Below are 56,740 nucleotides of genomic sequence, written 5' to 3' on the forward strand. Positions count from 1 at the left end.
GCTCGAGACGATGACCTGCGCGAAGTGGCCGGCGTACTCGGGATAGTTCGCGTCGAAGCGCTCCTGGATGAAGCGCGCGTGCTGGATGTTCTTGGCGAAGACGATGGTCTTGCCGAGCCGATCGCCCGCGGCGACGCGGTGGCCCTTCGTCATGAGGATGGCGAGCACGTCATCGACGGTGTCCTCGTTGAAGAGCCAGCGGTTGACCGCCTCGGCCTCGATTCTGTCGGGGACGACGCCGTCCTCGCTCCATTCGGTGAGGTCCCAGTCGTCCTTCTCGGCGTCGGTGAGGTCGTCGTAGCGGATGCCGCTGCGCACGAACTTCGACTCGATGCGGTGCGCGACCGGCGGTACGAGGTAGCCCTCGTCGATCGCCGTGCCGAGCTCGTAGGAGAAGGTCGGTACACCGTCCTCGAGGTGGAACAGCCGATAGGTGTTGTGGTCGACCTCGTCCTTCGGCGTGGCGGTGAGTCCGACGATGGGCGCGTCGAAGTAGTCGAAGATCGCGCCGTACTTCTGGTACACCGAGCGGTGAGCTTCGTCGATGACGATGAGGTCGAAGAACCCGGGGCCGAACCGGCGCACGTCGTCGCCGGAGTCGAGCAGGCCGAGCATCGTTGGGTACGTGGAGACGTAGACGCGCCCGTCGACGTCGCGACGGTCGAGCAGGTTGACGGTGGGGCTCTCCGGCAGATGGGACTTGAAGGCGTTCGCGGCCTGAGTGACGAGGGCCTTCCGGTCGGCGAGGAAGAGCACGGTCTTGACGTGGTTGGCGCGCGTGAGCAGATCGACCAGGGCGATCACGGTGCGGGTCTTGCCGGCGCCGGTGGCCATGACGACGAGCGCTCGCCGCTCGTGGTGGTGCTCGAACGCCTCGGCGACGGCGCGGATCGCCTGCTGCTGGTAGGCGCGGCCCGCGATCTGCTCGTCGATCGCGAGCGACGCGAGCGGCTTGCGCACCCCGGGCGAGCGGCGCTGCTGCAGTCGCGCGAGCTCAGCCCTCGTATAGAAGCCCTGCACCTCCCGTGGCGGGTGCGCGAGGTCGTCCCAGATCCAGTGCTCGTACCCGTTCGAGGTGAAGATCACGGGGCGCTGCCCGTACTGCCGTTCGAGCGCGTCGGCGTAGAGCTTCGCCTGCTGCTGTCCGTTGCGCGCGTCGCGGGTCGTGCGCTTGGCCTCGACGAGTCCGAGCGGTCGCCCGTCGTCGCCCCAGAGCACGTAGTCGACACGGCCGATGCCGTTCGGGGCGCCCTCGAGACCCTGCACCTCGACCTCGGTGACACCGTCGGCGGAGGGGTCCCATCCGGCCTCGCGCAGCAGTTGGTCGATGAAGAGGTCGCGGGTCTCGTCTTCGCGGTAGTCGTGCGTGTCGACCACGGTCGCGTTGGCGGCCTTCGCCGCCGCGATCTCAGCCTGCAGGGCTGCGATCTGCGCCCTCAGTTCGTCGCTCTCGGCCTCCTTGGCCGCGAGCGCAGCATCCTTCGCCGCGTTCTCCTCGAGCGCTTTCGCAAGCTCGGTGCGCGTCTTGGCGACGAGCCCCGGCTGCGGCCTGGGGACGGATGCCGCGTCGAACGGGCGACCCGGCGCCGGGCGGCGGTCGGGAACCGTGGCGTACCGGGTAGCCAGCCACGTGAGCGTGTGGAAGAGTTCGCGGAGGATCGGCAGGCTGTCGCGGTCGGCGAGCTTCGAAGTCCGGTGCACGGCGTCGTTGCCGCGCTTGCGGATGAGGTTCATCTTGGTGAGCACGGCGTCACCGACGAGGCGCTTGAAGGTCGGTTCGTGCAGGAGCGAAGAGAGGTCGTCCTTGTACGGCCGCCGCAGCGAGGCATCCGCCCGGTACAGCCAGGTCACGGTGAGCTCAACCGTGCGCCGCGCGTAGAACAGGCTCGAGCGCGGGTCGCCGTACGCGTAGAACTCCGCGCGCGCCGCCTCAGCAGCGATCTCGGGCCAGTCAGCCGTGACGAAGTCGAAGTTGCCCACGTCGGCAGGGTCCTCTCTCGGCACCGGTGCCGGTTCGGGTCGGCACTCGGTCCCGAGCGTAGCGAAGGGCGGGGCGCAGGATGCTGCGGCGCGGCGGATCTCCCCTGTTCGCGGGTCGTCGGCTTTGGGCGCCCGGCACTTTACACGCCGTGCGGTGATTGCACGTTTGACCAGCGGTTTCGTGCCGTGCTGGGCCTCCCTCGAATGTCAGAGGGTCCTGATTGGATGGACCCATGCCAGCCATCCTCGACCTCCCCGCCGAACAGGCCCTCGAGTTTGAGTTGGCCGCGATCGTGAGCGCCGAGCAGCTGATGCGGCGACTCCACGCCGACCGGTACCGGGCCGTCCAACGGGCGCGTGAACTCGCCACCGAGGTCGCGGGCTTCACCGAGTCGAGCCGAGCGCGCGATCGCGACATGGCCACCCGGTCGTTCGTCGCCGAGCTCGCGACGACGCTCGGCCAGCACGAGGCATCCGCCTCTCGGCTCGTCGCCGAGGCCGAGCGCCTGACCGGGCCGCGCGTCGCGACGCTCGACGCGCTCGACGCCGGCGAGGTCGCGCCGACGCAGGTTCGCTCGGTGCTCGAGCTCACGCGCGGCGCGCCGGTCGAGGTCGCCGACGCCGTGGAACAGGTCGCGCTCGACGCGGCGGCGGCTGCCGTGGCCGATGGCGTCGTCTCGACGAATGCCCACGTACGCCGCCGCATGCGGCGGGTGCGCGAACGCCTGATGCCCGAGCCACTCGTCGACCGGCGCGCTCGCGCTGCAACCGACCGACGCGTGTGCGTCGAGGTCGCCCCCGACGGCATGGCCTGGCTGAGCCTCTTCCTCGAGGCCGAGCGCGCGTTCGCGATCGAGCGCCGACTCGACGTGCTCGCCGGGCGCGAGGCATCCGACGACCACCGCACGAGCGCGCAGCGCGCGACCGACCTCGCCGCCGACCTGCTGCTCTCCGGCACGCTCGCCGACGACGCGCGCACGCGCGACGCCGTCGCGGGGCCCACCGGTGCGGTGCAACCGCGCCTCAACGTGACCGTGCCGGTGTTCACGCTGCTCGGCCTCGACGACGAGCCAGCCGACCTCGAGGGCTACGGGCCGATCGACGCTGAGACGGCCCGCATCATCGCGGCGCACGCGCCGTCGATGCGGCGCATCCTCGTGCACCCCGAGACGGGGGCGACGCTCAGCTACGGGCGAGAGCACTATCGCGCACCGGCCGACCTCGACGGCTTCGTGCGCGTGCGCGACGGACAGTGCCGGTTCCCCGGCTGCAACCGCCGCGCAGAGCGGGCAGATATCGATCACACGACCGCCTGGGCGCACGGCGGCCGTACTGCTGCGAGCAACCTCGCCGCGCTCTGCCGCCACCATCACCGCCTGAAGCACGAGGGCGGATGGCACGTGGGGCAGGAACCCGGCGGCGTGATGCGGTGGACCTCACCCGCGGACCACGTCCTCCGGACGCTGCCCGCGCGGCCGTTCATGCCAGTTGGGGTCGGCGAGGGAGCGGCGCGGCCACCCGAGCCGGGTCCGCGCGATATGGGGCGGGAGACAGAGAACGAGCCGCAGGACCGGGTGGGACGCGTGTCCGAACACACACCGTACTGACCCGCAACCCGACTTCTCTTGAAAGTCACAACTTTGCTCGCGCTCGCGAGTGCCTGGATGACTGCTAGACGTCTTGCTAGTCGCGCGCGCAAAGTCTCAACGACTTCTCAGCATGTCCGTCAGAAAAGTACGTAGGTCGTGCACCGCAGCCTCCGCGCCGCGGGCGGCACGCACGGCATCTACGGCCCGCGTCTGAACATCGCGCGGAGGCAGCAGGACTTCGAAAGCGAGGAAGACGTTTCGAGGGAGCGATCTTCTTCGCGCTGTGGACCCGCGTAGCTTCGCCTTGTAATACTCGATGGCCTCCGGGGCGCGGAGCATGAGCTCGAGGTACTCAGGAACGACCCGATCGGACCTTACATCCCAGACTCCGTACGCGGGGCTCACGATCGCGTCGTCATAAAGCGATTGGACCCCCAATACGCCCTCATCGATTGGAAATCCAACCACGAGTTGATCGCGCTGAACAATCTTGTAAGCCGACGTATCCTCACTCGCGACCCGCTTGCGGAACTTCTTACTCTGGTCGACGAGACCGTGTTCCATCGTCATCGAGAGAATCGGGAGGTCGGTCCGATCGCCAGCTCTAGCGGATTTGGCCGCGTCGATCAACTCGCTGAGTCGCCATGACGTCGTAGCCCTCGACCCGAGCGCTTCAATGTGGGCTTGAACGGCGCGCAGCGAAGTGAACGCGTCTGACAGGCTTGTCTCTAGCGCAGCCGCAGACAGAGATTCACTACGGTTCGCGCGTCCGTCGGGCGAGACAACATCTCGATAGGCATTGAAGCTGAGATCGTAGTTCTTCTGAACGATCTCTTCGATCGGCACGAGAAACGATTGGGCGGTTCGGGGGTTCGTGAATTCACTCCACGCGGTGAGGGAGCCGCCCGCTGGCCGACGGAGCCAACGCCCCCGCAGGTCCGGAAGGTCGTCAGAATCTATCGGACTCCTCTTGTCGTCGAGCGAGAAGCCATCGGCCCGCACGTCGTACATCCACACGAAGTCGGTCCCTCCGGACGATGTCTTCTGGAAGAAGAGGATCGCCGTTGAGACGCCGGCATACGGCCGAAAGACACCCCCAGGAAGCTTCACCACCGCCAGAAGACGGTGGTCTTCTATAATCATGCGCCGCAGTTCGTTTGTGGCGCGATCTTGGTTATGCAGCACGCCTTCGGGCACGATCACCGCAGCCCGTCCGCCGTTCTTCAGGAGCTTCACCATGAGCGCGAGGAAGAGCAGCTCGGTCTTCTTCGTCTTGACGACCTGGAGCAGATCCTTCGCGGTGGTCTCGTAGTCCAGTGAGCCGGCGAACGGCGGGTTCGCGAGAACCAGCGTGTAGTCCTCGGTCGCGGGATGCCCTTCGGCGAGCGAGTCCGCCCGCTCGATGATGGGCTCCTCGACGCCGTGCAGGAGCATATTCATGCTCGCGATGCGGGCCATCGCGGCATCCGAGTCGTAGCCCGTGAACGCCTTCGTATTGAAGAAGTCGCGCTTCGCGGCATCCGAGAAGATCTCGTCCTCGTAGTGTTCGCGCAGGTACTCCTCGGCCATCACGAGGAAGCCTGCCGTGCCGGCCGCCGGGTCGATGATGCGGTCGCTCGGCGTCGGCGCGGTCATGTCGACCATGAGCTTGATGATGTGGCGGCTCGTGCGGAACTGGCCGTTCTGCCCGCTCTGCGAGAGCTTGGCGAGCATGTACTCGTAGATGTCGCCCTTGGTGTCGCGATCCTCCATCGGGATCTCGGCAAGCAGGTCGACGACCTTCGCGAGCAGCGCCGGCGTCGGGATGGTGAATCGCGCGTCCTTCATGTTGCGCGCGTAGCTCGAGCCCTCGCCGCCCATGCGACGCAGGAACGGGAAGACGTGCTCCCCCACGATCTCGAACATCTCCTGCGGCGAGCGGTTCGTGAACGCGCTCCAGCGCAGGTCGTCGTACGGGCGCGGCATCCGGCCCGTGTCATCGAGGCCCTCGGGAAAGACGCGGCGCTCCATCGGCTTGCCGGTGCGATTCGCCTTCCGCTCCTCCCGCGTGTGGATCTCATCGAGCCGGCGGATGAAGAGCAGGTACGTGATCTGCTCGATCACCTCGACCGGATTCGCGATCCCGCCCGACCAGAACGCATCCCAGACCCTGTCGACCTTGGAGCGGAGTTCACCTGTGACCACTGTTGTGTCGCCGTCCTTCCGTTGCCGCGGCAGCCGTGCCGCAGTGTTCGAGTCTGGCAGACGCCACCGTCGCTCCGTTGGCACCTGGCACCGATCGCTGCACGGATCACTCCGCGTCGCGGAGCAGCGGCGGCAGGAATCCCTCCCTATCGAGCTGACGGATGATGAAGGGGCTCAGCTCGTTCGGACCGAACGACACGAAGTACGTCCGCCCGCCTGCTCGCTGAGCCTTCAGCAACCCGCGATCGAGCAGCGGACGCAGAGCGTGGCTGCGCTGCGATGGACTGCCGGGAAGCAGGTGCTCCAACTGCCCGGCGCGAACGACCTCCGAATCGCACGCGAAGCGCAGCACTTCACTCTCGCGCTGTGTGATGCCGCCGGAGCGCACGAAACGATCGAGCGCGGGAACGACGAGCCGGTCCCGCACGAATTGCGCGTCCTGCAGGCGATGGAGCCTACGAAGATCGGTGAGAAGCCCACCGATGAAGAACTCGCACCAGGCGATCGTGCCGGAATCGCTCAGGTCATCGGCCGCGGCGAGGGCGTCGTAGTACTCCGAACGGGACACCCCGAACACCGCCGTGGGATTGACGGCCCGCAGGCCGATCGGGCTGACGAACCCGTGTCGCCCGAGCATTGCGTAGCTGACCAGCCGTGACACGCGTCCGTTCCCGTTCTGGAACGGATGGATCCAGAGGAACCTGTGGTGCGCGATCGCGACGTGGAGCAACTGCTGATGCGTGTGTACCGGTCGATTCGCGAACTCGAGGAATCGATCCATCTCGCTCTGCACCGCCTGGGCGAGCGGTGGCCGATGCTCGGCGCCCTGGATCGCGACGTCGCGAATCCGATATGCACCCGGTCGCGGGTCGCCCTCGCGAATGAGACCGTCGACCGCACGGCGATGCAGTTCACGCACGAAGGAGTGCGTGAGCGGCCGATCCTGTCCGGCGTCGTCGATGAACTCCATCACCTCGTTGAGATTCAGGATCTCCCGCACAGTCTCATCGACCGGTCCTCTGCGTCGTTCCGCTTCCTGAGCGCCGGCGATCGCGTCGAGGATGGTCGTGCGGTTGCCCTCGATCCGTGCCGAGACCACGCTCGACAGGAACTGGAACAGTCCGTGGAGTTCGTGGAACACCTGTACCGGTGTCGTGCCGACTCCGATCTCGCCACGCAGGCGCTCGAGTTCGACCACCGCGGCGCCGAGCGGAGAATCGAACGCGAAGGGTGGGAAGGAGAGCTCGGAATCGTCCGGAGCATGCGGACCATTTGCAGCTGGCACGGTAAACATTTTACTCATCTGGGGACCACTTCCCCGGATTTACCGTGATCTACTCGTTCTCGAAGGCACTGATCTTTTGCGAGCCACGCGGCATCCAACTTCACACGCTCGCTGGTCGACTGCGGAGCGGACGACCGCCGACTGCGCCCGTCGATGCGATGCACCTACGGCGCGATCACGAGCTTCCCGAGCACCGTCCCCGCCCCGATCCGCGCGAGCGCCTCGGGCGCCCGCTCGAGTGGGAGCACCTCCTCGATCACGGGTGCGAGCGCCCCGGATGCCACGAGCTCGCCGAGTTCGTCGAGGCCGCCGTTCGGCTCCGCCGCGAGCAGGCGGAACGTCCGGCCCTCGGCGTCGGGGCGTCCGGCCGTGGCCGCCACACGGCCGATGGTGCGAAGGCGCCCGCCGACGACGACGAATCGTCCGTTCGGCCGGAGGGCGCGACGGTACGCGGCCAGTGGGCGACCCGCGACGAGGTCGACGATCACGTCGAACCGGCCGGAGCCGGCTCCCTCGGCGAACAGCTCGTCGGCGGCGTCCGCCTCGACCGTCTCGGTGGCCCCGATCCCGCGAAGCAGGTCGAGCTTCGCGGCTCGATCGACGGCGACCACCTCGCCCGCACCCAGGTGCCTCGCGAGCTGCACCGCGATCGTCCCCGCGCCGCCGCCCGCCCCGACGATGAGGACCCGCTCCCCCGCACGCAGCGCCGCGACGTCGACGAGCGACTGCCAGGCCAAGCCGCCCGCCTGCGGGACCGCCGCCGCCGCGATCGGATCGACCCCTGCGGGCCGACGGCGGAGGGCGGCGGCATCCGTCGCGACGACGTCGGCGAACCCGGCCCATCCCGCCGCGGAGAGGTCGCCCCAGACCGCGTCGCCGACGGCGAACGCGGCCGACCCGTCGCCCGCAGGGCCGACCGCGACGACCTCGCCCGAGACATCCGCGCCCAGCACCGGATGCGCCGGCCGGCGCGGTGCGCCGATGCGTGCGAGCGCCGAGCCGCGGAGCAGGTCCCAGTCCCACGAGTTCACGGACGACGCGGAGACCTTCACGAGCACCTGGCCCCGGCCGCGAACCGGGAGCGGCGCGTCGACGAGTCGCAACCGCTCGGGACCGCCGTACCGCTCGTACCGCACCGCGCGCATGGCGCGAGCCTATCCACTGCCTCGGCGGTAGCGCCGCCACGAACACGACCACGACCACGACCACGCGGAGCGTGCGACGATGGGGACGAGTGATCCGAGGGGTCACGATCCCGATGGCCGACATCCGACGACGAACCGATCCCCGCGCGGGCTACCCGCCCCGCTGGCTGACCGCCGTGGTGCTCGCGATCGGCGCAGTCGCGCTCGGCATCGCCGCGGTCGCCGCGATCGGCGACACCGCCGCCCGGGCGGCCGCGTCGACGTCGCCGGTCACCGCGACCGTCGTCGGCGAGCGCACTGAGGACCGCCTCGTCGCCGACCGGCGCGGCACCCGCTACGTGCCCTTCCGCTTCGTCGTCGTCGAGCTGCCCGACGGAACGAGCGCCGAGGTCCGGAGCGACGAACTCGTCGTCGGGGCCGATGCGACGGTCCATCGCACCGACTCGGGCACCGTCTCCGAGACGCCGCCGGAACCGCCCGGTCCGCTGGAGTGGGCGGTGTGCGCGACCGCCGTCGGCGGCGCGGTCGTGCTCGCGGCGGGGTCGCTGCGGGTCCTGTCGCGGCCCAGGCGGCCCGGATCCGGGCCATCGTGAACCGACGGCCGGCCGGCCGCCCTACCCCGCCGGGACGAGCGGGAAGATCGCCGGCCAGCCGTTGTGCGCGTAGACGATCACGCAGAACACGATCGCGTCGAACAGCAGGTGGACGACGAGCACGTAGGTCAGCGACTTGGTGAGCTTGAAGGTGTAGCCCTGGATCAGGGCGAACGGGATCGTCAGCAGCGGCCCCCACGACTGGTAGCCCAGTTCCCAGAGGAACGAGACGAACACGATCGCCTGCAGGAGGTTCGCCTGCCACGTCGGGAAGTGCCGGCGGAGCAGCGCGAACACCGTGCAGATGAAGAACAGCTCGTCCCAGGTCCCGACGGCGTTCACGCCGACGAAGAGACGCGCGATCTCGTTCGGCTCGGTCACGGTCGGCCAGTTCTGGTACACGCCCGAGGTGATGAAGTAGAACGGCAGGATGAGCCATCCGGCGAGGGTCACGAAGACGAGGTAGAGCCACTGCGTGCGCGTCCACCGCCGACCCGTGCGCCACGGGAAGCGGATGGTGCGCTCCCGGTACAGGAACCGCGAGATCGCGAACGGCACCACGACCGCTGCGCCCAGCACGACCGTGAAGCGCAGCATCGCCTCGTCCGAGAGCTGCGCCTCGAGCGACATCGTCGAGATGATCGCCTGCCCGATGGCGATGAGCGACAGGTCGGGCAGCAGTCGCTCCGTCCGGCCCGACCGGTCGACGAGCCAGGCGATGACCAGGCCGACGACGAGCATCGCGTACCCGGGCAGGCGAAGCTGGAACCCGAACAGCAGCACCGCGGCCGAGCACACGAGCGCAGCCGGGACGAGGGCGATCGGGTGGGTGCGCACCTCGGACGGAGCAGCGGCGACGGCGGTCACCCCTCAAGCTTCGCATGCGTCCCTGATCCCATCACGCGGCGGATGCCGCGTCGCGCGCTCCCCGGCGGGGCGCGCCGCCCTGTCGGCGGCGCGTGCCAGCATCGACGCATGACCCGGATGCCGCAGCCGCCCGTTCCGCGCGAGTCCCGCGTCCGCGCGGGCATCGTCCCGCCGTACCTGCTGCTTCGGATCGCGGCCGCCGAGGAGCACTACGACGTCGCGGCCGATGCCGCCCGCCGATCGCTGCTCCGCGACGAGCCGATGCGCGAACTGCGCGTCGAGGGTGCGCATCCGGGCCTGCTGCCGCACGAGCACACGCGGTCGGCGACGACCGGACGCGACCACGACGTCGAGGCCGAGGGCGAGGGCGCCCCGGTCGACGCCGCCGTTCCCGAACCCGCGCCCGACCGCCGCATCTCCGATGCCCAGGGCGCCGAATCGCTTCCCGGGCACCTCGTGCGCACCGAGGGGCAGCCGGCGACGGGCGACGTCGCGGTCGACCAGGCCTACGACGGCCTCGGCGAGGTCTGGGCGCTCTTCGAACGCGTCTACGGCCGCGACGCGATCGACGGTGAGGGTGCGCCGCTCGAGGCGACCGTGCACTTCGGAGACCACTACGACAACGCGTTCTGGGACGGCGAGCGGATGGTGTTCGGCGACGGCGACGGCGAGGTGTTCCGCGGGTTCACGCAGTCGATCTCCGTCATCGGGCACGAGCTGGCGCACGGCGTCACCGAGATGACGGCCCGCCTGCGCTATCGCGACCAGTCGGGCGCCCTGAACGAGCACGTCTCCGACGTGTTCGGCGCGCTGACCGAGCAGTACGCGATGGGGCAGGATGCCGAGGCGGCGACCTGGCTGATCGGCGAGGGCATCTTCACCGAGCTCGTGCAGGGCCGTGCACTCCGCTCGATGCTCGAACCCGGCACCGCCTACGACGACGACGTGCTCGGCCGCGACCCGCAGCCGGCGCACTTCCGCGACTACATCGTGACCGACGCCGACAACGGCGGCGTGCACCTGAACTCCGGCATCCCGAACCGCGCGTTCGCGCTCGCGGCCGTCGAGCTCGGCGGCTTCGCATGGGAGCACGTCGGCCGCATCTGGTACGACGCGCTGACGGGCGGAACCCTGCGGCCGAACGACGGCTTCGCCGTGTTCGCGGCGGCGACGCTCGCCGCCGCGCGCGAGCGCTACGGCGACGTGTCGCGCGAGGTCGCGGCCGTCGCGAACGGCTGGCGCGCCGTCGGAGTCGAACCGGAGTAGCATCCGGACCATGGAGGTCGAGGTCGTCCGCAGCGGCGGACTCGCCGGGCTGCGACTCACGTGGACCGTCGAGGTCGAGGACCAGCCCGACCCCGAGGAGTGGGTGCTCCTCGTCGAGCGCCTGCCGTGGAGCGACACGCCGCCCGCTCCGCCGGAGCCCGATCGGTACACCTACCGCATCCGCTGCGAGCCCCACGTGGCGACCCTCGCCGAACGTCAGGTGACCGGGCCGTGGCGCGACCTCGTCGATCGCGTCCGGGATGTCGCCGAGCCGTCGCGGAGGCGAGCGGACGTCGGCGGACGGGCGGCTCCGGCACAGCCCGGCGCGCCGGACGCCGAGGGTCCCCGAACCACGGCTCCGTCCGATCCGACTCCCGCGCCGCCGGCACCGGGCGACTGAGCACGCCGGTCGGCACCGAGTGCGCGCACCGACCCGGTCCCGATCCGGGACCGACGGTCCCATGCGCTCGGGACGTCGGGACCGGGAGGCTGGAGGCGTTCACCCGTCACCAGAGGAGGCTCATCATGACCACCGGAACGCACCCCGAAACGGTGCCGAGCACCACACCTCGCCGATTCCACGCATCGCGGTACCTCGGCGCGGCCTTCGCCGTCGTCTTCCTCGCCGGACTCGTGCTGATCTCGCTCCCGCCGTACGTCTACGGCGGCACGCTCGCCGATTGGGCGTCGGGCGTCGACGACGAGGCGCGCCTCAACCTCCTGGTCGGGCTCTCGACGATCGTCTTCCCCGTCGCCGGCATCCTCCTGATGTGGTCGGCAGCGCACCTGCGCACCGCGATCGACCACGATCGCCCGCGGCCGTCGATCCCCGGTCAGTTGGCGGTGCTCGGCGCTGCCGTCACGTCGATCGGCGTGGTCGTGGCCGCCAGCGCGTCGGCCGCGGCTGCGCACGTCGTCGCGCCCAGTGCCGACGGCGGGTTCCCGGCGGTGCCCGAGGTCGCGTACGGGCTCGAGATGTTCTCGAGCCAGGTGTTGAACCCGAGCTTCTTCGGCCTGTCGCTCATGGTCTTCGCACTGAGCGTCGGCCTGCGGCGGGTCCGTCGACTGCCCGGCTGGCTCGCGTGGGCCGGCTGCATCCTGGCTCCCCTGCTCCCGGTGGCGTGGATGCTGGGCATGATCCCGCTCCTGCTCGCGGCGGTGTGGGTCGCCATCGCGACGGCAGTGGTGGATACTGAGCCGCAAGGCTGAGCCGTCATGCGGGCGGGAGGCGTCGGCGTCATGGGCAGGAGCACCTCGGCCCCGCGATGGGCGTGGGCGGTGACCGCGGTCGCCTTCGCGTCCGGTTCCGCGCTCGTCGCGGTCCTCCTGCTCAACGCCGCCGCCCTGCCGTCGGCACTCGACGAACAGCTGCCCTTCTACATCGGCACCACGGTCTTCGCGCCGATCTTCAGCGCGCTGGCGGCGGTCATCCTCCGTCGGTTCCCGCGGCATCCGATCGCCTGGATCATGGTGGGCGTCGTGGTCGGCGTCATCGCGGACACCGCGGCGCGGTGGTACGCGATCACCGGCCTGTACCTGGAGCCGGGATCGCTGCCCGGTGTCGCCTGGGCCGCGTGGTTCGCGGAGTGGAACTGGTTCCCCTCGATGCTGGTGTTGTTCGTGTTCGTCCCGCTCCTGTTCCCCGACGGGAGCCCGCCCGGTCCGCGGTGGCGCCCCGTCGTGATCGGACTGATCGCGTGGCTTGCGCTCGCGACGATCGGCTACGCCCTCTACCCGAGCGATCCCGTCGACTTCGCCCGGGTCGAGCGTCCCGTCGCGGTCGAGCCGGCGATCGTGCTCGCAGTGCTGATGCTCCTGACCCCGGTCGCCATCGGAGTCGGCCTCGCGGCGGTCGTGGTGCGCTGGCGACGCACGATCGGCGACGAGCACGAGCAGTTGCGGTGGATGCTGTGGGCGGCGAGCCTCTCCGTGGCGGGGTGGGCCGTGATGATGGTCGCGGGCACGCTCGGTACGGAGTGGGGACTCGGCGGCGCATTCCTGACGTGGATCCCCCTGCTCCTGATCCCGGTGTCGGTCACGATCGCGATCGTGAAGTACCGCCTGTACGACATCGACCTCGTCATCAATCGGACGCTCGTGTACGGGGCGCTCACGGTCGCGGTGCTCGCGGCGTACGGACTGTTCGTGCTCGCCGTCACGGCCCTCACGCCGCTCTCGATCGACTGGCGCGGATCCGTCCTGATCGTGCTCGTCGTGGCGATCGCCGCGTACCCGCTCCGCGAGTGGCTCCAGCGGATGGTCAATCGGCGCATGTACGGCGATCGCGACGACCCCGCCAAGGCGATGTCGCGACTCGCGCGTCGGGTCTCCGACGCGCTCGCGCCCGCGGGCGTCCTCCCCGCCGTGGCCGAGAGCGTCGGCCAGGCGCTGCGGGTGCCGTACGTGGCCGTGCGCGTGGCGGGTGTCGCCGGCCCGACCGCGGCGTTCGGCACCCCCACCGGCGATCCGGAACGATTCGAGCTCGTCCACCAGGGCGAGGCGGTGGGCGTCCTCGAAGTCGGGCGCCGCAGCGAACGCGACCAGTTCTCGCCCGCCGACGTGCGACTGCTCGAGGACGTCGCACGTCAGGTCGCCGGGACCGTGCGCGCCGTGCAGCTCGCGACCGAGCTCCAGGCGTCGCGTGAGCGGCTGGTGCTCGCCCGCGAGGAGGAGCGGCGGCGGCTCCGCCGCGACATCCACGACGGCGTGGGCTCAGCCTTGGCGGGCCTCGCGTTGCAGGCGGGCAACCTGCGGCGCGCGCTGCCGGATTCGCCCGACGTCGCGATCGGCCTCGCGTCGACCCTCGAGGCGAGCATCCAGGGCACGATCCGCGACATCCGCCGGATCGTCGACGACCTGCGGCCGCCCGCACTCGACGACCTCGGACTCGATGGCGCGCTGCACGAGCGCGCGGCGGCGCTCCTGCCCGGTGCGGCGACCCTCGAGGTCAGGCTCGACGGCGCCCAACTGCCGGCCGCCGTCGAGGTCGCGGCGTACCGGATCGCGACCGAGGCGATGACGAACGCCGCGCGGCACAGCGGATCGGAACGGGTGCGCGTCCTCGTGGATGCGACCTCCGACCCCCGCACGCTCAGACTCGAGGTCAGCGACGACGGCGCGGGGATGTCCGCATCGATCCGGAGCGGCGTCGGACTGCCGTCGATGCGGGAACGGGCCGTCGAGCTGGGCGGCTCGTGCGAGGTGGATGCGGCTCCGGAGGGCGGCGCCCGGGTGCGGGCCTCGATCCCGATCATGGGGACGGATGACCCGGGGGATCGTCGACCGTGACCGACACCACGCTCCGAGTGCTGGTCGTCGACGACCACCCGGTGTTCCGCGACGGCCTCGTCGGCGCGTTCGCGACGGTGCCGGAGGTCGAGGTCTGCGGCACCGCGGGCGACGGCCAGGACGCCGTCCGGGAGAGCGAGCGGCTGCGCCCGGACGTCGTGCTGATGGACCTCAACCTCCCGACGATGAGCGGCGTGGAGGCGACGCGCGCGATCGTCGATGCGGGCCCCGGGGTGGCGGTGCTCGTCCTCACGATGCTCGACGACCCCGACTCCGTGTTCGCGGCGCTGCGCGCCGGGGCGCGCGGGTACCTGCTGAAGGGATCGAGGCCGGAGGAGATCGTCTCGGCGGTGCTGGCCGCCGGACAGGGCGAGGCCGTCTTCGGACCTGGCATCGCCGACCGCGTGCTGGCGTACTTCTCGGCCACGCGAGCGCGGTCCCGACCCGTCCCGTTCCCCGAGCTGACGGACCGCGAACGAGAGATCCTCGAGCTCATCGCCTCGGGCGAGCGCAACACGGACATCGCCCGCCGCCTGTACATCAGCCCCAAGACGGTCCGCAATCACGTCTCGAACATCTTCTCCAAGCTGCACGTCGCCGACCGTGCGGAGGCGATCGCCCTCGCGCGAGACGCCGGCGTGGGATCGGCCGCCACGGAGGGTCGCGATCCGCGTCCGCGGGCGGACCCCGACCCGGCTGCTCCGCCGACGGCTCCCGCCGAGTGAGCGCGCCGCGACGACGAGCGCCGTCGATTCACGCCGCGCGGAGCTCGCCCCGGACGATCGAGTCGCCGGAGTGCGCGGGGTCGCCGTCGACCGGTTCGGCCGAGACGTCGACCAGCGGGTACTCGTCGAGGTCGATGCCGTCGGGGACGACGAGGCGCGCCGTGTCGCCGTCCATCAGGCCGAGGCTGACGAGGCCGGACGCGTCGGACCGGATGAGCCACACCTCGCGCACCTCCCCCTCCGGCACGTCGGCCGCGAGGTCGACGAGGATGGTGCGCTCCCCGGCCGCGTCCTGCTCGACCGTCGCGGTACCGACCGCGTCCCAGCCGGGGAAGGCGTCGAGCTCGGCACTCGCGAGCACGGTCGTCGCGTCGGGCACCGTGCCGCGTCCGCCGATGGCGACGCCGATGCCGATGCCCGCGAGCAGGCCGACGACCGCGGCGGCCGCGGCGATCGGCCACCACCTGCGCCGCCGGGCGCGCGCCGCCGGTGCCGCGACCGACGGGGTGCGAGGCCGGCTCGGCGGGACGTGGCGCTCCGGAGTCGCGGCCCGCAGCGCCGGGTCGCCCGCGTCGACCTGCGCGAACGGGTCGCCGGCGAGTTCGGGGGCGAGCCCCAGTTCGTCGTGGATGCGCGTCCACACCGCCGTCGGCGGGGCCTCGAGATCCTCGGACGAACCCTCGCGGCCGAGGTCGACCGTTCGCGCGAGCGCCGCGTACTCCGCCGCGCACACGTCGCAGGCGTCGAGGTGGGCGCGAACCGCGGCATCGGGCTCGCGGCCGTCGAGGGCCAGCACGGCCAGCTCATCAGGCTCGACGTGGTCCATCATCCACCTCCCATCGTGATCTCAGCCGGCTCAGGCTGCGTCGGACATGGCTCTTCACGGTGCCGATCGGGAGGTTCAACGCCTCGGCGATCTGCGAATGGCTGAGCTGGTCGTAGAACGCCAGCTGCATGACCCGTCGCGGCACCGGCTCCAGCCGGCCGAGTTCCTCGGCGACCATGGCACGCTCGGCGAAGTCGTCGTCGACCTCGGTCGCGGCGACGGACGCCTCGGCCACGAGGCTCTCCTCCAGGCGTCGGGTGCGAGCACGTGCTTCGTGCGCGTCGGCGATGCGGTGCTTCGTGATGCCGACGATCCATGCGCTGAGCGTGGACCGGGAGACGTCGAAGGTGCCCCGCCCGCGCCACGCGGCGAGGTAGACCTGCTGGGTCACGTCCTCGGCGTCGGTGCGATCTCCGAGCGAGCGCAGCGCGAGCCGGAAGACCAGCGGCGACCAGCGCGAGTACGCCTCGCGGAGCGCGCGCTCGTCGCCTGCGGAGAACTGCTCCGCGAGGGCTCGGTCGTCGAGGGTGTCGAAGGCGATCGGGCTCACCGTGCGGCGCTCATCCCTTCGTCGGCTCTGGCGGGACCGCACGTCGACCATGACGAGCGGCGGCGCCGCGATCGTCGACTGCGGCGTGGCCATCAGCATATCGAGCACCCCCTCCCATCTCCTCGGCATCCACGCGTCACGTCGGAACTGCGGTCACGACGAGGTTGCTGAGGTACCGCCGCGCCTCGTAGTCGAACGCGCCGCCGCACGTGACGAGCGTCAACCGCGGCGGCCCGGAACGATCGAACGCGGCATCCCAGTCGACAGCGGCCTTCTCCGTGACCTGGAGCGACTCGACGGCGTACGCGTGGCGCGTGCCCGCGGCATCCGTCACGAACACCGCGGTGCCCGATGCCGCATCCCGCAGCCTCGCGAACGGCAGCACGTCGTACTCGAGCGAGTCGACGTGGGCCGCGATGACGGTCGACCCCGCGTCCGAGCCGGGCGCCGGCCCCCACCGGTACCATGCGGCGAGCGCCGGATCGTCGAACAGTCCCATCGACCCGTCGGTTCCGAGGCCGACCGGCTCGATCGACATGTCGATGCCGAGGTCGGGGACCTCGATCCGGACCGGGGCCGGGGGCGCGGGCGCACGATTCGCCTCGAGCGAGGCGGAGCGACGCGGGATCTCGGGAACCGCGGATGCCGGCGCCGCCGCGGCCGGCCGTGCCCCAATCGCGTCGGACGCGGTCGGCTCGGGCGTCGCCGCCGACGGCGACGGGGCGGGGTCGGGCGCGTCGCCCCCGCCCGGCGCGATCGCGCACCCGACGAGGACGGCCAGCACGGCGACGGCCGCGACCGGGGACCCGAACACCCCGGCCGCGACCGTCTTCCCCCGCATGGTGATCAGCGCTCGGCCTTCGCCGACGCGGCCTTGCGGACCGCACCGGCGGCGATCGCGATCACCGAGAGCGCCGCGACGCCCGCGGCCGCCCAGAGCCCGAACACGCGCTCAGGTGCGTTCGTCGCGACGAGTCCGGCAGCCCCCGCCGGGACCCCGTCGGGGCTCGAGTGCATGCCCGTCACCGTCTGCACCGCGAGTGCGAGCGTGTCGTCCTCGAGGCTCCCCCAGGCGTAGGCGATCGTCAGCGTGCCCTCCGCCACGTCGACGGGTGCCGGCCCGAGCACCGGGTCGGTCGTGCCCGCGGCGGCGACCGAGGCCTCGACGGTGCCCGCGGGCAGGTCGAGCGATGCCTCGTCGGGGTTCGCGAGGTCCGTGATCACGGCCTCGCCGCCGGCGAGGACGTCGACGGCGGGTGCCGCGGCGACGTGGCGCACCGTCAGGCGGCCCTCTCCGGCGGCGATCTCGGAGACGTCGTTCGTGAACAGGTTCGCGGTCGGGTTGCCCTCGGCGTCGAGGTTCGCGACGGCCGTGTAGTTCCCGCCCGCCTCGAGCGGCAGGTCGACGGGCCCGATCACGGGCTCCGAGGAGTCCGCTGCGTCGGCGGCGGTGATCGCCACCGAGTACGTGCCCGCGGCCAGCTCGAGCGGGCCGGCGAGGTCGCCGGGCTCGAAGTCGTCGAGCGTCAGCTCGTCGTTCACGTACACGTCGACGGTGAGGCCGGGGACCCCGTGCAGCACGGAGAGCATGGCCGCGTCCTCGGCGGCGTTGGCCGGCGCGAGTCCGCCGAGCGCGACGAGCGCTCCGGCGCCGATTCCGGCGGCGATGATCTTCTTCATGGTGTCCTCCCGGTCGTTCCCGCGGTTCGCGGGGCGGATCTTGCCTGACACCACTTCCTTCCGGATCAACCGCGCGATCGGATGCACATGCATGCAAAGATCTCCGAGATCGGCGTCCGGCCGGCATGACGAAGGCCGGCGCCCGAGCTCGGTGCGCCGGCCTCCGGCCGTTCGAGGAGACTCGGTCAGCTGACGCCGAGCAGGTCGATCACGAAGATCAGCGTCTTGCCCGAGAGCGGGTGACCGCCCGCGGTGCCGTAGGCCTTCTGCGGCGGGACGGTGAGCTTGCGTCGGCCGCCGACCTTCATGCCGGGGATGCCCTCCTGCCAGCCGGCGATGAGCGCCTGCAGCGGGAAGTTGATCGACTGGCCGCGGCTCCACGACGAGTCGAACTCCTCGCCCGAGTCGTACTCGACGCCGAGGTAGTGGACGTCGACCGTCGAGCCGGGAGCGGCCTCGGGGCCGTCGCCGACGACGACGTCCTCGATGACGAGCTCGACGGGAGCCGGACCCTCGGGAGCCTCGACCTCGGGCTTGCTGTTCGTATCAGTCATGGGTCCATCCAAACGGATGCCGCGTGCCGACTCAATCGCGGACGCCCGTCCACCACGCTCTTGCGCCAACGGCGAACACGTTGCAGTCTGTAGCCCTAAGAGCTCGTCGCCCCGGAGCGCTGTCGGCTGAGGCCACACCGCGGGGCGACGAGTTTCTTCGTGTACGGAGGCCATCGGGACCACCGCGACGAGGAAGGGGCAGGCGGCGGAATCGCCGCCCCACGGCGTGGAGCTGTGCTGCGGCTCACTCCTCCATGAGCCGCGAGCGGATGAGGAATCGGACGCCCTCGGGCGCTTCGAGCGAGAACCCGCTCCCCCGGCCAGGCACGACGTCGACCGTGAGGTGCGTGTGGCGCCAGTACCGGAACTGCTCGGCCGACATCCAGAACGGCACGACCCTCCCCGAGCCGAGGTCGAGCTCCCCGAGGAGCACGTCGGCCGCGCTCGTGGCGAAGTCGCCGGCCGGGTAGCACATCGGCGCGCTGCCGTCGCAGCATCCGCCGGACTGGTGGAACATCAGCGGTCCGTGCTTCGCCCACAGCGTCGCGAGCAGGACGCCCGCCGCGGGCGTGAGCTCCACCCGCGGCGAGACGTCGCCCTCCACCGTGACCGATGCGACCACGCGTGCGGCGAGCGCCGCGACATCCGTCGTCTCGATCGTCATGGCCGGCTCCCGATCAGAAGTACCCGAGCGGGTTCTCGCTGTAGCTGACGAGGAGGTTCTTCGTCTGCTGGTAGTGCGCGAGCGCCTCCTTGTTGTTCTCGCGGCCGATGCCGGAGGACTTGTAGCCGCCGAACGCCGCGCCCGCGGGGTAGGCGTGGTAGTTGTTCACCCACACGCGGCCCGCCTGGATGTCGCGACCGGCCCGGTACGCCTCGTTGCCGTTGCGGCTCCAGACGCCGGCGCCGAGGCCGTAGAGCGTGTCGTTCGCGATCCGGATCGCGTCGTCGTAGTCCTGGAAGCTCGTGACCGCGACCACCGGGCCGAAGATCTCCTCCTGGAAGAGCCGCATCCGGTTCTCCCCCTCGAAGATCGTCGGGGCGACGTAGTAGCCCTCGCTGAGGTCGCCGCCGAGGTCGACGCGCTCACCGCCGAGCAGCAGCTTCGCGCCCTCCTTCTTGCCGATGTCGATGTAGCTCAGGATCTTCTCGAGCTGGTCGTTCGACGCCTGCGCGCCGACCTGCGTCTCGGTGTCGAGGGGGTTGCCCTGCCGGGCGAGCTTCGTCCGCTCGATCGCGTCGTCGAGGAACGTGTCGTAGATCGACTTCTGGATGAGCGACCGGCTCGGGCACGTGCAGACCTCGCCCTGGTTGAACGCGAACAGGCTGAAGCCCTCGAGCGCCTTCTCGTAGAACGCGTCGCGGCGGTCCGCGACCGACTCGAACACGATGTTCGGGCTCTTGCCGCCGAGCTCGACGGTCGAGGGGATGATGTTCGCCGACGCGTACTGCAGGATGAGGCGGCCCGTCGTCGTCTCCCCCGTGAACGCGATCTTGCGGATCCGGTTCGACGATGCCAGCGGCTTGCCCGCCTCGACGCCGAAGCCGTTGACGACGTTCAGCACACCGGCCGGCAGCAGGTCGGCGATGAGCTCGACGAGCACCAGGATCGAGACGGGCGTCTGCTCGGCGGGCTTCAGCACGACCGCGTTGCCCGCGGCGAGCGCTGGGGCGAGCTTCCACACGGCCATGAGCAGCGGGAAGTTCCACGGGATGATCTGGCCGACCACGCCGAGCGGCTCGTCGAAGTGGTAGGCGACATTGTCCTCGTCGAGCTGCGTGAAGCTCCCCTCCTGCGCCCGGATGAGGCTCGCGAAGTAGCGGAAGTGGTCGCTCGCGAGCGGCAGGTCGGCGTTCAGCGGCTCGCGGATCGACTTGCCGTTGTCCCACGTCTCGGCGACCGCGAGGAGCTCGAGGTTCGCGTCGATGCGGTCGGCGATCGCGTTCAGGATGGCGGCGCGGTGCGCGGTGCTCGTGCGACCCCACGCGGGCGCGGCCTTGTGGGCCGCATCGAGTGCGGCCTCGATGTCGGCCGCGGTGCCGCGGGCGACCTCGGCGAAGGGCCTGCCGTTCACGGGCGAGATGTCGTCGAAGTAGGCGCCCCCCGCTGGCTTCACCCACTCCCCGCCGATGAAGTGCTCGTAGCGCGGCTTGAACTGGATCAGTGCGCCGGCGGTGCCGGGCGCGGCGTACACGGTCATCGTGTCTCCTCGTGACGTCGTCGTCATGCCCTCGGAGTGGGGCGATCGTCACGGTACGAGCTCAGGCGTTGCGTCCCGGTTGCCCGAGGGTTGCAGCCGCGTTGCAGTGCAGGGGCGGATGCCGCGCGCCGGCGGATGCCGCGGGCTCGCGGCTCAGCGCAGCGCCGCGTCGATCCGCTCGAGGTGCGCGACGACCGACGCCCTCCTCGGCGAGCGGGCGGGCAGCACCTCGAGCAGCGCGCGCCAGATCCCGGCGTCGTAGCGGTGCTCGTCGCGTTCGGCGAAGGCCAGCAGGACCTCGGGCGCGGCGTCGGCGAGCATCGACTCGCGCAGCCGGCTCGCGAGCTCGTCGCGGAGCTCGACGATTCCCGGCGCCGTCGACGCCGGCAGGATCGGCCCGGGATACTGCTCGAGCGCCCGGCGCAGCGACCCCTGCCCGACGAGCCGCGAGACGCGCGCGGCATCGACGTCGAGCTCGCGGCCGAGGCGGTACGGGCGCGACTCCAGCGGCGGCTCGCCCGCCGCCTCGAGCACGCGGCGGAGGCGCGTCATCTCGGCGCGCAGCGTGACCGGGGACGGGTCGCCCTCGTAGACGAGCGCTGCCAGTCTCTCGGCGCCGAGGCCGCGCGGATGCCATGCGAGCAGGGTGAGGATCTCGGCGTGCCTCGGGCCGAGCTCGTGGGCGCCGAGCCGGGGCCGTCGCTCGCCGAGCACCGCGAGCGACGTGCGCTCGACGGGGAGCGATCGCATGCGGGACCGGCGGATGGTGCTGCGCACCGTGGTCTCGAGGTTCGCGATGCGCAGTTCGGCCTCGACCGCCGCGACGGTCGCGGACACGAGCGACATGGCGTGCGGTGCGACGGCGAGGTCGGTTCCCGTGATGTCGATGACGCCCAGCAGGGCGCCCGTCACCGGGTCGTGCACCGGCGCGGCCGTGCAGCTCCACGGGTGCACGATGCGGTTGTAGTGCTCCGCGCCGCGGATCTGCACGGCTCGATCGAGCTGCAGGGCGGTGCCGGGCGCGCTCGTGCCGATGGTCGACTCCGACCAGTCGGCCCCGGCGACGAAGAGCATGTCCTCGGCGCGACGACGCAGGTGCGGATCGCCCTCGACGAAGAGCAGGCGCCCCTGTGCGTCGCCCACGGCGACGACCAGCCCGGCGTCCTCCGTGCCGTCGACGAGCAGTCGGCGGATGACCGGCATCACGGGCGCGAGCGCATGGGAGGCGCGGTAGACGCGGAACTCGTCCTCGTCGAGTTCGATGCGCGGGAGCGCCCGTTCGGGGTCGATGGCACCGCGGATGGCACGTTCCCACGACTCGCGGACCACCGGGCGCAGGCTGAGCGGCACCACTCCGGTCGTCAGCGCGTCGTCCTGGGCGCGCACCAGTCGGTCGCGCAGGAAGCGGTCACCGCTCCCTCGCGGATCCTGCTGCGGCACGGGCACGCCGCCTCCGATCGCCGTCAATCCGGAACGGGGCCATCATAGTCGTCGGGCACGGCACCCGGACCCGCCCTGCGGGGTTCCGGTCAGTCGATGGCGTACAGGAGCCCGCCGGCCGTGCCGGCGTACACCCGTTCCTTCACCGCCGACGCGCCGGACATGGGCTCGCCCGCGCCGATGACGTCGACCCAGCGCACGAGGCCGACCGCCGGATCCAACGCGACGAGCTCGCCCGTCGAGGTCGTGGCGAACAGCCCCTCCTTGTCGATGGCGGCGCTCGTCACGGCGAGCGGGGTACCGAGCGCGACGGAGGCATCGGTGATCCAGCGCACGAGCCCCGTCCCGGGATCGAGCGAGACGACGAGTCCCGCGGAGGTCCCGGCGGCGAGCCCGTCCTTGTCGGCCGCGACGGCGGTCAGCGCCTGGTCCGACCCGACGACCCCGGCGACGTCGGTCACCCAGTGCACGAGGCCGACCGCCGGATCCAGCGCCACGAGGTGTCCGTCGTCGGTGCTCGCGAACAGTCCGCCCTTGCCGAGCGCGACCCCGGTCACGGCGACGGGTGCGCCGATCACGGCATCGACGTAGGTCACCCACCGGACCAGGCCGGTGGCCGCATCGATCGAGACGACCTGCCCGGTCGTCGTGCCGACGACGACCCCGTCCTTGTCCGCGGCGACCGAGGTCAGCCCGAGGCCGCCGCCGACGACCTGGTCGACGAACGTGACCCACCGCACGGATCCGACGACGGGGTCGAGCGCGATCGCTGCGCCGCCCTGCATCGCGGCGAACAGGCCGCCCTTGCCGGCCGCCACGCCGGCGACGGCCGAGGGCGTGCCCGAGGCCCCCGCGGCATCCGTGACCCAGCGGGTGAGCCCGGTGCCCGCATCGGCGGCGACGAGCGCGCCGGTCGAGGTCCCGGCGACGACCACGTCCTTCTCGGCGGTCGTCGAGGTCACCGCGACCGGCTCGCCGACCACCGTCGACAGGTCGGCGATCCAGGTGATCGAGCCGGTCGAGACGGTCGCGGCCGCGGCGGGCGCGGCGCCGGCGCCGGTGAGGACGAGGACCGCTCCGACGATGGCGGACAGCGCGCGTGCGGACATCATGGGAGACCCCCGTGTCGAGGCGTTCGGGCCCGATGAACGCACCGTACTCCCACTGCGGCGGGCGGTCAACGGGCGCTGCGTCAGCCCGAGATCGCCGCCCGATCCCGCACCACGGCCTCGAGGAGCACCCGCTCGTCCTCGTGCCGGCGCACGTCGGCGCGGCCGGTCGCGATGACGTTCCGGGTGAAGGCCAGCCGCGTGGCATCCGCGATGAATCGCTGGACCTGCGGGGTGCGCGGCGGATGCTGCGCCCGGGCCCACGCGAGCGCGGCCCGTCGGCCGGGCCAGGTCGAGAGCCCGTCGACCTCGTCCTGGCTGAACCAGCCGGCCGCGGCGTACTCGGACAGCCGGACCCGGGTCACGCGCTGCTCCTCCCGGCGCAGCAGGACGGTCACGACGATCGCGGCGATGAAGATCGGCACCTGCACGGTGAAGTAGAGCGCGAAGGCGTCGGCGAACGCGAGGGAGCCGTTCCAGAACGCGTGCAGCAGGATGGCGCCGAGCAGCCCGATCACGAACCAGGTGATGACACCGGCCCCGCGACCGCGTCGTGCGGCGAATCCGATCGCGACGCCCGTGCACGCCGTGAACAGGACGTGGGCGAACGGGGAGAACAGCCCGCGGATGATGAACGTGGTGCCGAGCTCCGCGGCACCGCCCTCGATGAGCGCGACGCCGAAGTAGAGGACGTTCTCGGTGAAGGCGAAGCCCGCGGCGACCGTCGCGCCGTAGACGAGGCCGTCGACCGGGCCGTCGAAGTGCGACCGCGCGAGCAGGAAGATCAGGAGCACGCCCGCACCCTTGGCCAGTTCCTCGACGACCGGCGCCTGCACGACGGCCTGCAGCGCCTCGTCGGTCGTCGCGCCGTCGGGCGAGGTGAAGGCGGCGAAGAGCTGCACGCCGAGGTCGACGACGAGGGCGATCGCGACCGACACGGCCGCACCCCAGAGGAACGCGAGCCACAGGGCCCAGCGCGGCTCGGGCTCCCACCGGTCGATCCACCGGACCGCGAACAGCACGATCGCGAGCGGCACGAGGGCGACGAGCGTGCCGACGACGACGACCGACGCGCCGAGCGAGACGGCGAGGTAGCCGGCGACGAGGATCGCGACGAGCCCCGCGATGGCGATGAGGACGACGATGGCGGCGCCCGCGCCCGGTCGCCTGGGAGCGGGGTTCGCGAATGCCGGGTCGCCCGAGGGCGGTCCTGCGGGGTCGGTCTGCCCGTGCGGATCGGCGGGCGGCGTCAGGCTCACGCCGGAAGCCTAGCGATCGCCGCCGCCGCCGGGCGCGAACATCACGCCCGGGTTCAGGATGCCGGCCGGGTCGAACACGGCCTTGATCCGTCGCTGCAGGTCGACGGACGCGTCGCCCAGCTCCTCGGCGAGCCATCGCCGCTTCAGCACGCCGACGCCGTGCTCGCCGGTCAGCGTGCCGCCGAGCCGCACCGCGGCGCGGAACAGCTCATCGGCGGCCGTCCAGATGTGCTCGGGCACCTCGTCGCCCTCGAACACGAAGTTCGGGTGCAGGTTGCCGTCCCCCGCATGCGCGAGGGTCGGGATCTCCACGCCGTAGCGTGCCCCGATCCGTGCGATCTCGCGGAACATCTCCGGCAGCCGCGAGCGCGGCACCGCGACGTCCTCGATGAGCACGTTGCCGCGCGACGCGAGCGCGGGGTGCATCGCGCGGCGGATGTCGAGCAGGCGCTCGCCCGTCGCGGCATCCGTCGACCGCTCGACCCGACCGCCGGCCTCGCGGAACACGCGCGCGATCGTGTCCGCCTCGGCCGCGGCGTCCCCGGCGTCGCACTGGGCGAGGAGGAACGTCTCGCCCGGGGCGAAGTCGGCGAGCGGCGTGCCCGCGAGCGCGTCGGCGCCGAGGTGCTCGGCGACGCGCTCGAGCCCGACGGGGTCGATGAGCTCGAGGATCGCCGGGCGCACGCGCGCCGCGGCGACGCCGCCGACCGCGACGCCCGCCGACTCGACGTCCGGGAAGGCCGCGGCGACGGTCTGGATCGGGCCGTGCACCACGGGGCGGAGCCGGAGCGTCGCCTCGACGATCACGCCGAGCGTGCCCTCCGACCCCGTCATGAGCGCCGTGAGGTCGTAGCCGGTGACGCCCTTGACCGTGCGGTGGCCGGTACGCAGCAGCGAGCCGTCGGCGAGGACCACCGCGAGGCCGAGCACGCTCTCGCGCGTGACGCCGTACTTCGCGCACAGCAGTCCGCCGGCATTCGTGGCGATGTTGCCGCCGATCGACGAGATGGCACGGCTCGCGGGGTCGGGCGCGTACCAGAGCCCGCGCTCACGGGCGGCGTGGTCGAGGTCGCCGTTCAGCACGCCGGGCTCGACGACGGCGAGCTCGTCGACGTCGTCGATCTCGAGGATCCGGTCCATGCGCGAGAGGTCGAGCACGATCGATCCGCGGCTCGAGATCGCGCCCCCGGCGAGGCCGGTCCCGGCGCCGCGCGGAACCACCGGCGTGCCGGTGGCGCCGGCGATCCGCATGAGCTCCTGCACGTCCCCGACGGATGCCGCGTGCACGAGTGCCACCGGCGGCGCGTCGCTGCGCCATCCGGAGCGGTCCTCGCGCGCCGCCTCCAGGACGGGCCCATCGAAGGCGACGCGATCGCCGAAGGCGTCGGCGAGGCGCGAGCGCACCTCCGCGCTCGCCGGGCCTGCGGATTCGGCGGTGGACAGCGGGGCATCACTGGGCATGCGAACCAGCCTAGCGATGCAGCCATGTCCGATTTCCGCTATGCAGCCACGCGGGCGGATGCGACGCTGGAGAGGTGACCACGACCGACACCGCCGATCCCCTCGCCGACCCGGCGTTCGCCGAGCGGTACCGCGCGATGCTCGCGCGCGACGCGCGCTTCGACGGCCAGTTCATCACGGGCGTGCACTCGACCGGCATCTACTGCCGGCCGAGCTGCCCGGCTGCCCCGCCGAAGCCGCGCAACGTGACCTTCTACCGGACCGCCGCCGCCGCGCACGAGGCCGGCCTCCGGGCCTGCAAGCGGTGCCTCCCCGACGCCGTCCCCGGTTCGCCCGAGTGGGACCTCGACGACGACCTCGCCGCCCGGGCCATGCGGCTCATCGCCGACGGCGTCGTCGAACGGGAGGGCGTGCCCGGCCTCGCGGGGCGGCTCGGCTACACGCCCCGCCACCTCACGCGAGTCCTCACCGCCGAGCTCGGCGCCGGGCCGCTCGCCCTGGCCAGGGCCCATCGCGCGCAGACCGCGCGCGCGCTGCTCACCTCGACCACCATGCGCGTGTCCGACGTCGCGTTCGCCTCCGGATTCGGCAGCATCCGCCAGTTCAACGACACGGTGCGCGCGGTCTACGAGCGCAGCCCGCTCGAGCTGCGTGCCTCGGCGCGTGCGCGACGAGGGAGCCGGGCGTCGGCCGCGTCGGCGCCGACGGCGATCGGAGCGGACCGCGAGGCCGACGGCGCGGCGCCCGGACCCGGCGACGCCGGCCTCGTCCGGCTCCGCCTCCCCGCACGCGCGCCGTTCGACTCCGCCGGCGTCTTCGCGTGGCTCGCGACCCGGGCGCTCGCCGGCGTCGAGGTCGCCGCGGGCGACCGCTACGAGCGCACCCTCGCCCTGCCGACCGGCCCGGCCCTCGTGCGGCTGGCCGCCGTCGACGACGCGCCCGCCCTCGACGTGGAGGCGCACCTCGCGAGCCTCGCCGACCTCGCCCCGCTCGTCGCCCGGGTCCGCCGCCTCTTCGATCTCGACGCCGACGCGGAGGCGATCGATGCCGCGCTCGCCGCCGACCCGGTGCTGGCGCCGGCGATCGCCGCGTCGCCCGGAATCCGCATGCCGGGCTGCCTCGACCCGCACGAGCTCGTCGTGCGCGCGCTGGTCGGCCAGCAGGTCTCGGTCCCCGCGGCGCGCACGGCGCTGACCCGGCTCGCCGCCGACCTCGGCGAGCCCGTCCGGTTCGCGGGGCGCGCGCACACGCTCTTCCCCACGGCGGAGGCGATCGCCGAGCACGGCGCCGACGTGCTGCGGGGCCCGGCCGCCCGGATCCGCACGATCCTCGACGTGTGCGGCCGGCTCGCCTCCGGCGACCTCGTCGTCGCGCCCGAGCGGGAACGCGGCGAGCTGCGCGCCGAGCTGCTCGCGGTGCCGGGAATCGGCCCGTGGACGGCCGGCTACCTCGCCATGCGCGTGACGCGGGAGCCCGACGAACTGCTGGTCTCCGACCTCGCGCTCCGGAACGGGGCGGCGCGACTCGGCCTGCCCTCCGACGCGAAGGAGCTCGCCGCGCGCGGCGCCGCCTGGGCGCCCTGGCGGAGCTACGCGTCGATGCACCTCTGGCGCATCGCGGCATCCGCATTGTCGACGTGACGGAGCATGCAGCCCACTTCGTTGTACGTTCTGCACAGCGGTCGGGCGAAGCCGGCCGATAGCCTAGGTGAGTGAAGTTCGCGCACCTCCGAGTCGAAGGCCAGACGACCCCACGACTCGCGGTGGTCGACGACGAACGGGCGATGTTCCTCGACGAGGTGATGCCGGAGGCCCCGCGCGACCTGCAGGAACTCATCGAGCAGGGCCCCGAGGCGCTCGCCGACGTGCGCGCCGCGGTCGACGCCGCGGTCGCGTCGGGCGCCCCGACCGCACCGGTCTCCGAACTCCGGCACGACTCGGCCGTCCTCCGGCCGTCGCAGGTGCTCGCGATCGGCGCGAACTACGCGGCTCACGCCTCGGAGCTCAAGCTCCGCTCCGAGTCGGCGATGACGATCTTCTCGCTGTGGCCGAACTCCCTGGGCGCGCACGGCGCGACGACCACCTGGGCGGGCGACGTCGCCACACAGGTCGACTACGAGGCCGAGCTCGGCGTCATCATCGGCACGCCGGCGCGCGACGTCTCGCCGCAGGACGCCCTCGATCACGTCTGGGGCTACACGGTCGTGAACGACATCACGGCGCGCGACATCCAGTTCAGCGAGGCGCAGTGGTCGCGCTGCAAGTCCTTCGACGGCTTCACCCCGACCGGCCCGGTCGTCGTGACCGCCGACGAGATCCCCGATCCTCAGGACCTCTGGCTCACCACCAACCTCGACGGCCACATCCTCCAGGACGCCTCGACGAACGAGATGGTCCGGAGCGTGGCGGAGATCATCTCCTACCTGTCGAAGACGGCGACCGTCCCCGCCGGCACGCTCATCTCGACCGGGAGCCCCGGCGGCGCCGGGTACTCCCGCAACCCGCAGGTCTTCCTCCACGACGGCTCCACCGTGACCGTCACCATCGAGGGCATCGGCTCGCTCACCACGCACTGCCGCGTCATCTGACGCGAGGCGCATCGGCTCGCGTTCCGGGCTCGGCACGACGATGAGGGCGACGGATGCCGCGCGGCCTCCGTCGCCCTCGGAATCGCCCGGGTGCGCCGAGCTCAGTCGCTCGGCTCGCCCTTCAGCTCGACCACGTTGATCGCCTGCGTGATCGGGTGCACGCCCGAGAGGCGCGACGGCATCAGCTGGCGGGTCACGTCCTCGCGCGTCATGAGGCCCGCCTCGACGACGAGGTCGGCGACCGGCCGGCCCGTGGTGAGCGCGGCCTTGGCGAGCTTCGCCGCCTCGGCGTAGCCGATGAACGGGATGAGCGCGGTGATCACGCCGACGCTCGAGGCGACCTGCGCCTCGAGGTGCTCGGTGTTCGGGGTGATCCCGTCGACGCAGTTCACGCGGAGGGTCCAGCACGCCTGGCGCATCCAGGTGATCGACTGCAGGAGCGAGTGCGCGATGACCGGCTCGAACGCGTTGAGCTGCAGCTGGCCGTTCTCGGCGGCCATCATGACCGTGACGTCCGCGCCCGCGACGGCATAGGCCACCTGGCTGACCGCCTCTGGGATCACCGGGTTCACCTTGCCCGGCATGATGCTCGAGCCCGCCTGCTTCGGCGGGAGGTGGATCTCGCCGAGGCCCGCCTGCGGGCCCGACGAGAGCAGCCGGAGGTCGTTGCAGATCTTCGACAGCTTGATCGCGCTGCGCTTCAGCGCGCTCGAGAACGTCATGAAGACGCCGGTGTCGCTCGTCGCCTCGACGAGGTCGGGCGCCGTCTCGAGCCGCTGCCCGGTGATCTCGCTGAGGTGACGCACGACCGCGGCCGCGTAGCCCGGGTCTGCAGTGATGCCCGTGCCGACGGCGGTGCCGCCGAGGTTCACCTCGGAGAGCAGCTTGATCGTCTCGCGGAGGCGGGCGATGTCCTCGCCGAGCGTGGTGGCGAAGCCGTGGAACTCCTGGCCGAGGGTCATCGGCACCGCGTCCTGGAGCTGCGTGCGGCCGACCTTCAGCACCTCGTGGAACTCGCGGCCCTTGCGGCCGAACGAGATGCGGAGCAGGTCGAGCTCGGTGAGCATCGTCGTCAGCGACGCGGTCATCGCGAGCTTCAGCGCGGTCGGGTAGGTGTCGTTCGTCGACTGGCTGCGGTTGACGTCGTCGATCGGGTGGATGAGGTCGTAGCGGGCGCGCGGGTAGCCCGCGATCTCGAGCGCGACGTTCGCGATGACCTCGTTCGCGTTCATGTTCGTCGAGGTGCCCGCGCCGCCCTGGATGACGCCCACCACGAACTGGTCGTGGAACTCGCCGTCGATGATGCGCTGGCAGGCCTCGTCGATCCACGCCTGCTTGCGCGGGTCGAGCGCTCCGAGCTCCTTGTTCGCCCGGCACGCGGCCTGCTTCACCTGCGCGAGCGCCACGACGAGCTCGGGGTAGACGGAGATCGGCCGCTTGGAGATCGGGAAGTTCTGGAGCGCGCGCATCGTGTGCACGCCCCAGTAGGCGTCTGCTGGGACCTCGACCGATCCGAGCGAGTCGGTCTCGGTCCGCGTCTCTGTCGTGTTCGTGGGGATCACCTCGTCGTTCGATCGGACGCTCTCGACGGTGTTGGGATGCGGTCGGGTCATCGACACTTCGGCTCCATCGCCTCGGGGACGCGCGGGATCGCCGCGCTCGGTACGTTCCCGAGCCTACTCGCGGGCCTGCAGCGATTCGTGCTGCAGCGTGTACGTTCCGTGCGCGTCGGCTGTACACGACGTCCGATTCCTGCGTCCGGCGCGCCCGTCCCGTGCGGCGCCGATCATCCCGTCCCCGCGACCTCGAACAGCCGCCACTCCCCCGGCACGCCGCGCAGCTCGTGCACGCCGCGGTCCTCGAACGCGATGCCCGAGCCCACCACGAGGTCCTTGACCGTCCCGGAGACGAGCACGATGCCCGCGCCCGCCATCGCCATCACCCTGGCCGCGAGGTGCACCGCGATCCCCGCGACCTGGTCGCCCTGGAACTCCACCTCGCCGCTGTGGAGTCCGGCGCGGACCTCGATGCCGAGCGAACGCACGGCCGATGCGATCTCCGACGCGCAGCGGACCGCGCGGGCCGGGCCGTCGAAGAGCGCGAGGAACCCGTCGCCGGTCGACGAGACGTGCGTGCCCCGGTAGCGCGCGATCCGCGAACCCACGATGTCGTCGTGCGCGAGCTTGAGGTCGAGCCAGCGCTGGTCGCCGAGGCGCGCGGCGAGATCGGTCGACCCGACGATGTCGGTGAAGAGCACGGTCGCGAGCACGCGGTCGTCGACGGGCACGGCGCGATCGCCGGTCACGAACTCCTCGACCTCGTCGAGGAGCTGCTCGGCCTCGACGAACGGCGGGTACCACGCCGCGCCGGGCAGCTCGACGAGGCGCGCGCCCGGGATGTGCTCGGCGATGTAGCGGCCCATCGGGATGCGGTAGTGGCGGTTCTGCGCCTTGTGCAGCACGAGCGTCGGGACCTGGATGCTCGGCAGCACCGACCGCACGTCGAGCTGGAGCACCCACTCGTACATCCGAGTGGCCGCGGCCGGCGAGGCCGACAGGCGCATGTACCGCCCGACCCAGCGCTGCAGCTGCGCGTCGTCGGCGACGTCGGGCGCCGTGAGCTGCAGGACGCCTCCCGTGCCCCAGTTCCGGCGCCATTCGCCGAGGAGGAGCTCGGCCGTCGGCTCGGGAATGCCGATCGGGTAGTCCGGCGCTCGGAGCAGCCGCGCGAACGTGTTCACGAGCACGAGCGCGTCCGTGCGCTGCGGGTGGCTGGCCGCGAGCATCATGGCCATCGGTCCGCCCTCCGCGTCGCCCAGCAGGGTGGCCGAGCGCGAGTCGACCGCGTCGAGGACGACCCGGGCGTCGTCCATCCAGTGCTCCAGCGTCGGCAGCGCGCCCATGGCGACGGGATCCGACAGGCCGGCGCCGCGCTTGTCGAAGCAGATGACACGCGAGAACCGGGCGAGCCGCTCGAGGTAGCGCACCATCGAGGGGTGCTCCCACATGACCTCGATGTTGCTCGCCCAATTGCCGATCAGCATGAGGTCGCGCGGGCCGCCGCCGAACACCTGGTAGGCGACGGAGCCGTCCTCGGCCTCGGCGTACCGGGGCTCCGGCGCACCCGACCCCCACGTCGAGATCCGAGCGCCGCGCTCCGCATCCATGCCGTCCCCCCACGGTCAGGGTAGCGCCGGGCGGGGCGCACTGCAGGCCCGATCGCGGGCGAGGCCCCCGACCGACGGTCGGGGGCCTCGCGGTGCGGGCGCCGCAGGGCGCCGGTGCGCGATCAGACGAAGGCGAGCGGCGCGAACGGCAGCAGGAGCAGGCCGAAGGCGAGGAACGCGAGCGTCGCGATGACGACGCCGGCGAGCAACACGGCGTTCAGCACGACGCCCCAGATCGCCATGGTGCGGGCCGACGGTTCGCGGCGCAGCGCCAGGATGCCGAGCACGAGGCCGGCGACCGGGACCACGAAGGTGAAGCCGGCGACGAACGAGACGATGCCGAGCACGAGGCTCGACACCGCGAACCCGCGCGTCTCGACATCGGTCGTCGACGGTGCGGGGGTGATGGTGGTCATGGGTGGGTTCTCCTTGTTCATCGGGATGATCCGAGGCTACGGATGCCGCGTGCGCCGCGACATGGGGCGAACCCCCCGATCGGCGGGGCGGCTGGCGCCCCCGACCGGGAACGCGAGGCCCGGCCGACGCGCGTTCAGCCCGCGAGCAGCGCCTCGACCGGGCCGCGCGCGAAGTAGACCACGAAGCCGGCAGCGACGATCCAGAGCAGCGGGCTGATCTCCTTCACCCGACCTGCGAGCGAGCGCACGACCACCCAGCTGATGAAGCCCGCGCCGATGCCGTTCGCGATCGAGTACGTGAGCGGCATGACGGTGACCGTCAGGAACACCGGCAGCAGGACGCTGAAGTCGCCGAAGTCGATCTCGCGGATCTGCGACATCATCAGGGCGCCGACGATGACGAGCGCGGCCGCCGCGACCTCGGAGGGCACGACGGAGGTCAGCGGCGTCAGGAACATCGCGAGGAGGAACAGCGCGCCGGTCACGAGGTTCGCGAGGCCGGTGCGCGCCCCCTCGCCGATGCCCGAGCCGGACTCGATGAACACGGTGTTCGACGAACTCGAGGTGAAGCCGCCCGCGACGGCGCCGACGCCCTCGACGACGAGCGCCGAGCGCAGCCGCGGGAACTCGCCCGTGGCATCGGCGACGCCGGCCTCCTTCGACAGTCCGGTCATCGTTCCGAGCGCGTCGAAGAAGTTCGTGAAGACGAGCGTGAAGACGAGCATGAGCGCGGCGAGCACGCCGATGCGCTCGAAGCTGCCGAAGCTCACCTGGCCGACGAGCGAGAGGTCGGGCAGGCTCACCCAGTGCGCGGGCAGCTCCGGGACGGACAGGCCCCAGCCCTGCGGGTTGACCGAGCCGTCGGCGCCGAACCTCGGCCCGAGGTCGAGGACCGCCTCGAGCACGATCGCGAGCACCGTTCCCGAGAGCAGCCCGATGAGGATGCCGCCCTTCACCCTGCGTGCGACGAGCACGCCGCTCAGGAGCAGCGTGACCACGAACACGACGGTCGGGACCGTGCCGACCGACCCGTCGACGCCGAGCGCGACCGGAGGCGAGGAGGCGCCGGTGGCGGTGACGAAACCGGCGTCCACGAACCCGATGAAGGCGATGAAGAGGCCGATGCCGACCGTGATCGCGAGCTTCAGCGGCATCGGCACGGCCTCGAAGATGAGGCGGCGGAGGCCGGTCACGGCGAGCAGCACGATGATGAGGCCGTTGACGAGGACGAGGCCCATGGCCTCTGGCCAGGTGACCTGGCCGACGACCGAGACGGCGAGGAACGAGTTGATGCCGAGGCCCGCGGCGAACGCGAACGGCAGGCGCGCCACGACGCCGAAGAGGATCGTCATGACGCCCGCCGTGAGCGCGGTCACGGCCGCGACCTGGGCGAACCCGAGGTTCTCGCCGGCGACATCCGTGCCGCCGGACAGGATGATCGGGTTCAGGATCACGATGTAGGCCATCGTGACGAAGGTGACGACGCCGCCGCGGATCTCGGCGGGGATCGTCGAGCCGCGACGGGTGATCTCGAAGAAGCGATCGAGCGCACCGGTCGGGCGCGGCTCGGCGTCCGCCGGGCGCTGGTCGGTCTCGGATGCGGAGGTGGTCATGTCGTCCTGTGTCTCGTCGGGTGCGCGGCGGCGCACGATCGGTCGGGATTCCGCTCGCTCGAGCGGAGGACGGGACGACGATGGCCCGACGATCTCGCGGCGGCTCAGCCGCCGTGCAGGGCCGGAACGATGAGGTAGATGCCGTAGAGCACCGCGAGCCCGCTGACGGCGAAGCAGGCCCAGGCACCCACGACGGCGGCGCGCTTCCGGCCGTCGGTCAGGGGGCTCTTGCGCGCCGCCTTCGCGGCCCGCTTGGCGGCCCTCGCCGCCTCCTCGGGCGAGATCACCGTGATGGCATCCGTGAACTCGGCGGGTGCCACGACCGGCGTGCGTCCGCCGATCGTGAGCAGGCGGATGCCGAGGGCGTAGGAGCTCACGACGATGCTCGCGCCGACCAGCGAGGCGACGAGCACGATCACGAACGAGATCCAGTCGATCACGGGGCCACCTTCCGCTTCGGCTCGGGGCTGCGCTTGATCTTCACGGCGAGACCCGAGTCGGCCACTTCGCTGAGGACGTTCCGGTGCGACACCTCGTCGCGGCGCGACCAGAGGAAGATCCCGCCGATGACCACCGCCGCCGCGACGGCGTCGATGAGGACGCCGACCACGCCCATCGTCGCGACGACGGCCGCGAGGGCGCCGACGCCGCCCGCGGCGGGGAGGGTGAGGATCCAGCCGATTCCGATGCGGCCCGCGGTGCGCCAGCGGACCTTCGACCCGCGGCGTCCGAGTCCGGAGCCGATGACCGACCCGGAGGCGACCTGCGTCGTCGACAGTGCGAACCCGAGGTGGCTCGAGGCGAGGATGGTCGCGGCCGTCGCGGTCTCCGAGGCGAAGCCCTGTGCGGGCTTGACGTCGGTGAGGCCCGTGCCGAGGGTCTTGATGATGCGCCATCCGCCCATGTACGTGCCGAGCGCGATCGCCACCGCGCACGTGACGACGACCCAGAACTCCGGGCCGGACCCGACGGGCTGCGCGCCGACCGAGATGAGCGTGAGGGTGATGACGCCCATGGTCTTCTGCGCGTCGTTGGTGCCGTGCGCGAGGGCGACGAGGGAGCTGGAGAAGATCTGGGCGTGCCGGAACCCGTCGCGACCGTCGGGTCGGCCGTCGTAGCGCCTCGTGATCGCGTAGGCGAGCTTGGTGGCCGCGAAGGCGACCAGTCCGGCCGTGAGGGGGGCGAGGAGCGCGGGGAGGATGATCTTCGACATCACGACGCCGCCGTCGATCGCCTGGATGCCGAAGCCCACGAGCGCGGCGCCGATCAGGCCGCCGAAGAGCGCGTGGCTCGACGACGAGGGCAGGCCGAGCAGCCACGTCACCATGTTCCAGGTGATGGCGCCGATGAGGCCGGCGAAGATGAGCTCGGGGGTGATGAAGACGCCGTTCTCGCCCTCGCGGATGAGACCGCCCGAGATGGTCTTGGCGACCTCGGTCGAGAGGAACGCGCCGATCAGGTTCAGGACGGCGGCGAGCGCCACGGCGATCTTCGGCCGGAGGGCTCCGGTCGCGATCGGCGTCGCCATGGCGTTCGCGGTGTCGTGGAAGCCGTTCGTGAAGTCGAAGAAGAGCGCGAGTGCGATGACCAGCACGACGATGAGGGTGAGATCCACCGGCGTCTTTCTGTCGTCGGCGGACCGGGGTTCGCCGGATGTTCACGGAATGCGGGTTGCGGGGCCCGGCGAGCGCCGAGCCCCGATGATCCTACGCGACGTGGTCCGGCTCATCCACCACGGTCGCGAGGTCCGCGCCGAACACGTACGTGCGACGCACCGTCCCGCCCGCGAGCACGCCGGGCAGCCACCTGCGCGCGTCGTCCCACATCTCGGAGAGCGGCACGTCCTCGAGCGCGAACCACTCCGGATCGAGTTCGTCGGACGGCGTCGGGTCGCCGGCGAAGGCGCGGACGACGAACACGTTCGAGACCTGGCTCCACTCCTCGCGGTGCGGGAAGAGGTAGGTCAGGCGACCGCGCGACTCGAGGTCGACGGACGCGACCACCAGACCCGACTCCTCCTCGACCTCGCGCACGGCGGCGTCGGCGGCCGACTCCCCCGGCTCGAGCTTGCCGCCGAGCCCGACGTAGTTGCCGGCGCCGAGTCCGTGCTTCTTCCGCCCCAGGAGCACCTCCGTGCGGCCGCCCGCCTCGCGGAGCACGTAGCAGACGCAGACCTCCGGCAGCCGCATGCTCAGCCGAAGAGGATCCGCGCCTCGTCGTAGCGCGACTGGGGCACGACGTTCAGCCCGCCCGTCGCGTCGGCGATCGACACCCGTGCGATGTCGGTGCCGCGGAGGGTGACCATGCTCCCCCACGCCTGGTCGAGCGCGGCATCCGCGGCCGCCATGCCGAGCCGCGTCGCGAGCACCCGGTCGTAGGCCGACGGCGCGCCGCCGCGCTGGATGTGGCCGAGCACCGTGTGCCGCGACTCGATGCCGGTGCGCTCCTCGATCATCGGCGCCAGCTTCTCGGCGATGCCGCCGAGGCGCGGCCGGTTGAACGCGTCGAGGCCGAGGTGCGAGTGCGCCTCCTCCATCGTGTCGAGCTTGAAGCCCTCGGCGACCACGATGAGCGGCGCGCGACCGCGGTCTCGCACCGACTCCACGTACTCGCAGATCTCCTCGATGCCCATCGGCTGCTCGGGGATGAGGATCGCGTGCGCGCCGCCCGCCATGCCGGAGTGCAGCGCGATCCAGCCGACGTGCCGGCCCATGACCTCGAGCACGATCGCGCGGTTGTGCGACTCGGCGGTGGTGCGGAGGCGGTCGATGGCCTCGGTCGCGATCTCGACCGCCGTGTCGAAGCCGAACGAGTAGTCGGTCGCGGCGAGGTCGTTGTCGATGGTCTTCGGGACGCCGATCACGGGGATGCCGCCCTCGTCGACGAGCCGGCGCGCCGCGGTGAGCGTGCCCTCGCCGCCGATCGCGATGATCGCGTCGATGCCCTCCTCGTCGAGCATGCGGCGGATGTTCTCCGGCCCGCCCTGCTCGCCCTCGAACGGGTTCGTGCGGCTCGATCCGAGGATCGTGCCGCCCTGCTTCGAGAGCCCGCGAACGTCGTGCCGGGTGATCGGCATGATGTCGCGCTCGACGACGCCGCGCCAGCCCCAGCGGAACCCGACGAACTCCGCCTCATGCGAGATGACGCCCTTGAGCACGGAACCGCGGATGACCGCGTTCAGTCCCGGACAGTCGCCGCCGCTCGTCAGAATGCCGATCTTCATGCCTGGTTGACTCCTCGTGAGGTGGACGTTCGCGGGGGTGCCGCATCGTCGAGGCGCGAACGTGGGGAGTCTAGCGGGGCGCGCGGCATCCGGTCGCGTCGTGACCCTCCGCCTGAGCGGACCACGGGCGACTTCGGATGCCGCGCGCGGGTGCTACAGCGCGCCGTCGAGCGCCTGTCGGAGCAGGTGCTGCAGTGCGTCGAGCTGCACCGAGTCGGCCGAGCCGGGCTCGATGTCGCTGCCGTCGAGCGCGCGGAGTGCCAGGCCCTGCTTCTGGTCGATGAGCTCGGCGATGCGGGCGTCGACGGTGTGCGCGGCGATGATGCGCCAGGCCGTGACGGGCTCGTCCTGGCCGATGCGGTGCACGCGATCGATCGCCTGCGTCTGCTCGGCCGCGGTCCAGCTGAGCTCGGCGAGCACCACGTTCGAGGCCGACTGCAGGTTCACGCCGACCCCGGCGGCCGTGAGCGAGCACACCGCGATCGAGACGTCGGCCTCGGTGTTGAACGCGTCGATCGCCTGCTGGCGCGCGACCGCCGTCTGGTCGCCGCGGATCGACACGGTGCGGAGTTCCCGCGCCGCGAACGCGGCCTCGGCCTGGTCCATGACGTCGATGTGCTTGGCGAAGAAGACGACCTTGCCCGCCGAGCGGGCGAGCTGGGCGGCGTAGTCGGCCGCGAGGCCGGCCTTCGCCTGGCCGATGCGGCGCACCATCGTGAAGACGTTCTCGCCGGACTTCGACGACTTCGACTCCTCGAGCTCGGACAGCGCCACCGCGCGGATGTACTGGTCGCGCTCGAGCTCGTCGAGGTCGCCGACGCGGAGCTTCCTGGACTCGACGAGCGCACGGAAGCGACTCGCGAGCCGGTTGCCGAGCTCGCGCTCGGCGGCGCGGATCGAGCGGCCGAGTTCGTCGTCGAGCTCCACGTGGAGGTCGGCGATGCGCTTGTCGGGGAGGTCCGCGGCCACGTCGACCTTGCGGCGCCGCACGATGCCGAGGTCGATGACGGTTCGACGCGCCTCGGCGTAGAAGCCGGGCTCGGCCGGCGTCAGTCCGGTCTCCTCGAGCTTGCCCAGGAGCTCGGGGGACGGCTTGTCGCCGACGATCCAGCCGAGGAACTGCCAGATCGCGCGGAAGTCGTCGACGTCGTTGATGAGCGGCGTTCCGGTCAGCGCGAGCAGCAGCGGGTCGCCGCCCGGCGTGTTGGCGCGGATGCGCTCCGCGAGCGCCAGCACGTTCCGCGAGCGCTGCGACTGCAGGTTCTTGATGAAGTGGGCCTCGTCGACGACCATGCCGCGGAAGCCCATCGTGGACAGCCAGGTCATGTGCCGGTCGAGGATGTCGTAGTTCACGACGACGACGTCGGCGAACGCGTCGACCGTGTCGCCGTCGCCGTGGATGACGGTCGCGCGACGGTGCGGCGTCCACCGCTCGACCTCGCGCGCCCAGTTCATCTTGACCACGTTCGGGACGACCGCGAGCAGCGGGTAGGCGTCGGCCACGGATGCCGCGAGCACGGACTGCGCGGTCTTGCCGAGCCCCGGCTCGTCCGCCAGCAGGAACGTGCGGTGGCCCTCGCGCGCCGACTCGATGAAGCGCGCCTGGTGCGGCATGAGCTCGAGCCCGCGCGGCGCGAGCCGGTCGACCCCCGGGGCCTCGGGCAGGTCCATCGACGCGGCCTGGCCCCCCGAACCCGACTCGAACGACTTGAAGAGCGGACCGAGCAGTTCCCAGTTCGCCAGTCGGCGGACGGGCACGACCTGGTGGTCGCCGCGGCTGAAGTCCGGCGCGAGGAACGGGTTCGCGAGCTGCCGCGACTTCACCGACGGCGGGACGACCTGGTTCACCGCGATCTCGGGGACCGGGGCGGGCTCGCGGACGATGATGAGCTCGTCATCGCTGAGCTCGGCGCCCGACTCGAGCAGCCAGTCGCGCCGGAACCGCTGTGCGACCGTCGAGATCGACGCATCCGGTTCGAGCAGCGAGATGAGGCTCGTGTCGCGGGCCGCGGTCTTCGCGAGGATCTGCGCGATGCCGTCGAGCCGCTTGAGCAACTCGGAACGGGCGCCGTCTGCGAGGTCGGCGTCGGCCTTCACTCGCGCGCGCTCCTCGCGCATGAGCAGCGCGATGACCTGGAACTTGGTGCGGTTGGTGGGGCCCAGCTTGTTCTTCTGGGCCTTCTGCTCGACCTCGCGGACCTTGCGCGCGAGGATCGGGATGATGGGCGCGTCGTCGTCACGCGAACGCGTGCGCTGCCGCTGCCTCGTCTGGGCCAATGGTCCTCCCCTGTCTGGGCCCGATGCGATCCGGCGCTCGGGACCACGGGCGGGTGGTCGGCACCGGCTGACGGGATCGGACGTCGAGGCCGTCGCGGTGCGCCGGATCCGGAAGGGCCGAGCATGGCGGAGCGAGTTCCCCCAGCCGTCGGTCCGTGGAGGGATCCGTCGAGCGCCTCGGCCATTCTACGCGCCGCGGCGCGATCGGCGCGAATGCGGGCGATCGCGCCGTCGGGCGCAGCGGGACCTCGGCCCTGTCGGAGGGTCGCAGGCGGGGCTACGCTCGTGCCATGGACGAGTCGACGGGGGTCGGCGGAGGCATCGCCGACGATCACGAGTTCCAGGTCGCGCAGGACGGCGAGCTCCCGCCCGAACCCGAGCCGGACGAGGACGAGGACGAGCGGCCGACCGGCGAGGATTCCGTCGACGAGGTGGTCGGCATCGACGAGGAGCGCCGTGTCGTCCTGCCCGACGAGCGCGGGCCCGCCTCCGACGAGGAGTGAGCCGGCGGGTCAGACGCCGCCGCCGCCTCCACCGCCACCGCCACCGCCGGAGGACCCTCCACCGCTCGAGCCGCCCGACGACGAGCTCGAGGACGATCCCGACCAGCTCGTGCTCGACACGCTGCTGAACGAGCTCACGCTCGCGGCGAAGTATCCCGCGTGGAACCCGCTCCGTCCCGAGTACCAGTCGGGCTCGCGCCCCTGCTGCGCGTAGAGCGCGGCGAGCACCTGGCTCCACTCGCGCTCCATCCCGAAGAGCACCGAGTACGGCAGGAGCCGCTCGTTCAGCCGGAGCACCGCCTCGGGATCCGGTGTCCCGTCCGCGCGGATCGGCCGGCTCCCGACCGGCGCAGGCCACCCGGTCGGCAACGCGCCCGGCGGGGGCGGCGGGAGGTCGGGCGCGGGCACCGGCGCGCGCTCCGCACCGCTCGGCGACTGGAGCACGCGGAGGCGATCCGCCTCGGCGAGCCGGATGTACTCGCGGAGGCCCTCGAGGTGGTCGCGCGCAGCGCGACCGCGCTCCGTCAGGGGTCGCACGACGCCGACGATGCCGAAGGTGACGAACACCGCCGCACCCGCGACGAGGATGGTCAGCCAGGGCCAGCCGCCGCCCATCCGCTCGTCGAGGGCGATGATCCCGAACACGGCCGCGAGCACCGCCGCGCCGATGGCGAGCAGCGAGAACAGCCCGCGCAGGCCCCGGTCGGGCTTGCGCCGCAGGCCCTCGCGCTCGACCCGCGAATGCACCGACGTCCGCAGCCGCGCGAGCTTGGTGCCGAGCGAGGCGTCCCGCGACCGCAGGTCGCGGCGCGACCCGATCGGCGCCATCGGACCGAACACCGCCCGGAGCACGCTCGATGCGTCGCGGTCGGCGCCCTCGATCGGGGCCGCGAGCTGGACCGAGTACGTGCGGGAGCCGGTCTCGATCACGCGCACGCGACGGTCCACGGCCTCGGCGAGCAGCGTGGCGGTGATGCCCTTCGAGGCGGCGCGGACGAGGTCGGCGGCCTCCATGAGCGTGATCCGCTCGGGCGGCTCGTACTCGGCGATGATCAGGCCGCGGCCGGGGTGGTCGCGCCATCGCGTGGCGCGCATGACGCCCGCGGTGATCGCGACGGCGACGCCGATGATCGCGCCGACGAGGGAGGTCATGGCCGCGGGCGAGGACGTGAAGCGGTCGTCGCGCGGTTCGAACGTCCCGGGCGCGAAGCCGAGCGCCACGGTCAGGTTCTGGTACGGGCCGAGCGCATCGGCGCGCGCGAGGACGACGGGCTCGCCGTCGGGCTGCACCTCGAGGCTCGCGCACGGGGTGCTGGAGCCCTCGTACCCGCTGTAGCACGCCACGTCGCCGGTGAACGCCTCGACGAGGTCGGGCGCGAGGCGTACCTCGGCCCGGACGACGCCGAACGGCTGGCGCCATCCCGTGCCGTTGACGTCCCAGTAGAACTCCTGCAGGTCGAGGTCGTCGGGGTCGAACGTGACGTTGCGCTGGTCGTAGGTGATCACGTAGGTCTGCTCGCCGTGCACGAAGTCGTCGGCCGCGATCGTGACGAGCTCGAACTCCCCGTCCTCGCTGCGCTCCGTCTCGAAGGATCGCGAGGCGCCGTCCTGGTCGAACACGGAGCGGACGTGGACGTCCGTCGGATGCCCGTCGTAGTTCCGCGGGATCGCGCGCCGGATCCCGCGGTTCTGGTCGTACTCGGGGAAGACCGCGACCAGCGTCTCGGTCGTCCGGAGCGCGGATCGGCCGTCGTCGTCGCGGTCGAGCTCGTACACCGCGTCGAAGCTGGCGAACACGAAGTCGTCGACGTCGGCCCGGACCGAGCCGACCGGTTCGGCGACGGACCGCGACGACGATCCGGGGCCCGGAGCGGGGGCCGCGATCGCCGCGGCGGCGGGGCCGATGCCCAGCGCGAGCGCGGCCAGCGCGCTCGCCGCGACGAGGAACGGGCGCCGGCGGATCGGACGCGGGGTCGTCATGCGCTCACGCTAGCGAACCGGGCGCCCGCGCGTCATCCGTCGCCGCGCGCCGACGCGTCCGGCGCCACCGGTTCGCGGGCGGCGATCGCGGATACGGCCCCGGGTATCGCGCCCGGGCGTATCCTGACGGGGTGATCGAGGACATCAAGAAGCGGGCGCTGCACCGCACGAAGATCATCGAGGGCCAGCTGCGGGGCATCGAGAAGATGATCGAGAACGAGGACTACTGCGTGGACATCATCACGCTCTCGCTCGCGGTCCAGAAGTCGCTCGGTTCGCTGAACAAGCTGCTCGTCGAGAACCACCTGCGCACCCACGTCTCGCACATGTACGAGCAGGGCGGCGACCAGCGCGAGGAGGCCGTGGCCGAGCTCGTGCGCATCTTCGAGCTCTCCAACAACCGGAGCTGACGGCCGGATGCCCCGGATCGAGCTGGTCACGGGCGACCTCACGCGCGAGCGCGTGGACGCGATCGTGAACGCGGCGAACTCGTCGCTGCTCGGGGGCGGGGGCGTCGACGGGGCGATCCACCGCGCGGGCGGACCCGAGATCCTCGCGGAGTGCCGACGGCTGCGGGCGACGACGCTGCCCGACGGCCTGCCGACGGGCAGCGCGGTGGCGACGACCGGTGGGCGGCTCCCTGCGCGCTGGGTCGTGCACACCGTCGGCCCCGTGTGGCCCGGCGACGGAGCCGAGGCGGTGCGGCGCCGGGCGCTCCTCCAGGACGCGTATCGCAACTCGCTCGGGCTCGCGGCCGAGCTCGGCGCGGCATCCGTCGCGCTGCCCGCGGTCTCGGCCGGCGTCTACGGGTGGCCTGCCGACGACGCGGCCGAGGTCGCCATCGCCAGCGCCGTCGCCGCGGTCGCCGCACCGGACCTCGTGCGCTTCGTGCTCTTCTCGGAGCGCATGCACGCGACGTTCGCGGATGCCGCGGCGCGCCTCGGCGCCGACGTGGTCGTGCTCGGCTGACGGCGCGCCGAGCGCGCGATCCGCTCGATCAGGTACCGGGCGAGGTCGAGGCGATCCACGCGTCGAGGTCGCTCGGCTGGTCGGTGATGATCCCGTCGACGCCGAGCGCGCTCACCTCCTCCCAGCGGTCCTGGCTGTTGAGCGTGTAGCAGAGCACGGCGATGCCGGCCTCGTGGGCGGCGTCGATCGCCTCGGGTGCCGCGGTGACGGATGCCGCGGTCGTGCCGAACCCGATGACGCCGAGCTGCTCGGCGAGCGGCACCGGGTCGGCGGGAAGCTCGCGGATGAGCATGATCCGCGGCGTGGTCGGCGCGACGCGTTGGATCGACTGGAGCGTCTCGATGCTGAAGCTCTGCAGGACCACCCGGCCGCGGAGGCCGTGCCGCTCGACGAGGTCGAGCACGATCCGCACCTCTTCAGGGGTCCAGTCGGCCTTGAGCTCGACCAGCGCGCGGGCGCCCTCGCGCTCCGCGAGTGCCACGAGGAAGGCGTCGAGGGTCGGGATGGGCTCCCCGGCCCACTCCGGCGAGTACCAGGCGCCGGCGTCGATCCGCGCGAGCCGTTCGAGGTCGAGGTCCTCGACGCGTGCGTCGCGCCCGGCGATCCGCTCGAGGTCGGTGTCGTGGAACAGCACGGGCACGCCGTCGCGGGTGAGGCGCACGTCGGTCTCGACGTAGGCGAGCTCGTCCATGGCGAGCTCCAGTGCGGGCATGGTGTTCTCGGGCGCCTGGGAGCGGTCGCCGCGATGGCCGATGATGGCCGCCGCGTCGCCGGGCTGGCGGAGGGCGCCGAACACGTCGATCGCGTACACGCCGGTCGGCGTGGAGACGCTCCAGAGCGTGGCGGCGATGGCGACGATGCCGGCGACAGCCAGCGGGATGCGGACGAGCGGCCGCGGCGGCCGCGTGAACCTGCGGATGCCGCGGCGGTCGGACGGTCGGGGAACAGGGGTGGCGACCTGCCGGGCGCTCGGTCGAGCGGGGGCCGCGGTCGCTGGGTCGACCGCGTCTCGAAGGTGACGCACTGATCGGGCCTTTCCACGATCCGCGCCTCCTTGCACGGGACCGTGCAGGTCACCCTAGCAAACGCCGTTACCGTTTCGTTACTTTTTTTCCGGCCGCGTCCGACTCCGGCGCGACGGATGCCTCGGCCTCGGCCGTGATGCGATTGGCCATGCCCGCGAACACGATGCCGTGGAACGGGAAGACCGCCCACCAGTAGAGACGGCCCGCCAGCCCCTTCGGGAAGTAGACGGCACGCTGCCGGTACCGCGAGCCCGCGCCCTCCGGTTCGGCCGACATCTCGAGCCACGCACGCCCGGGCACGCGCATCTCGGCCCGGAGGCGCAGGAATCGCGGGCGCTCGATGCGCTCGACACGCCAGAAGTCGACCGCGTCGCCCGGGTGCAGCGTGTCGGGGTCCCGCCGTCCGCGCCGCAGGCCCACCCCGCCGAACAGCTTGTCGATCCAACCGCGGATCGCCCACGCCAGCGGGAAGGAGTACCACCCGTTCTCGCCGCCGACCCCCTCGATCACGGCCCAGAGCGCCTCGACGGGCGCGGTCGAACGCCGCTCGCGGTGGTCGGTGTAGACCGTATGGCCCGCCCAGTCGGGATCGCTCGGCAGCGGGTCGCTCGGGGCGCCCGCGACCTCGGCGTTGCGCCAGCTCGTCTCGACCTCGCCCGACTGCTCGCGCTCGAGCGCGAGCCGCACCGCTCGGCGATACGGCGTCAGCCCGTCCGCGGGAGGCGGGATGACGCCGTCGATGTCGTGCTCGCGCATGACGCAGTCGAACTGGAGGGACTCGATGATCGGCACCGCGATGCGGCGCGGGATCGGCGTGACGAGGTTCACCCACTGCCCCGCCAGCCAGGGCGTGAGGACGGGCAGCGCGGCGATCGGTCGCTGCCGGAGGCCCGCCTCGACCGCATAGCCGTTCATGAGCTGGCCGTAGCGGAACACGTCGGGTCCGCCGATGTCGAACGACCGATTCACCTCCGGAGGGACCCCCGCGGCGTGGATCAGGTAGTGCAGCACGTCGCGCACCGCGATCGGCTGGATGAAGTTGCGCACCCAGCGGGGTGCGGGCATGTACGGGAGCACCTCGGTCAGGTGCCGGATCATCTCGAACGACGTCGACCCGGACCCGATGACGACGCCGGCCTGGAGGACGACCGTCGGAACGCCGGAGGCGAGGAGGATCTCGCCGACGCGCACCCGGGAGCGCAGGTGCCGGGAGAGGCGTCCAGCCGCAGGATGCAGCCCGCCGAGGTACACGATCCGTCGCGCTCCACTGCGGGCGGCGTGCTCGGCGACGTTGCGCGCGATCGAGAGCTCGAGGTCCTCGAAGTCCCCGCGACCGCCCATCGAGTGCACGAGGTAGTAGACGACCTCGATGTCGCGCATGGCGCGTTCGACGGCCGCCGGATCCGTCAGGTCGCCGGCCACGACCTCGACGTCGCCCGCCCACGGGACGTCGCGCAGCCGCTCGGGCCGGCGCACGATCACGCGGACCTCGTGCCCCGCCTCGACGAGTCGCGGAACGAGCCGCCCGCCGATGTAGCCGGTCGCCCCCGTCACCAGGACCCGCACGTCGGTCCTCCCCTCGTCAGGCGTCGCACGGCCTCAGCCGTGCTCGTTCCCCCGACGATAGTTGCCGCTCGCGCGGGCGAGGAGGTGCTGCGCCTGTGAATCGTCCGCACGTTGCAGCGCAGCGACGAGCCTCGCCGCGGAGCGGCCGCCCACCGTCATCACTGCCCGGCCGCCGCGCAGCACGATGACCGCGCCGTGCCCGGTCACCCGATAGTCGAACGGGTCGGCGACCAGCCGCCCGCGCTCGTCGGAAGCCCCCTCGCGCCCGGACATGCGTCGTCGCCTACCGCAGGCTCTTCGTGTGCCAGACCGTCTTCGTCTCGGTGAACGCGGCGATGCGGTCGAGCGCAGGAGCCGCGGCATCCGGACCGGGCTCGGGGCGCAGCACGCGCTTCAGCGTGTCGGCCGCCGCGATCTCGAGGTCGACCCAGTCGAGCTCGCCGGCGCCGACGAGGTCGAGCGCGTTGACGTCGGAGTGGCTCGCGAGCCACGGCGCGATCTCGGCCGGCGATCCCGTCAGCACGTTGACGACGCCCTTGGGCACGTCGCTCGTCGCGAGCACCTCGGCGAGGCTGATCGCCGAGAGCGGGAACCGCTCGCTCGCGACCACGATCACCGCGTTGCCGGCCACGAGCGCGGGGGCCACCGCGGAGACCAGCCCGACGAGCGAGGAGTCCTGCGGCGCGACGATCGCGACGACTCCGGTCGGCTCGGGCACCGAGATGTTGAAGTACGGCCCGGCCACCGGGTTCGCATTGCCGGCGACCTGCGCGAACTTGTCGGCCCACCCGGCGTACCAGACCCAGCGGTCGATCGCCTCGTCGACCTGCGCACCGGCCTGGGCGCGGGTGAGGCCCTCGGCCTCCTCGATCTCGGCGGCGAACTGGGCGCGACGGCCCTCGAGGAGCTCGGCGATCCGGTAGAGCACCTGACCGCGGTTGTAGGCGGTCGCACCGGCCCAGCCGGCGACCGCGCCCCGCGCGGCGACCACGGCATCGCGGGCGTCCTTGCGCGAGGCCTTCGCCGCATTGGCGAGGAACCCGCCGTCGGCCGAGCGCACCTCGTAGGTGCGGCCGGACTCGCTGCGCGGGAACGCGCCGCCGATGAACAGCTTGTAGGTCTTGGGCACGGCGAGGCGGCTCACTTCGCGGCTCCCTTCTTCGCGGGGCGGGCAGGTCGTCGCGTGCGCTTGGCCGGCTTCTCGTCGGCGGATGCCGCGGGCGCGGCCTCGACCGCGCGCGGCGTGCCGCGGCCGGTCGAGGTGACCGACGCCGGCGAGAGGTAGGCGCCGAGGCCGTGGCGGCCGCCCTCGCGGCCGTAGCCGGACTCCTTGTACCCGCCGAACGGGCTCGACGGGTCGAAGCGGTTGAAGGTGTTGGCCCAGACCACTCCGGCGCGGAGCTGGTCGGCGACCGCGAGGATGCGGCTGCCCTTGTCGGTCCAGATGCCCGCCGAGAGCCCGTAGGGCGTGTTGTTCGCCTTCGCGATGGCCTCCTGCGGCGTGCGGAACGTGAGCACCGAGAGCACCGGCCCGAAGATCTCCTCGCGCGCGATCCGGTTCGAGGTCTGCACGTTCGTGAAGATCGTCGGCGCGTACCAGAACCCGTTCTCGGGGATCTCGCACGGCGCGCTCCAGCGCTCGGCGCCCTCGGCCACGCCCGCGTCGGAGAGCTCGCGGATGCGCTCGAGCTGCTCACGCGAGTTGATCGCGCCGATGTCGGTGTTCTTGTCGAGCGGGTCTCCCAGACGCAGGGTCGAGAGGCGCTGCTTCAGTCGCTCGACGACCTCGTCGTGGATCGACTCCTGCACCAGCAGTCGGCTCCCGGCGCAGCACACGTGGCCCTGGTTGAAGAAGATGCCGTTGACGATGCCCTCGACCGCCTGGTCGATGGGCGCGTCGTCGAAGACGATGTTCGCGGCCTTGCCGCCGAGCTCGAGCGTGACCTTCTTGTGCGTGCCGGCGACCTGCTTCGCGATCGCGCGGCCCACGGCCGTCGAACCGGTGAAGGCGACCTTGTCGACGCCGTCGTGGCCCACGAGGGCCGCGCCGGTGTCGCCCGCGCCCGTGATGATGTTCACGACGCCCTGGGGCAGGTCGGCCTGCTGCACGATCTCGGCGAAGATGAGCGCCGTGAGCGGCGTCGTCTCGGCGGGCTTCAGCACCACCGTGTTGCCGGCCGCGAGCGCCGGGGCGATCTTCCACGCGAGCATGAGCAGCGGGAAGTTCCACGGGATGACCTGCGCGGCGACGCCGAGCGCCTTCGGGTTCGCGCCGAGGCCGGCGTAGTCGAGCTTGTCGGCCCATCCCGCGTAGTAGAAGAACCACGCCGCCACGAGCGGCACGTCGACGTCGCGCGACTCCTTGATCGGCTTGCCGTTGTCGAGCGACTCGGCGACGGCGAGCTCGCGGGCGCGCTCCTGGACGAGGCGCGCGATGCGGAAGAGGTACTTGCCGCGGTCGCGACCGGTCATGCGCGACCACACGCGATCGTGCGCGCGCCGCGCCGCGGCGACGGCGTCGTCGACGTCGGCCGCGTTCGCGTTCGCGATCGTCGCGATCCGCTCCTCGCTCGCCGGGGAGACGGACTGGAAGGGAGTGCCGCGGCCGTCGACGAACTCGCCGTCGATGAAGAGGCCGTACTCGTCGCGCAGCGACAGGATCGCCCGCGACTCGGGGGCGGGTGCGTATTCGAGGAAGCTCATGATGCGGTGCTCTCGTCTCAGTCGATCGTCACGTAGTCGGCGCCGGAGTAGTGGCCGGTCGCCATCTTCTGGCGCTGCAGCAGCACGTCGTTCAGCAGGCTCGAGGCGCCGAACCGGAACAGGTGCGGCTGGAGCCACTCCTCGCCGACGGTCTCGGCGACCGTCACGAGGTACTTGATCGCGTCCTTCGAGGCGCGGATGCCGCCCGCGGGCTTGACGCCGATGCGCTGGCCCGTCATCAGGTGCCAGTCGCGCACGACCTCGAGCATGAGGAGCGTCACGGGCAGCGTCGCCGCGGGCTGCACCTTTCCGGTCGAGGTCTTGATGAAGTCGCCGCCCGCGAGGATCGACAGCCAGGACGCCCGCCGGACGTTGTCGTACGTGACGAGTTCGCCGGTCTCGAGGATCACCTTGAGGCTGGCGCTGGTGCCGTCGGGGCGTCGGCACGCCTCCTTCACCGCGGCGATCTGGTCGAAGACGAGGCCGTAGCGACCTGCGAGGAAGGCACCGCGGTCGATGACCATGTCGATCTCGTCGGCGCCGTTCGCGACGGCCTCGGCGGTGTCGGCGAGCTTGATCTCGAGCGAGGAACGGCCGGACGGGAACGCGGTCGCGACCGCGGCGACGGAGATCAGGCCGTCGTCGGGGTCGCCGTGCACGGAGCCCAGGGCGTCGACCGCGTGCGGGACCATGTCGCCGTACACGCAGACGGCCGCGACGCGAGGCGTCGTGGCATCCGCCGGGTCGGGGTTCATCGCCTTGGCGACGAGCGAGCGCACCTTGCCCGGGGTGTCGGCGCCCTCGAGCGTCGTCAGGTCGACGAGCGAGATGATGCGGTCGAGCGCCCACTTCTTGGACGACGTCTTGATGGATCGCGTGCCGAGGCCCGCTGCGCGCTGCTCGAGTCCGACGGCGTCGACGCCCGCGATGCCGTGGAGGTACCTGCGGAGCGTTGCGTCGTCGGGCTCGCCGCCGAGCACGGCGAGCGCGCGTTCGCGCGCGGTGACGAGGGAGGTGCCGGACATGGTTGGTGACCTGTCTTTCGTGGTGCGGCCGGATCAGCCGTCGAGGAGGTGGAGTGCGGTGGCCTCGTCGGTGACGAGGACGGAGCAGAGGCCGGAGCGCACGACCGCATCGGCGACGGCGTGCTTGCTCCGCCCGGCGATCACGGCGATGCGGAGGCGCCCGTCGCGGACGTCGTCGAGCGTGAGGCCGACGGTCCGCGCATCGAGCGCGGGGTCGACGATGTTGCCCTCCGAGTCGATGTAGCGGCCGACGACGTCGCCCACGGCGCCCTTCTGCACGAGCAGGTCGACGTCGGCCTCGGTGAGGTAGCCGCTCTCGATGTGGACCGAGGTGTGGTCGGCGGGGCCCGCGCTGAACAGGTACGCGTCGGCGGACCTGGCCAGCTCGATGACGCCCGCGACGACGCGATCGGACTCGATCGCCTCCTTCGTCGCGAGGTGCTCGAGGATCGCGGGGCTGGGGAGCAGGGTGGCGCTGCCGCCGCCCTTCTGGGCGATGGCCACCGCGGTCGCGGCTGCCGTGCCGGCGCGGCGGTTCAGGCTCACGCCGCCGTTGATCTGGACGACGTTGACGCCGGTCGCCCAGCCGTTGCGGAGGTGCTGGGAGATCTCGAACAGGGTGCGACCCCAGCTGACGCCGAGCGTGCGCGGCACGGGCCGGAGCGCCGTCAGGTAGTCGGCCGCGGCCTGGGCGGTGCGCGCCTGCAGTTCGTCGGGCGACGCGACGCCGGCCGACGAGACGACGATCGCGTCCTCGAGGCCGCGCTCCTCGCGGAGGCGCCGCTCGATCGGCAGTCGCCGGGCGCGCGGATGCAGGATCTCGATGCGGATGAATCCCTGCTGCTTCGCCTGGGCGAGCAGTCGACCCACCTTCCAGCGCGTGAGCCGGAGTGCCTGGCCGATCTCGTCCTGCGTCTTGTTCTCTTCGTAGTAGAGCTCGGCCGCACGGATCGAGAGGAGTTCGTCGGTCTCGTCCATTCGTCTCCTTCCGCCATGTCCAGCGTAGGCAGCACATCGCGCATCGGCAACACTCGCGTGCAAGTCTGCTCATATGAGCAGGGCCCCCCGGCTCGTGCGCCCGGATGCGGCGTCCGTCGTCAGCGTCGGGGCGAGCGCTCGTCCTCGAGGAACCCGGCCCGAGCCACGACCAATCCAGCCGCGACCGCGGGTGCCGCCGTCGCGAGGAGCAGCATCATCGGCGCGGTCCACGACCCCGTCGCCTCGTGCAGGAGTCCGACCGCGACGGGACCCAGCGCGACGACGACGTAGCCGACCGACTGCACGAAGCCGCTGAGGGCGACCGAACCGGCGTGCGTCCGCGTCCGCAGGTTCACGAGCACGAGCGACAGCGGGAAGAGCAGCGGTCCGATGCCGGCCAGGGCCACCCACAGCCAGGCCGGGCCCCCTGGCGCCACGAGCAGGCCCGCCCAGCCCGCCGCGATGGTCGCGCCAGCGACGGCGACCATCGCGCGCACCCGGCCCGGCCGGGTGGCCAGCGCCGGGACGACGAGCGAGACGGGCAGGCCCATCGCCGCGTACAGCGCGAGCAACACGCCCGCCGCCGCCGCACCGGTGCCCGCCGTGTCCGCGAGCATCGAGGGCAGCCACGCGAAGACCGCGTAGGCGTTGAACCCCGCGACCGAGAACACCGTGGCGAGCGCCCAGGCCAGCGGCGAGCGGAACGCGTGGCGGAGCAGGCCGGGCTCCGCCTCCTCCGGCAACTCCCCCGGCACCGCGCGCCGCGGATGCACGAGCAGCGCGATCCACGGGACGAGCGCCGCGAGGGCCACCGCAGCCCAGATCTCGAACGAGGCACGCCACCCTGCGGCCTCCGAGACCGGCACGGCGATCAGCGGCGGGACGAACGTGCTCACCGAGAGCGCGGTCACGTAGAGCGCGGTCACCAGCCCGACCCGGTCGGGGAAGTACCGCTTGACGAGCGGCGGCAGCAGCACGTTGCCGACCCCGACCGCGGCGAACGTCAGCGCACTCGCGGCGAAGAGCCACCACGCCGATCCGACGAGTCCGCGCGCGGCGCTGCCGATCACCAGCGCGACGAGGGCGCCGACGAGCACCGGTTCGAGTCCGACGCGGCGCGTGAGCACGGGCGTCGCGATGCCGAACACCGCGTAGCAGAGCGGTGGCAGCATGCCGAGGACGCCGACGAGCGCCGTCGAGATCGGGATGTCGCGCTCGACGAGGTCGAGGATCGGAGAGAGGGACGCGACCGCGGTGCGCAGGTTGAACGCGACGAGCAGGATCCCGATCAGCGCGAGGGTGCGACCGTGCCAGAGCGGCCGGGTCGTCTCGGGACTCACCAGCCGAGTCTAGGCTGGTCGCGTGGCCGACCTCTCGCGTTACCTGCCGCTCAGTCGGCGCCCCGACGTGGACGAGTCCGGCGTGACCGCCGACCGGCGCGCCGAGACGGCCGACGTGCTGCGAGCGCTCGCCGCCGTGCTGCGCCACGACGGCGACGGCCTCTGGACGGCGTCGACCGAGCGACCGGGATGGCACGTCGACGAGGTCGCCGCCGAGCTCGTGAGCGGGTTCGGCCGGAGCCGGTCGCGGCGCGCGCTCGATGCGGCCGGGAGGCTCGTCCGCGGGGGCGAGGCCCGCCGCCTGGAGGAGCTGCCCCGCCTGGACGGACCGTCGGCCGCAGCCGACGCGCTGGATGCCCGCGCCGACCGGATCCTCGCACGCGCGCATCCGACCGGGATCGTCGAACTCGATGACGCCGTCGTCGCCGCGCTCCTCGTCGGCGGTGCCGCCGGCACCGTCGTACCGCTCTCCGCCCGGGCCTCCGGCGCCGTCGCGCTGCGCCGCGCCGCGGCGGCGCCGACCGAGATCCGAGCCGTGATCGCGGGGCACACGCTCCGGGCGACGGATGCCGGCTGGGAGTTCGGGCACGGAAGTCCGCTGGTCGACACGGCGCACGGGATGCTGCGGTTCCTGACGGGCATCGGAGCCGCGGCGCCCCACCCGCCGACCGACGCCGATCGGACGACCCCCCGGGACTGAGCGCGCCCGGCCGCGCTCAGTCGATCAGCTCGCGCGCCCGGTCCACGTCGCGGCCCATCTGGACGATGAGCGCGTCGATGCCGTCGAACTTCTCCATGCCGCGGATGCGGTGGGCGAACTCGACCCCGACGACATGGTCGTAGAGGTCGAGGTCGCGATCGAGCACGTACGCCTCGACCTGCTTCTTCGGCACGCCCTCGAACGTGGGGTTGTCGCCCACCGAGATCGCGGCGGGATAGCGCACCCCGCCGTCGATGAGCCATCCGGCGTAGACGCCGTCGCCGGGGACGAACCCCTCGGAGTCGAGTGCGAGGTTGGCCGTCGGGTAGCCGAGCTCGCGGCCGCGCTTGAAGCCGTGCACCACGAGCCCGCTCACGGTCGGCACGTGGCCCAGCAGTTCGGCGGCGTGCTCGACGTCGCCCGCCTCGAGCAGTTCGCGGATCCAGGTCGACGACACGCGGCGGCCGCCCTCGGGCATCACGTCCTCGACGACGACGACCTCGAACCCGTGCTCCTCGCCCTGGCGGCGGAGCATCTCGACGTCGCCCTCGTTGCCCGCGCCGTACCGGAAGTCGTGGCCGACGAGCAGCACGCGCGCGTCCAGCGCGTCGACCAGGAAGCGGCGAACGAACGCCTCGGCCGAGTTCGACGCCAGTGCGCCGTCGTAGTGCAGCAGCACCGTCGCGTCGAGGCCGGTGGTCGCGAGGAGCTCGAGCTTCTGCCGCGTGCTCACGAGCTGCGGCGGACAGCGGTCGGGTGCGTGGAAGGCCGCGGGGTGGCGGTCGAACGTGATCGCCACCGCCTCGAGGTGACGCGACTCGGCGATCTCGCGGAGCTTCGCGATCACCGCCCGATGCCCCTGGTGCACGCCGTCGAACTTGCCGATCGTCACGGCGGAGGGACCGTAGTGGGCGGGGACGGACTCGATCCCCGCGAACGTCCTCACGCGCGCCCCTCGGCGTCGACCCGGCGGCGCCGGACGTCGCCTGCGGTGTCGGCCGCGACATCCCGCACCGGATGGCGCGCGAGCCACCACATGCCGAGCGGCGGCAGCACGAGCGGGATGAACAGGTACCCGCGACCGAACCACGACCACACCGTGTCGTGCGGGAACAGGTCGGGACGGAGGACGCTGAGCAGCCCCACCACGATCACGCCCGTGAACTCGAACACGATCGTCGCCCACGCGATGCGGTACCACGCACGACCGGGCATGACGAGCGCGACCGTCGCGAGGATGTAGACGACGGCGGCGAGCGCGGAGAGCGCGTAGGCGACGGGCGCCTCGTCGAACCTCTCGATGATCTGCACGAGCGAGCGCCCGGTCGCGGCGAGCGCGAGCACGCCGTACACGGCGACGAGCACCCGGCCGACGCCGCTGAGTCGCCCCCGGCGACGCGCGTCGGAAGGGGCGGTGGATGTCTCGTTCATGTCGTTCGATTCTCCCAGACCGAGCCTCACGCCTGCTGCACGGTCCAGATCTGCAGCATGCGGTAGACCATGACCGCGACGGCGAGCGATGCGACGCCGCACACGACGGTCGCCCAGCGGCCCCGGTCGATGAGCGCCCAGAGCGCCGCCGCGGGCGGCAGCAGCACGGCGCTGACGAGGTACACCCAGAACTCCAGCAGGCTGCCGGTCGGCGGGTTGCCGACGGCGGGCGCGACGAGCGCGGTGACGACCTGGCCGATGAGCAGCAGTTCGACGAGTGCGAGCGAGCCGAGGACCAGGTCGTTCGGGACCCGGCCTGCGAGCCCGAGCACGAGGCAGAGCAGGCCCGCGACGACCGCCACGGCGACCTGCGCGTACGCGAACCACTCGATCATGCGCCCTCCTCGGCGGGGAACCCGGTGACGACCTTGAGCTGCGGGCCGCGGCGTTCGACGATCGCGACGAGCACGTCGCCCGGGCCGACGGCGGCGATCGGCGCGCCGCCCGGCAGGGCCGCGGCAGCCTCGACGGCGCCGATGCGCTTGCCGTGGCGGAGGTCGCGCACGGCGTCCGCGTCGACCTCGATCGCGGGGAGCACGAGCCTGGCGGCCTCGGCCGGCGTGAGTCGCGCCGCCGCGACGTCGAGCCCCTCGAGCGGGCCGGCCTCGGAGACGTCGAACCGGCCGATGCGCGTCCGTCGGAGCGCGGTGAGGTGCCCGCCGACGCCGAGCGCGGCGCCGAGGTCGCGCGCGAGCGCGCGCACGTAGGTGCCCGACGAGCAGGCGACCCGAACGTCGAGGTCGAGCCATCCGGCGCCCTCGCGCACGTCGAGCAGCTCGAACGCCGACACGGTCACCGTCCGGGCGGCGAGCTCGACCGCCTCGCCGTCGCGCACGCGCTGGTAGGCCCGCTTGCCGTCGACCTTGACGGCGCTGACCGCGCTCGGGACCTGGTCGATCGTGCCGGTGAGCTCGGCCATCCCGGCCTCGACGGCCTCGCGCGCGATCGCGGCGACGGCGTCGGCGGATGCCGCGGGCAGCGCCTCGCCCTCGGCGTCATCGGTCGTCGTGCCCCAGCCGAGGCGAACGGTCGCGAGGTACTCCTTGTCGAGTCCGACGAGGTGGTGGAGGAGCCTCGTCGACGTCTCGATCCCGAGCAGGAGCAGCCCGGTCGCCATCGGGTCGAGCGTGCCGGCATGGCCGACCTTGCGGGTCCCGGCGAGGCGCCGCACGCGGGCGACGACGTCGTGGCTGGTCATCCCCTGCGGCTTGTCGACGAGGAGGATGCCGCTGTTCACGCCGTACAGGCTAACAGCGCGAACCACCCGCGCCGCTCGGTCGCCCTACGCTGGACCGGTGAGGATCGGCATCATCGGCGCGGGAGCGCTCGGCGGCACCTTCGCCGCCCTCCTCGCACGCGCGGGGCACGACGTGGAGGTGACGGCTCGCGGCGCGGGCCTCGAGGCGATCCGCGCGGGCGGCATCCGCCTGTCGGGCGGGTACGGCGACGCGCACGTGCACCCGGCGGTCGCCGACCGCCTGACCGTGCGGCCCGACCTGGTGCTCGTGTGCACCAAGGCGCAGGATGCCGCGGCGGCGATCGTGGCGAACGGAGCGGTCATCGACGGGGTGCCCGTCGTGGTGGTGCAGAACGGCCTCGACGGCGTCGCGACGGCCGAGCGGCTCCTGCCGCGCTCGGCGTGCATGGGCATGCTCTCGATCATCGCCGCGAACTACACCGAGCCCGGTTCGGTGCGGGTCACCACGGCCGCGGCCAGCTACCTCGGCCGGGGCGACGGGCCGCCCGACGCCGAGGTGCGCCGCGTCGCCTCGCTCATCTCGGAGGCGGTGCCCGTCGTCGCGGTGGCGAACTTCCGCGGTGCGCAGTGGACGAAGCTCGTCGTCAACATGCTGAACGCGGTCCCCGCGATCGTCGGTCGGAGCGTGCAGGACGTGGTGGACGACCCCTCGCTGCGGCGGGTGGTCGCCGCGTCCATGCGCGAGTGCGTTCGCGTCGGGATCGCCCGCGGCATCCGCTTCGGCTCGCTGCAGGGTCTCGGGGATCGGCGCCTGCGCGCGTTCGCGCGGTTGCCGCTCGGGCTCGCGCAGGTCCTGCCCTGGTCGATGCGCGTGCGGATGGGGTCGGTGCCGAACCTCGGTTCCACGCAGCAGAGCCTCCGGCGCGGGCAGCCGACCGAGGTGGACTTCCTGAACGGGGCGGTCGTCCGCGAGGCGCGGGCGGCCGGCGTCGACGCCCCCGTGAATCGCGCGCTGACCGCGCTGGTGCACGAGGTCGAGGCATCGGGCGCCCCGTTGCCGGCCGAACGGGTCGCCGCGGCCCTGGAAGAGGTCGGCGCGGGCTGAGGCGTCGACGACGCGACGCCGCTAGGGTGCCACTGCATCCGACCGGAACGACCGACCGAAGCGAGCCGCCGTGGAACCCGACGACACCGCCACCGAACCCCGCCCGGCCGAGCGGAGGACCCGCGACCCGGAGGTGGGCGCGACGGCCGACGCCGGGTCCCGCCCGCTCCGGTGGTGGGTGTGCCTGCTCATCGGCGCCGCGGCCGCGGTCATCGGGCTGCTTCCGTGGCTCCTCGACGGAATGCGGCTGCCGCTGCAGAACCTCTGGGCGACGGACGCCCTGCCCGAGGACTACCCGCTCGCACTCCTGCCGTTCAGCCAGTACTTCCTGACGCGCATCGCCGCGCTGCTCATCGTCGGCGCAGCGGTCGCGGGCATCACCGCGCGAGCGACGCGGCCGCGGCAGCGTCGGTTCGGCGTCGCCTGGATCCTCGTCGGGCTCCTCGCGGTGCAGGCGACGTCGATCGTCCAGACCACGACGGTCGTGCGCGGGGGGCTCCAGGAGCGGTTCGAGTCCGACCTGTACGTCGCGGCGCTGGTCGCGGTCGCGGTGCTCGCGAACCTCATCGGCGTCGGCGTCCTGGTCCTCGTCGCCGCGGCGCCCCGCGCCGGCGCCGTCATCGGGCTCTCCGTCGCCGCCGTGCTGTCGTCGTCCTGGCTGGGCGGACTGCTCCTCCCCGATCCCGCGGTGGGCGGGCCGGCTGCCGAACCCGTGCTGTTCGCGCTCCGGTGGCTGCCGGCCGTGCTCGTCGGCGCCGCGATCGCGTGGGGCGGGATCGGCACCGTCGGGCGCGTCCTCGCGGCCCTCGTCGCGCTCACCGTGCTCTGGATCGGGCCGGCCCTCGTCACGGCGGTCTCGAGCGCGGCCGGCAG

53 protein-coding genes (2 of these 53 only partly in view) are annotated in these 56,740 nt (G+C 72.1%); 15 read left to right on the top strand and 38 right to left on the bottom strand.

All coding sequences use genetic code 11. The annotated features are described in order from the left end of the window. Positions 1-1,980, bottom strand: the 5' portion of a protein-coding gene (locus tag GJR97_RS02905; RefSeq protein WP_324613075.1) for a DEAD/DEAH box helicase family protein. It extends 1,452 nt beyond the left edge of the window; only the first 1,980 of its 3,432 coding nucleotides appear in the window; the start codon lies at positions 1,978-1,980; its stop codon lies off the left edge, out of view. A gap of 233 nt (positions 1,981-2,213) precedes the next feature. On the opposite strand from GJR97_RS02905, the gene GJR97_RS02910 reads away from it, so the two are divergent. Further along, complete coding sequence (locus GJR97_RS02910; protein WP_154345029.1) at positions 2,214-3,587, top strand: HNH endonuclease signature motif containing protein; 1,374 nt, start codon at positions 2,214-2,216, stop codon at positions 3,585-3,587. Between the two features lie 96 nt (positions 3,588-3,683). On the opposite strand, the gene GJR97_RS02915 is transcribed toward GJR97_RS02910, so the two are convergent. The 3 genes from GJR97_RS02915 to GJR97_RS02925 form a co-directional block, all read right to left on the bottom strand. Continuing rightward, positions 3,684-5,753, bottom strand: coding sequence for an N-6 DNA methylase (locus GJR97_RS02915; protein WP_324613076.1), 2,070 nt, complete (start codon positions 5,751-5,753; stop codon positions 3,684-3,686). A 106-nt stretch (positions 5,754-5,859) separates the two neighbouring features. Continuing rightward, positions 5,860-7,047: a Fic family protein gene (locus GJR97_RS02920; protein ID WP_195760591.1), complete on the bottom strand. Its 1,188-nt coding sequence runs from the start codon at positions 7,045-7,047 to the stop codon at positions 5,860-5,862. Positions 7,048-7,202: 155 nt separating this feature from the next. After that, the gene (locus GJR97_RS02925) at positions 7,203-8,183 is read right to left on the bottom strand and encodes an NAD(P)-dependent alcohol dehydrogenase (protein WP_154345031.1); all 981 of its coding nucleotides are present in this window, start codon (positions 8,181-8,183) and stop codon (positions 7,203-7,205) included. A 113-nt stretch (positions 8,184-8,296) separates the two neighbouring features. Here GJR97_RS02925 and GJR97_RS02930 point away from each other — a divergent pair, with 113 nt between their 5' ends. Then, positions 8,297-8,776 (top strand): hypothetical protein, encoded by a 480-nt coding sequence (locus GJR97_RS02930; RefSeq protein WP_154345032.1) that lies wholly within the window; start codon positions 8,297-8,299, stop codon positions 8,774-8,776. Between the two features lie 21 nt (positions 8,777-8,797). On the opposite strand, the gene GJR97_RS02935 is transcribed toward GJR97_RS02930, so the two are convergent. Beyond that, positions 8,798-9,643, bottom strand: a complete 846-nt coding sequence (locus tag GJR97_RS02935; protein ID WP_324613077.1) for a CPBP family intramembrane glutamic endopeptidase — start codon at positions 9,641-9,643, stop codon at positions 8,798-8,800. A 117-nt stretch (positions 9,644-9,760) separates the two neighbouring features. Here GJR97_RS02935 and GJR97_RS02940 point away from each other — a divergent pair, with 117 nt between their 5' ends. From GJR97_RS02940 to GJR97_RS02960, 5 genes are all read left to right on the top strand, one after another. Beyond that, positions 9,761-10,909 carry a M4 family metallopeptidase gene (locus GJR97_RS02940; RefSeq protein ID WP_154345262.1) on the top strand — a complete coding sequence of 383 codons (1,149 nt, stop codon included), beginning with the start codon at positions 9,761-9,763 and terminating at the stop codon, positions 10,907-10,909. Between the two features lie 10 nt (positions 10,910-10,919). Further along, positions 10,920-11,309, top strand: coding sequence for a protealysin inhibitor emfourin (locus tag GJR97_RS02945; RefSeq protein ID WP_154345033.1), 390 nt, complete (start codon positions 10,920-10,922; stop codon positions 11,307-11,309). A 125-nt stretch (positions 11,310-11,434) separates the two neighbouring features. After that, the gene (locus GJR97_RS02950) at positions 11,435-12,118 is read left to right on the top strand and encodes a hypothetical protein (protein ID WP_154345034.1); all 684 of its coding nucleotides are present in this window, start codon (positions 11,435-11,437) and stop codon (positions 12,116-12,118) included. 30 nt (positions 12,119-12,148) lie between these two features. Then, on the top strand, positions 12,149-14,197 hold the full coding sequence (locus tag GJR97_RS02955) for a sensor histidine kinase (RefSeq protein WP_195760592.1): 2,049 nt from the start codon (positions 12,149-12,151) through the stop codon (positions 14,195-14,197). Then, on the top strand, positions 14,194-14,922 hold the full coding sequence (locus tag GJR97_RS02960; RefSeq protein WP_324613078.1) for a response regulator transcription factor: 729 nt from the start codon (positions 14,194-14,196) through the stop codon (positions 14,920-14,922). The genes GJR97_RS02955 and GJR97_RS02960 overlap by 4 nt, the downstream gene beginning before the upstream one ends. 28 nt (positions 14,923-14,950) lie before the next feature. Here the strand turns inward: GJR97_RS02960 and GJR97_RS02965 are convergent, their stop codons facing one another. The 11 genes from GJR97_RS02965 to GJR97_RS03015 all read right to left on the bottom strand — a co-directional run bounded on the left by GJR97_RS02965 (position 14,951) and on the right by GJR97_RS03015 (position 26,002). Then, positions 14,951-15,748, bottom strand: a complete 798-nt coding sequence (locus tag GJR97_RS02965; protein ID WP_195760593.1) for an anti-sigma factor — start codon at positions 15,746-15,748, stop codon at positions 14,951-14,953. Next, a complete protein-coding gene (locus tag GJR97_RS02970; RefSeq protein ID WP_229275940.1) occupies positions 15,729-16,391 on the bottom strand; it encodes an RNA polymerase sigma factor in 663 nt (220 codons plus the stop codon). The genes GJR97_RS02965 and GJR97_RS02970 overlap by 20 nt, the downstream gene beginning before the upstream one ends. 43 nt (positions 16,392-16,434) lie before the next feature. Next, on the bottom strand, positions 16,435-17,139 hold the full coding sequence (locus GJR97_RS02975; RefSeq protein ID WP_154345037.1) for a class F sortase: 705 nt from the start codon (positions 17,137-17,139) through the stop codon (positions 16,435-16,437). A 5-nt stretch (positions 17,140-17,144) separates the two neighbouring features. After that, positions 17,145-17,978, bottom strand: coding sequence for a DUF4397 domain-containing protein (locus GJR97_RS02980; RefSeq protein ID WP_154345038.1), 834 nt, complete (start codon positions 17,976-17,978; stop codon positions 17,145-17,147). 185 nt (positions 17,979-18,163) lie between these two features. Further along, on the bottom strand, positions 18,164-18,532 hold the full coding sequence (locus GJR97_RS02985) for an FKBP-type peptidyl-prolyl cis-trans isomerase (protein ID WP_154345039.1): 369 nt from the start codon (positions 18,530-18,532) through the stop codon (positions 18,164-18,166). A gap of 244 nt (positions 18,533-18,776) precedes the next feature. Further along, positions 18,777-19,196 carry a DUF779 domain-containing protein gene (locus tag GJR97_RS02990; RefSeq protein ID WP_154345040.1) on the bottom strand — a complete coding sequence of 140 codons (420 nt, stop codon included), beginning with the start codon at positions 19,194-19,196 and terminating at the stop codon, positions 18,777-18,779. Positions 19,197-19,209: 13 nt separating this feature from the next. Then, a complete protein-coding gene (gene exaC, locus GJR97_RS02995) occupies positions 19,210-20,733 on the bottom strand; it encodes an acetaldehyde dehydrogenase ExaC (protein WP_154345041.1) in 1,524 nt (507 codons plus the stop codon). A gap of 153 nt (positions 20,734-20,886) precedes the next feature. Beyond that, positions 20,887-22,200 (bottom strand): GAF domain-containing protein, encoded by a 1,314-nt coding sequence (locus GJR97_RS03000; RefSeq protein ID WP_229275941.1) that lies wholly within the window; start codon positions 22,198-22,200, stop codon positions 20,887-20,889. A gap of 62 nt (positions 22,201-22,262) precedes the next feature. Further along, positions 22,263-23,285, bottom strand: a complete 1,023-nt coding sequence (locus GJR97_RS03005; protein ID WP_229275942.1) for an outer membrane protein assembly factor BamB family protein — start codon at positions 23,283-23,285, stop codon at positions 22,263-22,265. An 80-nt stretch (positions 23,286-23,365) separates the two neighbouring features. Beyond that, positions 23,366-24,541 (bottom strand): PrsW family intramembrane metalloprotease, encoded by a 1,176-nt coding sequence (locus GJR97_RS03010; RefSeq protein ID WP_324613079.1) that lies wholly within the window; start codon positions 24,539-24,541, stop codon positions 23,366-23,368. 9 nt (positions 24,542-24,550) lie between these two features. Further along, positions 24,551-26,002, bottom strand: coding sequence for an FAD-binding oxidoreductase (locus GJR97_RS03015; RefSeq protein WP_154345043.1), 1,452 nt, complete (start codon positions 26,000-26,002; stop codon positions 24,551-24,553). 74 nt (positions 26,003-26,076) lie between these two features. On the opposite strand from GJR97_RS03015, the gene GJR97_RS03020 reads away from it, so the two are divergent. Both GJR97_RS03020 and GJR97_RS03025 read left to right on the top strand, forming a co-directional pair. Continuing rightward, the gene (locus GJR97_RS03020; protein ID WP_324613080.1) at positions 26,077-27,642 is read left to right on the top strand and encodes an AlkA N-terminal domain-containing protein; all 1,566 of its coding nucleotides are present in this window, start codon (positions 26,077-26,079) and stop codon (positions 27,640-27,642) included. Between the two features lie 71 nt (positions 27,643-27,713). Beyond that, positions 27,714-28,589: a fumarylacetoacetate hydrolase family protein gene (locus tag GJR97_RS03025; protein ID WP_324613081.1), complete on the top strand. Its 876-nt coding sequence runs from the start codon at positions 27,714-27,716 to the stop codon at positions 28,587-28,589. A 101-nt stretch (positions 28,590-28,690) separates the two neighbouring features. Here GJR97_RS03025 and GJR97_RS03030 read toward each other — a convergent pair whose 3' ends face one another. The 9 genes from GJR97_RS03030 to GJR97_RS03070 form a co-directional block, all read right to left on the bottom strand. Continuing rightward, complete coding sequence (locus GJR97_RS03030; RefSeq protein WP_154345044.1) at positions 28,691-30,202, bottom strand: aspartate ammonia-lyase; 1,512 nt, start codon at positions 30,200-30,202, stop codon at positions 28,691-28,693. A gap of 173 nt (positions 30,203-30,375) precedes the next feature. After that, on the bottom strand, positions 30,376-31,755 hold the full coding sequence (locus GJR97_RS03035; protein WP_154345045.1) for an adenylate/guanylate cyclase domain-containing protein: 1,380 nt from the start codon (positions 31,753-31,755) through the stop codon (positions 30,376-30,378). A 122-nt stretch (positions 31,756-31,877) separates the two neighbouring features. Next, positions 31,878-32,171, bottom strand: coding sequence for a hypothetical protein (locus GJR97_RS03040; protein WP_154345046.1), 294 nt, complete (start codon positions 32,169-32,171; stop codon positions 31,878-31,880). 134 nt (positions 32,172-32,305) lie between these two features. Then, the gene (locus GJR97_RS03045) at positions 32,306-33,784 is read right to left on the bottom strand and encodes an NCS2 family permease (RefSeq protein ID WP_154345047.1); all 1,479 of its coding nucleotides are present in this window, start codon (positions 33,782-33,784) and stop codon (positions 32,306-32,308) included. A gap of 104 nt (positions 33,785-33,888) precedes the next feature. Further along, the gene (locus tag GJR97_RS03050) at positions 33,889-34,224 is read right to left on the bottom strand and encodes a peptidase (RefSeq protein ID WP_324613082.1); all 336 of its coding nucleotides are present in this window, start codon (positions 34,222-34,224) and stop codon (positions 33,889-33,891) included. Next, on the bottom strand, positions 34,221-35,399 hold the full coding sequence (locus GJR97_RS03055; RefSeq protein WP_324613083.1) for an inorganic phosphate transporter: 1,179 nt from the start codon (positions 35,397-35,399) through the stop codon (positions 34,221-34,223). The genes GJR97_RS03050 and GJR97_RS03055 overlap by 4 nt, the downstream gene beginning before the upstream one ends. A 91-nt stretch (positions 35,400-35,490) precedes the next feature. Further along, positions 35,491-35,973, bottom strand: a complete 483-nt coding sequence (locus GJR97_RS03060) for an 8-oxo-dGTP diphosphatase (protein WP_154345048.1) — start codon at positions 35,971-35,973, stop codon at positions 35,491-35,493. 2 nt (positions 35,974-35,975) lie between these two features. Further along, on the bottom strand, positions 35,976-37,007 hold the full coding sequence (locus tag GJR97_RS03065; protein WP_154345049.1) for a 6-phosphofructokinase: 1,032 nt from the start codon (positions 37,005-37,007) through the stop codon (positions 35,976-35,978). A 153-nt stretch (positions 37,008-37,160) separates the two neighbouring features. Continuing rightward, complete coding sequence (locus GJR97_RS03070) at positions 37,161-39,284, bottom strand: DEAD/DEAH box helicase (protein WP_154345050.1); 2,124 nt, start codon at positions 39,282-39,284, stop codon at positions 37,161-37,163. Between the two features lie 290 nt (positions 39,285-39,574). On the opposite strand from GJR97_RS03070, the gene GJR97_RS03075 reads away from it, so the two are divergent. After that, positions 39,575-39,787 carry a hypothetical protein gene (locus GJR97_RS03075; protein WP_154345051.1) on the top strand — a complete coding sequence of 71 codons (213 nt, stop codon included), beginning with the start codon at positions 39,575-39,577 and terminating at the stop codon, positions 39,785-39,787. A gap of 9 nt (positions 39,788-39,796) precedes the next feature. On the opposite strand, the gene GJR97_RS03080 is transcribed toward GJR97_RS03075, so the two are convergent. Then, complete coding sequence (locus tag GJR97_RS03080) at positions 39,797-41,767, bottom strand: DUF2207 family protein (RefSeq protein ID WP_154345052.1); 1,971 nt, start codon at positions 41,765-41,767, stop codon at positions 39,797-39,799. A gap of 131 nt (positions 41,768-41,898) precedes the next feature. Between GJR97_RS03080 and GJR97_RS03085 the strand changes: the two genes are divergently transcribed. Further along, positions 41,899-42,177, top strand: coding sequence for a metal-sensitive transcriptional regulator (locus GJR97_RS03085; protein ID WP_324613084.1), 279 nt, complete (start codon positions 41,899-41,901; stop codon positions 42,175-42,177). A gap of 7 nt (positions 42,178-42,184) precedes the next feature. Continuing rightward, positions 42,185-42,736 carry an O-acetyl-ADP-ribose deacetylase gene (locus GJR97_RS03090; protein WP_154345053.1) on the top strand — a complete coding sequence of 184 codons (552 nt, stop codon included), beginning with the start codon at positions 42,185-42,187 and terminating at the stop codon, positions 42,734-42,736. Between the two features lie 28 nt (positions 42,737-42,764). On the opposite strand, the gene GJR97_RS03095 is transcribed toward GJR97_RS03090, so the two are convergent. The 8 genes from GJR97_RS03095 to GJR97_RS03130 form a co-directional block, all read right to left on the bottom strand. Continuing rightward, positions 42,765-43,760, bottom strand: coding sequence for a glycerophosphodiester phosphodiesterase (locus tag GJR97_RS03095; protein ID WP_154345054.1), 996 nt, complete (start codon positions 43,758-43,760; stop codon positions 42,765-42,767). A 67-nt stretch (positions 43,761-43,827) separates the two neighbouring features. After that, positions 43,828-45,327, bottom strand: a complete 1,500-nt coding sequence (locus GJR97_RS03100; protein ID WP_324613085.1) for an SDR family oxidoreductase — start codon at positions 45,325-45,327, stop codon at positions 43,828-43,830. 33 nt (positions 45,328-45,360) lie between these two features. Then, the gene (locus tag GJR97_RS03105; protein WP_154345055.1) at positions 45,361-45,600 is read right to left on the bottom strand and encodes a hypothetical protein; all 240 of its coding nucleotides are present in this window, start codon (positions 45,598-45,600) and stop codon (positions 45,361-45,363) included. A 10-nt stretch (positions 45,601-45,610) separates the two neighbouring features. Then, the gene (locus GJR97_RS03110; protein ID WP_324613087.1) at positions 45,611-46,471 is read right to left on the bottom strand and encodes an aldehyde dehydrogenase family protein; all 861 of its coding nucleotides are present in this window, start codon (positions 46,469-46,471) and stop codon (positions 45,611-45,613) included. Beyond that, positions 46,468-48,030 (bottom strand): aldehyde dehydrogenase family protein, encoded by a 1,563-nt coding sequence (locus GJR97_RS03115; RefSeq protein WP_154345056.1) that lies wholly within the window; start codon positions 48,028-48,030, stop codon positions 46,468-46,470. Before GJR97_RS03115 ends, GJR97_RS03110 begins: the two co-directional genes overlap by 4 nt. Before the next feature lie 17 nt (positions 48,031-48,047). After that, positions 48,048-49,055 carry a deoxyribose-phosphate aldolase gene (gene deoC / locus GJR97_RS03120; RefSeq protein ID WP_154345057.1) on the bottom strand — a complete coding sequence of 336 codons (1,008 nt, stop codon included), beginning with the start codon at positions 49,053-49,055 and terminating at the stop codon, positions 48,048-48,050. Between the two features lie 33 nt (positions 49,056-49,088). Beyond that, the gene (locus tag GJR97_RS03125) at positions 49,089-50,033 is read right to left on the bottom strand and encodes a sugar-binding transcriptional regulator (RefSeq protein ID WP_129233973.1); all 945 of its coding nucleotides are present in this window, start codon (positions 50,031-50,033) and stop codon (positions 49,089-49,091) included. 119 nt (positions 50,034-50,152) lie between these two features. After that, the gene (locus GJR97_RS03130; RefSeq protein ID WP_324613088.1) at positions 50,153-51,373 is read right to left on the bottom strand and encodes an MFS transporter; all 1,221 of its coding nucleotides are present in this window, start codon (positions 51,371-51,373) and stop codon (positions 50,153-50,155) included. 22 nt (positions 51,374-51,395) lie between these two features. Here GJR97_RS03130 and GJR97_RS03135 point away from each other — a divergent pair, with 22 nt between their 5' ends. Continuing rightward, positions 51,396-52,073 (top strand): hypothetical protein, encoded by a 678-nt coding sequence (locus GJR97_RS03135; RefSeq protein WP_154345059.1) that lies wholly within the window; start codon positions 51,396-51,398, stop codon positions 52,071-52,073. A 16-nt stretch (positions 52,074-52,089) separates the two neighbouring features. Here GJR97_RS03135 and GJR97_RS03140 read toward each other — a convergent pair whose 3' ends face one another. Genes GJR97_RS03140 through truB form a run of 4 tightly spaced genes read right to left on the bottom strand, consistent with a single transcriptional unit; the run spans position 52,090 to position 54,801 of the window. Continuing rightward, positions 52,090-53,019 carry a bifunctional riboflavin kinase/FAD synthetase gene (locus GJR97_RS03140; protein WP_324613089.1) on the bottom strand — a complete coding sequence of 310 codons (930 nt, stop codon included), beginning with the start codon at positions 53,017-53,019 and terminating at the stop codon, positions 52,090-52,092. Further along, positions 53,016-53,504: a hypothetical protein gene (locus tag GJR97_RS03145; RefSeq protein WP_229275943.1), complete on the bottom strand. Its 489-nt coding sequence runs from the start codon at positions 53,502-53,504 to the stop codon at positions 53,016-53,018. Before GJR97_RS03145 ends, GJR97_RS03140 begins: the two co-directional genes overlap by 4 nt. Positions 53,505-53,530: 26 nt before the next feature. Next, complete coding sequence (locus GJR97_RS03150) at positions 53,531-53,899, bottom strand: hypothetical protein (protein WP_154345060.1); 369 nt, start codon at positions 53,897-53,899, stop codon at positions 53,531-53,533. After that, a complete protein-coding gene (truB, locus tag GJR97_RS03155; RefSeq protein ID WP_407643565.1) occupies positions 53,896-54,801 on the bottom strand; it encodes a tRNA pseudouridine(55) synthase TruB in 906 nt (301 codons plus the stop codon). Before truB ends, GJR97_RS03150 begins: the two co-directional genes overlap by 4 nt. Positions 54,802-54,859: 58 nt before the next feature. Here truB and GJR97_RS03160 point away from each other — a divergent pair, with 58 nt between their 5' ends. Together GJR97_RS03160 and GJR97_RS03165 are read left to right on the top strand one after the other, a co-directional pair. After that, positions 54,860-55,867, top strand: coding sequence for a ketopantoate reductase family protein (locus tag GJR97_RS03160; RefSeq protein ID WP_324613090.1), 1,008 nt, complete (start codon positions 54,860-54,862; stop codon positions 55,865-55,867). 70 nt (positions 55,868-55,937) lie between these two features. Then, a protein-coding gene (locus tag GJR97_RS03165; RefSeq protein WP_154345062.1) for a hypothetical protein crosses the window boundary here: on the top strand, positions 55,938-56,740 show its 5' portion. The gene runs 265 nt beyond the window's last position; the window shows 803 of its 1,068 coding nt (coding positions 1-803); the start codon lies at positions 55,938-55,940; the stop codon falls past the right edge of the window.

Source organism: Agromyces kandeliae (assembly GCF_009674665.1).
Lineage (GTDB): Bacteria > Actinomycetota > Actinomycetes > Actinomycetales > Microbacteriaceae > Agromyces > Agromyces kandeliae.

What these genes read in the sequence shown, in the direction of transcription:
- GJR97_RS02910 (WP_154345029.1), top strand. Translation starts at nt 2,214, where the DNA reads ATGCCAGCCATCCTCGACCTCCCCGCCGAACAGGCCCTCGAGTTTGAG.
- GJR97_RS02920 (WP_195760591.1), bottom strand. Translation starts at nt 7,047, where the DNA reads ATGTTTACCGTGCCAGCTGCAAATGGTCCGCATGCTCCGGACGATTCC.
- GJR97_RS02925 (WP_154345031.1), bottom strand. Translation starts at nt 8,183, where the DNA reads ATGCGCGCGGTGCGGTACGAGCGGTACGGCGGTCCCGAGCGGTTGCGA.
- GJR97_RS02930 (WP_154345032.1), top strand. Translation starts at nt 8,297, where the DNA reads ATGGCCGACATCCGACGACGAACCGATCCCCGCGCGGGCTACCCGCCC.
- GJR97_RS02940 (WP_154345262.1), top strand. Translation starts at nt 9,761, where the DNA reads ATGCCGCAGCCGCCCGTTCCGCGCGAGTCCCGCGTCCGCGCGGGCATC.
- GJR97_RS02945 (WP_154345033.1), top strand. Translation starts at nt 10,920, where the DNA reads ATGGAGGTCGAGGTCGTCCGCAGCGGCGGACTCGCCGGGCTGCGACTC.
- GJR97_RS02950 (WP_154345034.1), top strand. Translation starts at nt 11,435, where the DNA reads ATGACCACCGGAACGCACCCCGAAACGGTGCCGAGCACCACACCTCGC.
- GJR97_RS02955 (WP_195760592.1), top strand. Translation starts at nt 12,149, where the DNA reads ATGGGCAGGAGCACCTCGGCCCCGCGATGGGCGTGGGCGGTGACCGCG.
- GJR97_RS02965 (WP_195760593.1), bottom strand. Translation starts at nt 15,748, where the DNA reads ATGGACCACGTCGAGCCTGATGAGCTGGCCGTGCTGGCCCTCGACGGC.
- GJR97_RS02970 (WP_229275940.1), bottom strand. Translation starts at nt 16,391, where the DNA reads ATGGCCACGCCGCAGTCGACGATCGCGGCGCCGCCGCTCGTCATGGTC.
- GJR97_RS02975 (WP_154345037.1), bottom strand. Translation starts at nt 17,139, where the DNA reads ATGCGGGGGAAGACGGTCGCGGCCGGGGTGTTCGGGTCCCCGGTCGCG.
- GJR97_RS02980 (WP_154345038.1), bottom strand. Translation starts at nt 17,978, where the DNA reads ATGAAGAAGATCATCGCCGCCGGAATCGGCGCCGGAGCGCTCGTCGCG.
- GJR97_RS02985 (WP_154345039.1), bottom strand. Translation starts at nt 18,532, where the DNA reads ATGACTGATACGAACAGCAAGCCCGAGGTCGAGGCTCCCGAGGGTCCG.
- GJR97_RS02990 (WP_154345040.1), bottom strand. Translation starts at nt 19,196, where the DNA reads ATGACGATCGAGACGACGGATGTCGCGGCGCTCGCCGCACGCGTGGTC.
- exaC (WP_154345041.1), bottom strand. Translation starts at nt 20,733, where the DNA reads ATGACCGTGTACGCCGCGCCCGGCACCGCCGGCGCACTGATCCAGTTC.
- GJR97_RS03005 (WP_229275942.1), bottom strand. Translation starts at nt 23,285, where the DNA reads ATGATGTCCGCACGCGCGCTGTCCGCCATCGTCGGAGCGGTCCTCGTC.
- GJR97_RS03015 (WP_154345043.1), bottom strand. Translation starts at nt 26,002, where the DNA reads ATGCCCAGTGATGCCCCGCTGTCCACCGCCGAATCCGCAGGCCCGGCG.
- GJR97_RS03030 (WP_154345044.1), bottom strand. Translation starts at nt 30,202, where the DNA reads ATGACCCGACCGCATCCCAACACCGTCGAGAGCGTCCGATCGAACGAC.
- GJR97_RS03035 (WP_154345045.1), bottom strand. Translation starts at nt 31,755, where the DNA reads ATGGATGCGGAGCGCGGCGCTCGGATCTCGACGTGGGGGTCGGGTGCG.
- GJR97_RS03040 (WP_154345046.1), bottom strand. Translation starts at nt 32,171, where the DNA reads ATGACCACCATCACCCCCGCACCGTCGACGACCGATGTCGAGACGCGC.
- GJR97_RS03045 (WP_154345047.1), bottom strand. Translation starts at nt 33,784, where the DNA reads ATGACCACCTCCGCATCCGAGACCGACCAGCGCCCGGCGGACGCCGAG.
- GJR97_RS03060 (WP_154345048.1), bottom strand. Translation starts at nt 35,973, where the DNA reads ATGCGGCTGCCGGAGGTCTGCGTCTGCTACGTGCTCCGCGAGGCGGGC.
- GJR97_RS03065 (WP_154345049.1), bottom strand. Translation starts at nt 37,007, where the DNA reads ATGAAGATCGGCATTCTGACGAGCGGCGGCGACTGTCCGGGACTGAAC.
- GJR97_RS03075 (WP_154345051.1), top strand. Translation starts at nt 39,575, where the DNA reads ATGGACGAGTCGACGGGGGTCGGCGGAGGCATCGCCGACGATCACGAG.
- GJR97_RS03080 (WP_154345052.1), bottom strand. Translation starts at nt 41,767, where the DNA reads ATGACGACCCCGCGTCCGATCCGCCGGCGCCCGTTCCTCGTCGCGGCG.
- GJR97_RS03090 (WP_154345053.1), top strand. Translation starts at nt 42,185, where the DNA reads ATGCCCCGGATCGAGCTGGTCACGGGCGACCTCACGCGCGAGCGCGTG.
- GJR97_RS03105 (WP_154345055.1), bottom strand. Translation starts at nt 45,600, where the DNA reads ATGTCCGGGCGCGAGGGGGCTTCCGACGAGCGCGGGCGGCTGGTCGCC.
- GJR97_RS03115 (WP_154345056.1), bottom strand. Translation starts at nt 48,030, where the DNA reads ATGAGCTTCCTCGAATACGCACCCGCCCCCGAGTCGCGGGCGATCCTG.
- deoC (WP_154345057.1), bottom strand. Translation starts at nt 49,055, where the DNA reads ATGTCCGGCACCTCCCTCGTCACCGCGCGCGAACGCGCGCTCGCCGTG.
- GJR97_RS03125 (WP_129233973.1), bottom strand. Translation starts at nt 50,033, where the DNA reads ATGGACGAGACCGACGAACTCCTCTCGATCCGTGCGGCCGAGCTCTAC.
- GJR97_RS03145 (WP_229275943.1), bottom strand. Translation starts at nt 53,504, where the DNA reads ATGAACGAGACATCCACCGCCCCTTCCGACGCGCGTCGCCGGGGGCGA.
- GJR97_RS03150 (WP_154345060.1), bottom strand. Translation starts at nt 53,899, where the DNA reads ATGATCGAGTGGTTCGCGTACGCGCAGGTCGCCGTGGCGGTCGTCGCG.